The 57,671-nt window shown below is 62.7% G+C and carries 52 protein-coding genes (2 of these 52 cut by a window edge); 24 read left to right on the top strand and 28 right to left on the bottom strand.

The window, feature by feature from the left end:
* The 16 genes from M5G18_RS12255 to M5G18_RS12180 all read left to right on the top strand — a co-directional run.
* Positions 1-601: the 3' portion of a CpsD/CapB family tyrosine-protein kinase gene (locus tag M5G18_RS12255; protein ID WP_221535076.1), read on the top strand. It extends 47 nt beyond the left edge of the window; the window shows 601 of its 648 coding nt (coding positions 48-648); its start codon lies off the left edge, out of view; the stop codon is at positions 599-601.
* Positions 602-622: 21 nt separating this feature from the next.
* Complete coding sequence (locus M5G18_RS12250; RefSeq protein ID WP_273899767.1) at positions 623-1,648, top strand: polysaccharide biosynthesis/export family protein; 1,026 nt, start codon at positions 623-625, stop codon at positions 1,646-1,648.
* A gap of 16 nt (positions 1,649-1,664) precedes the next feature.
* Positions 1,665-3,257: a GumC family protein gene (locus M5G18_RS12245; protein ID WP_007956188.1), complete on the top strand. Its 1,593-nt coding sequence runs from the start codon at positions 1,665-1,667 to the stop codon at positions 3,255-3,257.
* 35 nt (positions 3,258-3,292) lie between these two features.
* Positions 3,293-4,345: a glycosyltransferase family 4 protein gene (locus M5G18_RS12240; RefSeq protein WP_420793321.1), complete on the top strand. Its 1,053-nt coding sequence runs from the start codon at positions 3,293-3,295 to the stop codon at positions 4,343-4,345.
* Positions 4,342-5,712: an O-antigen ligase family protein gene (locus M5G18_RS12235; protein WP_273899769.1), complete on the top strand. Its 1,371-nt coding sequence runs from the start codon at positions 4,342-4,344 to the stop codon at positions 5,710-5,712. The genes M5G18_RS12240 and M5G18_RS12235 overlap by 4 nt, the downstream gene beginning before the upstream one ends.
* The gene (locus M5G18_RS12230; protein ID WP_273899771.1) at positions 5,709-6,677 is read left to right on the top strand and encodes a glycosyltransferase family 2 protein; all 969 of its coding nucleotides are present in this window, start codon (positions 5,709-5,711) and stop codon (positions 6,675-6,677) included. Before M5G18_RS12235 ends, M5G18_RS12230 begins: the two co-directional genes overlap by 4 nt.
* Positions 6,670-7,806: a glycosyltransferase gene (locus tag M5G18_RS12225; protein WP_273899772.1), complete on the top strand. Its 1,137-nt coding sequence runs from the start codon at positions 6,670-6,672 to the stop codon at positions 7,804-7,806. The genes M5G18_RS12230 and M5G18_RS12225 overlap by 8 nt, the downstream gene beginning before the upstream one ends.
* Before the next feature lie 13 nt (positions 7,807-7,819).
* Positions 7,820-8,821 (top strand): polysaccharide deacetylase family protein, encoded by a 1,002-nt coding sequence (locus M5G18_RS12220; protein ID WP_273899773.1) that lies wholly within the window; start codon positions 7,820-7,822, stop codon positions 8,819-8,821.
* Entirely contained in the window at positions 8,818-10,125 is a 1,308-nt protein-coding gene (locus M5G18_RS12215) for a lipopolysaccharide biosynthesis protein (protein ID WP_273899774.1), read from the top strand. Before M5G18_RS12220 ends, M5G18_RS12215 begins: the two co-directional genes overlap by 4 nt.
* Positions 10,122-12,041 carry a hypothetical protein gene (locus tag M5G18_RS12210; protein WP_273899775.1) on the top strand — a complete coding sequence of 640 codons (1,920 nt, stop codon included), beginning with the start codon at positions 10,122-10,124 and terminating at the stop codon, positions 12,039-12,041. Before M5G18_RS12215 ends, M5G18_RS12210 begins: the two co-directional genes overlap by 4 nt.
* Positions 12,042-12,109: 68 nt before the next feature.
* Entirely contained in the window at positions 12,110-12,799 is a 690-nt protein-coding gene (locus tag M5G18_RS12205; protein ID WP_273899777.1) for a GNAT family N-acetyltransferase, read from the top strand.
* A 4-nt stretch (positions 12,800-12,803) separates the two neighbouring features.
* A complete protein-coding gene (locus M5G18_RS12200; protein WP_273899778.1) occupies positions 12,804-13,991 on the top strand; it encodes a GNAT family N-acetyltransferase in 1,188 nt (395 codons plus the stop codon).
* The gene (locus tag M5G18_RS12195; protein WP_273899779.1) at positions 13,963-14,751 is read left to right on the top strand and encodes a ChbG/HpnK family deacetylase; all 789 of its coding nucleotides are present in this window, start codon (positions 13,963-13,965) and stop codon (positions 14,749-14,751) included. The genes M5G18_RS12200 and M5G18_RS12195 overlap by 29 nt, the downstream gene beginning before the upstream one ends.
* A gap of 117 nt (positions 14,752-14,868) precedes the next feature.
* The gene (locus M5G18_RS12190) at positions 14,869-15,561 is read left to right on the top strand and encodes a GNAT family N-acetyltransferase (RefSeq protein WP_273899780.1); all 693 of its coding nucleotides are present in this window, start codon (positions 14,869-14,871) and stop codon (positions 15,559-15,561) included.
* Between the two features lie 148 nt (positions 15,562-15,709).
* Positions 15,710-16,003: a type II toxin-antitoxin system RelE/ParE family toxin gene (locus tag M5G18_RS12185; RefSeq protein WP_108560887.1), complete on the top strand. Its 294-nt coding sequence runs from the start codon at positions 15,710-15,712 to the stop codon at positions 16,001-16,003.
* Between the two features lie 2 nt (positions 16,004-16,005).
* Positions 16,006-16,314, top strand: a complete 309-nt coding sequence (locus tag M5G18_RS12180; RefSeq protein ID WP_085748448.1) for an addiction module antidote protein — start codon at positions 16,006-16,008, stop codon at positions 16,312-16,314.
* Positions 16,315-16,326: 12 nt separating this feature from the next.
* On the opposite strand, the gene M5G18_RS12175 is transcribed toward M5G18_RS12180, so the two are convergent.
* Positions 16,327-17,133, bottom strand: a complete 807-nt coding sequence (locus M5G18_RS12175; protein ID WP_273899782.1) for a class I SAM-dependent methyltransferase — start codon at positions 17,131-17,133, stop codon at positions 16,327-16,329.
* Between the two features lie 162 nt (positions 17,134-17,295).
* Between M5G18_RS12175 and M5G18_RS12170 the strand changes: the two genes are divergently transcribed.
* Complete coding sequence (locus M5G18_RS12170) at positions 17,296-17,664, top strand: hypothetical protein (RefSeq protein WP_273899784.1); 369 nt, start codon at positions 17,296-17,298, stop codon at positions 17,662-17,664.
* On the opposite strand, the gene M5G18_RS12165 is transcribed toward M5G18_RS12170, so the two are convergent.
* From M5G18_RS12165 to M5G18_RS12145, 5 genes are all read right to left on the bottom strand, one after another.
* Positions 17,655-19,091, bottom strand: a complete 1,437-nt coding sequence (locus tag M5G18_RS12165) for a sigma-54-dependent transcriptional regulator (protein WP_273899786.1) — start codon at positions 19,089-19,091, stop codon at positions 17,655-17,657. The two genes, M5G18_RS12170 and M5G18_RS12165, sit on opposite strands and share 10 nt — an antisense overlap.
* A complete protein-coding gene (locus tag M5G18_RS12160) occupies positions 19,060-20,553 on the bottom strand; it encodes a sensor histidine kinase (protein WP_273899787.1) in 1,494 nt (497 codons plus the stop codon). The genes M5G18_RS12165 and M5G18_RS12160 overlap by 32 nt, the downstream gene beginning before the upstream one ends.
* Positions 20,554-20,657: 104 nt before the next feature.
* On the bottom strand, positions 20,658-21,728 hold the full coding sequence (locus M5G18_RS12155) for an SCO family protein (protein ID WP_420793319.1): 1,071 nt from the start codon (positions 21,726-21,728) through the stop codon (positions 20,658-20,660).
* A gap of 17 nt (positions 21,729-21,745) precedes the next feature.
* Entirely contained in the window at positions 21,746-24,553 is a 2,808-nt protein-coding gene (locus M5G18_RS12150; protein WP_273899790.1) for a multicopper oxidase domain-containing protein, read from the bottom strand.
* Between the two features lie 159 nt (positions 24,554-24,712).
* Positions 24,713-26,161 carry a sensor histidine kinase gene (locus tag M5G18_RS12145; RefSeq protein ID WP_273899791.1) on the bottom strand — a complete coding sequence of 483 codons (1,449 nt, stop codon included), beginning with the start codon at positions 26,159-26,161 and terminating at the stop codon, positions 24,713-24,715.
* A 396-nt stretch (positions 26,162-26,557) separates the two neighbouring features.
* Here M5G18_RS12145 and M5G18_RS12140 point away from each other — a divergent pair, with 396 nt between their 5' ends.
* The 6 genes from M5G18_RS12140 (at position 26,558) to M5G18_RS12115 (ending at position 32,964) form a co-directional block, all read left to right on the top strand.
* Positions 26,558-27,904 carry a hypothetical protein gene (locus M5G18_RS12140; RefSeq protein WP_273899792.1) on the top strand — a complete coding sequence of 449 codons (1,347 nt, stop codon included), beginning with the start codon at positions 26,558-26,560 and terminating at the stop codon, positions 27,902-27,904.
* A 35-nt stretch (positions 27,905-27,939) separates the two neighbouring features.
* A complete protein-coding gene (locus tag M5G18_RS12135) occupies positions 27,940-30,174 on the top strand; it encodes an Ig-like domain-containing protein (protein ID WP_007956151.1) in 2,235 nt (744 codons plus the stop codon).
* A 99-nt stretch (positions 30,175-30,273) separates the two neighbouring features.
* On the top strand, positions 30,274-30,738 hold the full coding sequence (locus M5G18_RS12130) for a curlin (protein WP_007956150.1): 465 nt from the start codon (positions 30,274-30,276) through the stop codon (positions 30,736-30,738).
* 26 nt (positions 30,739-30,764) lie between these two features.
* Positions 30,765-32,216, top strand: a complete 1,452-nt coding sequence (locus M5G18_RS12125; RefSeq protein WP_007956148.1) for a curlin — start codon at positions 30,765-30,767, stop codon at positions 32,214-32,216.
* Between the two features lie 267 nt (positions 32,217-32,483).
* Positions 32,484-32,690 (top strand): type II toxin-antitoxin system RelB family antitoxin, encoded by a 207-nt coding sequence (relB, locus tag M5G18_RS12120; protein WP_150693397.1) that lies wholly within the window; start codon positions 32,484-32,486, stop codon positions 32,688-32,690.
* Positions 32,680-32,964, top strand: a complete 285-nt coding sequence (locus tag M5G18_RS12115; protein ID WP_273899793.1) for a type II toxin-antitoxin system RelE/ParE family toxin — start codon at positions 32,680-32,682, stop codon at positions 32,962-32,964. The genes relB (M5G18_RS12120) and M5G18_RS12115 overlap by 11 nt, the downstream gene beginning before the upstream one ends.
* 140 nt (positions 32,965-33,104) lie before the next feature.
* Here the strand turns inward: M5G18_RS12115 and relB (M5G18_RS12110) are convergent, their stop codons facing one another.
* A complete protein-coding gene (gene relB / locus M5G18_RS12110) occupies positions 33,105-33,296 on the bottom strand; it encodes a type II toxin-antitoxin system RelB family antitoxin (RefSeq protein WP_273899795.1) in 192 nt (63 codons plus the stop codon).
* A gap of 331 nt (positions 33,297-33,627) precedes the next feature.
* Here relB (M5G18_RS12110) and M5G18_RS12105 point away from each other — a divergent pair, with 331 nt between their 5' ends.
* Complete coding sequence (locus M5G18_RS12105) at positions 33,628-33,912, top strand: hypothetical protein (protein ID WP_273899796.1); 285 nt, start codon at positions 33,628-33,630, stop codon at positions 33,910-33,912.
* 167 nt (positions 33,913-34,079) lie between these two features.
* Here M5G18_RS12105 and M5G18_RS12100 read toward each other — a convergent pair whose 3' ends face one another.
* The 21 genes from M5G18_RS12100 to M5G18_RS12000 form a co-directional block, all read right to left on the bottom strand.
* Positions 34,080-34,460, bottom strand: coding sequence for a DUF6124 family protein (locus tag M5G18_RS12100; RefSeq protein WP_273899797.1), 381 nt, complete (start codon positions 34,458-34,460; stop codon positions 34,080-34,082).
* Between the two features lie 932 nt (positions 34,461-35,392).
* Entirely contained in the window at positions 35,393-36,253 is an 861-nt protein-coding gene (locus tag M5G18_RS12095; RefSeq protein ID WP_273899798.1) for a CsgG/HfaB family protein, read from the bottom strand.
* Between the two features lie 29 nt (positions 36,254-36,282).
* Positions 36,283-36,714 (bottom strand): curli assembly protein CsgF, encoded by a 432-nt coding sequence (locus M5G18_RS12090; RefSeq protein WP_007956141.1) that lies wholly within the window; start codon positions 36,712-36,714, stop codon positions 36,283-36,285.
* Positions 36,711-37,103 carry a curli production assembly/transport protein CsgE gene (gene csgE, locus M5G18_RS12085; protein ID WP_039769043.1) on the bottom strand — a complete coding sequence of 131 codons (393 nt, stop codon included), beginning with the start codon at positions 37,101-37,103 and terminating at the stop codon, positions 36,711-36,713. The genes M5G18_RS12090 and csgE overlap by 4 nt, the downstream gene beginning before the upstream one ends.
* Positions 37,100-37,639 (bottom strand): type II secretion system protein, encoded by a 540-nt coding sequence (locus M5G18_RS12080; protein WP_273899799.1) that lies wholly within the window; start codon positions 37,637-37,639, stop codon positions 37,100-37,102. The genes csgE and M5G18_RS12080 overlap by 4 nt, the downstream gene beginning before the upstream one ends.
* Complete coding sequence (locus M5G18_RS12075) at positions 37,614-37,988, bottom strand: type II secretion system protein (protein WP_007956137.1); 375 nt, start codon at positions 37,986-37,988, stop codon at positions 37,614-37,616. The genes M5G18_RS12080 and M5G18_RS12075 overlap by 26 nt, the downstream gene beginning before the upstream one ends.
* A 5-nt stretch (positions 37,989-37,993) precedes the next feature.
* On the bottom strand, positions 37,994-38,467 hold the full coding sequence (locus tag M5G18_RS12070) for a type II secretion system protein (protein WP_007956136.1): 474 nt from the start codon (positions 38,465-38,467) through the stop codon (positions 37,994-37,996).
* A gap of 2 nt (positions 38,468-38,469) precedes the next feature.
* Positions 38,470-40,317, bottom strand: a complete 1,848-nt coding sequence (locus M5G18_RS12065) for a secretin N-terminal domain-containing protein (RefSeq protein ID WP_085607708.1) — start codon at positions 40,315-40,317, stop codon at positions 38,470-38,472.
* The gene (locus M5G18_RS12060) at positions 40,314-40,832 is read right to left on the bottom strand and encodes a hypothetical protein (protein ID WP_273899800.1); all 519 of its coding nucleotides are present in this window, start codon (positions 40,830-40,832) and stop codon (positions 40,314-40,316) included. Before M5G18_RS12060 ends, M5G18_RS12065 begins: the two co-directional genes overlap by 4 nt.
* Positions 40,832-41,380: a GspMb/PilO family protein gene (locus M5G18_RS12055; RefSeq protein WP_011333432.1), complete on the bottom strand. Its 549-nt coding sequence runs from the start codon at positions 41,378-41,380 to the stop codon at positions 40,832-40,834. The genes M5G18_RS12060 and M5G18_RS12055 overlap by 1 nt, the downstream gene beginning before the upstream one ends.
* Positions 41,367-41,912, bottom strand: a complete 546-nt coding sequence (locus tag M5G18_RS12050; RefSeq protein WP_273899801.1) for a PilN domain-containing protein — start codon at positions 41,910-41,912, stop codon at positions 41,367-41,369. Before M5G18_RS12050 ends, M5G18_RS12055 begins: the two co-directional genes overlap by 14 nt.
* 1 nt (position 41,913) lies before the next feature.
* Entirely contained in the window at positions 41,914-42,717 is an 804-nt protein-coding gene (locus M5G18_RS12045; protein WP_273899802.1) for a hypothetical protein, read from the bottom strand.
* Positions 42,698-44,419: a GspE/PulE family protein gene (locus M5G18_RS12040; protein WP_273899803.1), complete on the bottom strand. Its 1,722-nt coding sequence runs from the start codon at positions 44,417-44,419 to the stop codon at positions 42,698-42,700. The genes M5G18_RS12045 and M5G18_RS12040 overlap by 20 nt, the downstream gene beginning before the upstream one ends.
* A gap of 83 nt (positions 44,420-44,502) precedes the next feature.
* The gene (locus tag M5G18_RS12035) at positions 44,503-45,036 is read right to left on the bottom strand and encodes a response regulator (RefSeq protein ID WP_085607714.1); all 534 of its coding nucleotides are present in this window, start codon (positions 45,034-45,036) and stop codon (positions 44,503-44,505) included.
* 221 nt (positions 45,037-45,257) lie between these two features.
* On the bottom strand, positions 45,258-46,211 hold the full coding sequence (locus M5G18_RS12030) for a peptidylprolyl isomerase (RefSeq protein WP_273899805.1): 954 nt from the start codon (positions 46,209-46,211) through the stop codon (positions 45,258-45,260).
* Positions 46,212-46,226: 15 nt separating this feature from the next.
* Entirely contained in the window at positions 46,227-47,777 is a 1,551-nt protein-coding gene (locus M5G18_RS12025) for an ABC transporter substrate-binding protein (RefSeq protein ID WP_273899806.1), read from the bottom strand.
* Between the two features lie 9 nt (positions 47,778-47,786).
* A complete protein-coding gene (locus M5G18_RS12020) occupies positions 47,787-48,413 on the bottom strand; it encodes an SCO family protein (RefSeq protein ID WP_273899807.1) in 627 nt (208 codons plus the stop codon).
* A complete protein-coding gene (locus tag M5G18_RS12015; RefSeq protein WP_007956112.1) occupies positions 48,410-49,060 on the bottom strand; it encodes an SCO family protein in 651 nt (216 codons plus the stop codon). Before M5G18_RS12015 ends, M5G18_RS12020 begins: the two co-directional genes overlap by 4 nt.
* A 13-nt stretch (positions 49,061-49,073) precedes the next feature.
* Positions 49,074-50,996, bottom strand: a complete 1,923-nt coding sequence (locus tag M5G18_RS12010) for a YncE family protein (protein ID WP_273899809.1) — start codon at positions 50,994-50,996, stop codon at positions 49,074-49,076.
* Between the two features lie 74 nt (positions 50,997-51,070).
* Positions 51,071-56,917 (bottom strand): manganese-oxidizing multicopper oxidase MnxG, encoded by a 5,847-nt coding sequence (gene mnxG, locus M5G18_RS12005; RefSeq protein ID WP_273899810.1) that lies wholly within the window; start codon positions 56,915-56,917, stop codon positions 51,071-51,073.
* Between the two features lie 202 nt (positions 56,918-57,119).
* Positions 57,120-57,671 carry the 3' portion of a lytic transglycosylase domain-containing protein gene (locus M5G18_RS12000; RefSeq protein WP_273899811.1) on the bottom strand. 60 nt of this gene lie beyond the right edge of the window, so only the last 552 of its 612 coding nucleotides appear in the window; its start codon lies off the right edge, out of view — the gene reads right to left on this strand; its stop codon occupies positions 57,120-57,122.

Below are 57,671 nucleotides of genomic sequence, written 5' to 3'. Positions count from 1 at the left end.
GTCGAACCTGACCTCGACCGTGCTGGACCTGGATCTGCGGATCCTGTTCCTGACCGCCGCCAACCCCGGCGCCGGCACCACCACCAGCGCCCTGGCGCTGGCCAGCCAACTGGCGCAAATGAGCAGCGGCCAGGTGCTGTACGTCGACGCCAGCCAGTCGGCGAGCAACCTCACCCAGCAACTGAACCTGAGCAAGGAGCGCGGCCTGCGCGACCTGCTGTTCAACCGGGAAACCCCGCCGCTGTTGCAGGACTGCGTGGTGCAGGTGTCGAGCCTGCCGTTTCACGTGCTGCCCAACGGCCGGCCGATCCGCACCATGGAACACCTGACCGCCGAGCGCCTGAGCCCGTTGCTCGATCAACTGGGCGCTCAGTACCGCTTTGTGGTGATCGACGGCGATGCGGTGTATTCGGCCGCCGACACGCTGGTCATCAGCACCCAGGTCGACGGCGTGGTGTTCGTGGTACGCGCCGAGGATACCCGCTGGGAAGTCGCGCAAGCGGCGGTGCAACGGTTGACCCAGGCCGGGGCGAAAGTGGTCGGCAGCGTGTTCAACCGGCGCAAGTACTACATGCCCAAATGGCTCTACAAAAACCTGTAAGCAACTGCGAAGGATGTCGCCATGAACGCCAAAATGCTCGTGCTGCTGTTGCTGCCGCTTGCAGGTTGCTCCAGCACTTCCGAAACCCAGAACATGCCGGTGAACATTCTCACCGCCACCCCGGCCAACGCCCAGGCCACCGATATGCCGAAGATCGAGCAGACCCTGCGCCCGCAGGATGTGCTGGACGTGATCTTCCACATCAGCACCAGCGGCTCGGATGCTTACCGCGTGCAGTCGGGTGACCAGATCGGCCTGAACTTCACCGCTGCCAGCCAGCTCAACGGCAATCAACTGGTGCTGCCGGACGGCACCATCGAACTGCCGGGCGCCAACACCTCGGTGAAAATCGCCGGGCTGACCAGCGAAGAAGCGCGCCAGGAAATCCAGCGCGCCTACCAGCGCAAACAGCTGTTCCAGCCCAACCGCAATCAGTTGACGGTGCAGATCATCAGCCCGCTGACCAACGAGCAGAACCTGAAAAGCGCCCTCAACCACCCGGCCACCGGCATGAGCCGCGAGATCACCGTCGGCACCGACGGCTACGCGAGCTTCCCGGAAATCGGCGCGGTGCCGCTGCAAGGCATGACCGTCAACCAGCTCGAAACCTTCCTCAACAAGAAGTACGCGCAACTGCCGGGCCGGATGACCGTGGACGTGCTGCTCAAGTCCACCGCCGGCAACGAGATCTACGTGCTGGGCGAAGTCGGCCAGCCGGGTTCCTACCCGATCCGCCGGCCGGTGTCGGTGCTTGAGGCGCTGACCCTGGCGCGCGGCACCAACGTCAAGGCGCGGCTCGATTCGGTGGTGATCATGCGGCGCAACGGCAATCAGGTGCAGGCCGTGCGTTACGACGTCGAGAAAGCGTTGTCGGGCGAGGCGCCGCAAATCGCCTACCTGCAACCGGACGACATGCTGTACGTGCCGAAAACCAAACTGGCCAGCGCCGGCGAACTCGCCCGGCAACTGGCCGACGTGGTGCTGTTCCAGGGCGTGGGCTTCAGCTTCGGCTACCGCGTCGACAACAAAGACAGTGACAGCAACTGACTCTCAGGTGACCGACATGAATCCAAAGGAAAACTACCTGCATGAGTTCTTCAGGATCTTCTTCGCCAACAAGCAACTGGTGAAACGGGTCTTCCTGATCTTTGCAGTGATCGCGCTGGTGCTGCCGCTGCTGCTCAAACAGAGCTTCGATATCACCGCTCAGGTGATCGTGCAGTCGAAAAAACTTTCACAGGGCGACGCCACCACGTCGCTCACCGTGGACAACGCCACCTTCATCCCGCCGTCGCTGGCGGACATGGAAACCGAGAGCAATATCCTGCGCTCGCCGGCGCTGATCCGTCAGACCATCAGCGAACTGCGCGACAAGGGCGAATACACCCCGTCACCCGGCATGTTCAACAAGCTGGTGAGCGAGCCGTTCAAACGCTACATCAGCTCGCCGCTGCGCCAGTACGTGATAAACCCCGTGCGCAACGCTTTGGGCCTTGAGACCGATCCGGTGCGCGACACCGCGCTCGATGCGCTGACCCAGCAAGCCATCGACAGCCTGAAAATCGAGACCCTGCCCGGCTCCAACGTGATCTCGATCGTCTACAGCTTCCCCGATCCGCACCAAGGCACAACTTTCGTCGCCGCCCTGTTGCAGAACTATCTGGTGAGCCGTCAGGCGCTGCAATCGATCGACCTGCCGCAGTCGTTCTACGAGTCCAAGAAGCAGCTTTATCAAGTGCGCCTCGATGGCCTGGAAGGCAACCGTCAGGCACTGCTGGAAAGTGTCGGCTCGTCGGATCCGAAGGAGGAAATCACCTTCCGCCTGAACGCGATCAACACCGAGGAGCAAGCGCTGAACCTGTACCAGGATCGCCTGCTGCAAAGCCAACGCTGGCTGGAGTACCTGAAAACCAGCCTGGCCGCCGCCAGCAACAACAAACTCAATGACTACACCTTCCCCTACACCTTCACCACCACCGTGGACAACGTGGCGTTCGAGGACCGGGAAATCAAACAGCTCGGCGAGCAACTGACCACTCAGGTCAGCCGCTACATGAACGATCTGGCGGTGTTCCAGCCGGGCAGCGAGCCGATGCTGCTGACCCGCGAGCAGATCGCCCGCACCCGCCAGCAGTTCCTCAAAGTGGTCAGCAACCGCATCCAGGAACGCACCAACGACCTGGCCGTGGTGAAACAGGTGATCGATCAGAAAACCGCGCGCATCGCCGAGTTCAAGAACCGCATCCACGAGCTGCAGCAGACCCAGAGCAAGCTGCGGCAGATGGACACCGAGATCGACGCCATGCACGCCGCGTTCTCGACCTACGCCCAGCGTTTTGCCGAAAGCAGCACCACCCGCTCGCTGAACGACGACTTGTCCAACGCCCGGGTCTTGAGCCCGCCGTTCGAGCCGACCGAAGCGGCGTTCCCCAAACCGATGCTGATCATTCCGTTCGGGCTGTTCACCGGTCTGTTGCTGGCGATTGCATTGGTCTATGTGCGTGAGTTCTTCGATCACCGCTTCAAACACCCGGCGCAAATCAGCCACGAGCTGGGCCTGCCGGTGCTGCTGGTGATCAACGACCAGAACGCGCTGCCCAGCAACCCGCACAAGAACTGGACCGTACCGAGCTTCCTGCACTGGGTGCGCAATTGAACACGCCCTCCACCCAGAACGCCGCGCTGCCGATCATGCATTTGCTCAGCAGCGGCGGGTTCTACGGGGCCGAGCGGATGTTGCTCGATCATTGTCTGGCGACGCCGGGGCAGCACCAGGTGCTGTTCCTCGACGCGCCACCGGAACTGATCGCGCGCTTTCGCGAGGCCGGCGTCGATGCACAAGGCTGCGCAGGGCTCGCTGCCCTGCTGCGGCACTTGCGTCAGCGGCGCGATGAGCGTCCGTTGATCAACACCCACAATTTCAAAGGCCTGTTGTTCGGCTGGGTCGGCGCCACGCTGCTGCGCCTGCCGCTGGTGATCACTCAACACGGCTTCACTCCGCGCAGCCGCAAACAGAAGTTCTACACCTGGCTGAGCCTGCAACTGTGCCGCACGGCATCGGTGGATCGGGTGGTGTGCGTCGCCGAGAGCATCGCGTTGTTGCACCGTCAGGCCAGCGTACGTGCGGAAAAATTGCAGGTGATCCCCAACGGATTGCCGGCCGCCGCCGCGCTGCTTTCCGATGCGCCCCGGCAACGCTGGCTCGTCGGCTACGTCGGGCGGTTGAGCAGTGAGAAAGGCCCGGATCTGTTTCTCGACGCGCTGATCCCGCTGTGTCACCAGCATCCGCAACTCGACGCGGTAATGCTCGGCGACGGCCCGGAACGCGAAGGCTTGCAGGCGCGAATCGACGCCGCCGGTTTGCAGCAGCGCATCCGCTTGCCGGGTTATCAGACCGACATGCGGCACTGGTGGCAGCAACTCGATGCGCTGGTGATCAGCTCGCGCACCGAAGGCACGCCGATGATTCTTTTGGAAGCGATGCAGGCCGGGGTGCCCGTGGTGGCATTCGGTGTCGGCGGGATTCCCGATGTGCTGGAGAACCGCCACAACGGTTTGCTCGCCGCGCCCACCGACAGCGCCGCCCTCGCCCGCCAGCTCGACACGTTGCTGTCCGAGCCTGGCCTGGCGCGGCAACTGCGCGACAACGCAAAACGCACGCAACAGGACCGCTACGACCTCAAGGCCTTGGCCGAACGCTGGTCGCAGCTGTACATCCGCACGGCACGGGAGGCACGCGCATGATTTTCCCGCTCTCGATCGTCAGTCTGCTGGGCCTGGTCTGCATCGCTCTGCTGGCCAGTCCCTGGCCCTACCTCGCGCCGGGCGCAGTGCTTGGTCTGGTGGGGTTCGCGGTGTTGTACCGCAAACCGACCTGGGGCCTGCTCGGCATTGCCGCGCTGGTGCCGTTCGAGGGTTTCTTCAAAGACAGCTCACTGTCGGGCAGCAAACTGATCGGCGCTTCGCTGGCGGTGATCCTGATGCTGCAACTGGCGATGCACCAGATTCCCTCGGATCGCCTGCGCAGCAATATCTGGCGCTTTCTGATCGCCTTCATGACTTTGTACTTTCTGAGTCTGCTCAACACCGATGACATGGGCATGTCGCTCGGTCACCTGCGGGAAATCAGCGTCGGCCTGATTCTGTTTGTCATCACCTTGCTGATCGGCCGCGAACTCAACCTCGACCTGTTCGCCCGGCTGGTGACTCTGGCCGTCAGCACGACCTGCGCCATGGCCATGTTCTCCACCAAATTCCAGGATCAGGGCCGCGCCGCCGGCCTGCTCGAAGACCCTAACGCTTTCGCCCTGCTGATCGCGTTCGCCATTCCGCTGGGGCTGCTGCTGGTGATCCGCAGCCCGAACCTGCTGCATCGGCTGTTCTGGGGCGGTTGCTGCCTGCTGTTGCTCGGCGGCATGACCAAGACCGAATCGCGCTCCGGGCTGGTGGTGCTGGCCTTGAGTCTGGTGATCGGTTGCTGGCACTACCGCACACAACTGGCGCGGATTCGCCCGCGTCACCTGGGCTTTGCCATGCTTGGCGCGGCGATCGTGATTCCGCTGGCGATCTACGCGATGCCTGCCGGTTACATCGCCCGTATCCAGTCCCTCAGCGTGTTGAGCGCCGGGGCCAAGGGGCACAACGACGAATCCCTCGGCCGCCGCGCCTCGTACATTGTGGTCGGCAGCCAGATGATTCGCGAGAACCCGCTGCTCGGTTCCGGCCCCGGCACCTTCCCGCTGCACTACGCCACCACCGGTTACGCCAAGGCGTTTTCCGCCAACCGCAAGATCGGCGACCTGTACCGCCGGGCGCACAACACCTATCTGGAAATCTTCAGCGAACTGGGGGTTCCCGCCGGTTTGATGTTCGTCGGCATGCTCGCGCTGGGCCTGTACAACCTGATGCGTGCGCGCAAGGAATGGATGCTGCGGCGTGACTGGCAACAGGCGGATCTGATGACCCACCTCGGGGTGAGTTTCCTGTCGCTGACGCTGTTCCTGATGTTCCTCAGCGCTCCGAACCAGAAGTACCTATGGATCATGCTCGCGCTGACCAGCGTCCTGCGCCTGAAAGCCGAGCAGGCTCCGACGACGGAGGCCAAAGCATGAGCCGAATCAGTATCGTCATCCCGATGTTCAACGAGGCCCGGCACATTGGCCGCACCCTGCTGGCCGCGCAGAAAGCCGCCCACGCGGCGAATGTCGAATGCGAGCTGATCGTGGTCGACAACGGCTCCAGCGACGACGGCCCGCAGATCGCACGGCAGTTCGGCGCCCACGTGCTGGTGATGCCGGGCCTGCTGATCGGTGCGTTGCGCAATCGCGGCACTGCGATTGCCACCGGGGAATGGCTGGCGTTCATCGACGCCGACATCGAAATGCCCGAAGACTGGCTCACCCAACTGTTCGCTCTTGAAGCCGAAGGCCAGGCTGATGTGTTCGGCCTTGACCTGCACACCCCCGCCGCCGCGCCGTGGTACGCCACCGCGTGGCAGCGCCGCACCTTGCGCCCGACGACCCACGCCGCCCATATCGTTGACTGGCTGCCCAGCGCCAACCTGCTGCTGCGTCGGCGCTGGTTCGACAAGGTTGGCGGTTTCAACGAAACCCTGCGCACCGGCGAGGACAAGGAATTCACCCTGCGCCTGAGCGAACAGGGCGCGCGGTTGCTCGCGGTCAACGAAAGCGTGGCCCTGCACTGGGGCTATGAAATGAACTGGCGCGAATGGATGGGCAAGGAAATGTGGCGCCAGGGCAGTCATCTGCAACTGCTGCGCACCCACGGATTCAGCCTGCGCTTGCTGCGTTTCCCTTTGCTGTCGCTGGTGGCGTGGGTCCTGGATCTGCTGGCGATTTCTGCACTGCTCAACGGTTTTCCCCACCATGCGGCAATCATGGTGACCATGACACTCATCCCGGCGCTGGTGCTCAGCGTGCGCCAGAGCCGCCGGCAACATGACCTCGGTTTCACCCTGCAACTGTGGGGCCTGCACTGGGTGCGCCTGCACCTGGCGGGCGCCGCGTTCATTCTCAGTCTGTGTCATTGGAACGCCAGGAGGCCTGCCCGTGGCTGAATTCATTTTCTGGATGTGCCTGCTGCTGCCGGTGTACGCCTATGTCGGCTACCCGCTGCTGCTGACGCTGCTCGCGCCGCTGTTCCCGGCGTGGCGCCACAGCCCGGCACCGCCGCTGAACATCAGCATCGTCATCGCCGCCCACAACGAAGCGCGGCACATCGAACACAAGTTGCGCTCGCTGCTGTCCCAGGATTATCAGCCGGCGACCCTGCAAATCATTCTGGCAAGTGACGGTTCCACCGACGACACCGTGGCCTGTGCGCACAAGGTTGTCGACCCGCGAATCACCGTGCTCGACCTGCCCCGCCAGGGCAAGGCCGCCACGCTGAATGCCGGTACGGCTTTGGCCACGGGCGACATTCTGGTGTTCACCGACGCCGACAACCAATGGTCGCGGGAAACCCTCGGCTACCTGCTGGCGCCGCTGAGCGATCCGCAGGTCGGCGCCTGCGCCGGGCACATGGTGATTCCGGTCACCGGCGGCGGCTTGAGCGTCGGCGACAGCCTTTATCGGCACTACGAGGGCTGGTTGCGCCGGGTCGAGAATCGCACCGGTTGCATGGTCTCCGCCGACGGCGCCCTGCTCGCCCTGCGCCGCGAACTGTTCGAGAACGTGCCGGCCGAGGTCAACGACGATTTCTTCATCAGCACCTGCGCGCCAGTGAAATTCAAACGCATCGTCTACGTGCCCGAAGCACAAGTGATCGACCACGGCGTCGACGAAGCGGACAAGCAATTTCGCCGTCGCCAGCGGGTCACCGTCGGTGGCCTGCAAAGCCTGGCGCAGCGCAGCGAGCTGCTCAATCCGTTCAAGCATGGGCTGTATTCGATTGCGTTGATCAGCCACAAGTTGATCCGCCGTTTGGCACCGATTCTGTTGCTGCCGCTGCTGCTGAGCAATTTCTGGCTGTGGGAAGACCACGGTTTCTATCGCCTCTGCCTGATCGCGCAACTGGTCGGCTACGCCATCGCGATTGCCGGCCTGCTGGATTCGCAACACCGCTTACCCAAACCGTTCCGCCTTGCGGCATTCCTGCTGGTGACACTGGCGGGCATGAGCATCGGCCTGTGGCAGTTCCTGCGCGGCCAGCGTTACGCCCAGTGGAACCCTGACCAAAACCGTTGAGAGGGACAGAGCCATGGCGATCAAACAACTGATTAAACGCACCAGCGGCTGGCTCTATCTCAACTCGTCCGTGGGGCGAAACCAGTTACACGGCGCCGGTGTGATCCTGATGTTGCACCGGGTGCTGTCCAACGACCGCGCCGCCGACCTGCCGCACCGCAACGAACTGTGCGTCGGGCCCAAGGCCTTCGAGCACTTGCTGGTGTGGCTGCGCAAGCATTTCGATTGCGTGCCGCTGATGGAAATCCTCCAGCCCAACGCTTTGCGCACCGAGCGTCCCCAGGTGGCGCTGACCTTCGACGACGGCTGGCGCGACAACGCCGCCAATGCCTTTCCGTTGCTGCAGAAACATCAGGTGCCGGCGAGCATTTTTCTCTCCACCGATTTCATCGGCAGCCGTCAGCGTTTCTGGTGGGAAAGCATCGGCGAAACCCTGTGGGGCAGTCACGGCGAAAAACCGCGAATGCACCTGATCGAATATTTGCAGTCGATCCACCATCCCGTGCCGGTGCTGCTGGATGACATCGACGTGGACCGGCGCAGCCTGACCCTGTTGCATTACCTGCAAGGACTCAAAGCGCTCGACCCGATGATGCTCGAACGTCTGACCGACGAATGCCCGCAAGAGTCGCAGCCTCAGGCACTCGATTGGCATCAGGTGCGGGCGATGGAATCTTCCGGTTTGGTGCGCTTCGGCCCCCACGGCGCCAGTCACGCCATCCTCACCGGCCTTGACGATGTGCGCCTGGGCGAAGAAATCAGCCGCAGCCGCGATGCCATGTTCAATGGCTGCAACCGCCCGCTGCCGGTGTATTGCTACCCCAACGGCGACAACGACGAGCGGGTGCGCGAACAGATCGCCCATCACGATTTTCCGTTTGCGCTCGGCACTGGCAGCGGCATCTATCGCGGCACCGGTGATCCGCTGAACCTGCCACGTTTCGGTGTCAGCCAACGCACCGCACGCAATCCGGAACTGCTGTCGTGGCGGATCTATCGCGGGGCGCGACCATGAGTCGAAGCAGTTACCTCAAGCATCTGGCGCTGAGCATGGGCACCAAACTGGCGATGATCGCCCTGCGCCTGCTGAGGAATGTGCTGCTGGCGCGAATTCTCGGGCCCAGTGAGCGCGGCCTGTTCGCCCTGCTCAGCACTCTGCCCGATCTGATCAGCGCGGCCACCAGCGGCGGCCTGAATTCGGCGGTCGGTTATCAAGCGGCCAAGCAACGGCCAATGGGCTTGTTGCTCGCGCAAGTGCTGGTGTTCGGCTGTTTGCTGGCGGGTCTGTTGACCTTGCTGGTGGTGGCGCTGGTGCGCGAGTTCGGCAGTGAACTGGATGTGACGATGCAACTCGGTCTGCTGGCGTGGCTGTTGCTGCTGGCGGTGCCGTTGACGGTACTCAAAAGCGGCTTGCTGACCTTGCACAATGCGTCCGGCGGCGTGGTCGCGTTCAATGCCTTGCGACTGGTGGAATCCCTGGCGCCACTGCTGCTGTTTCTCGCACTGTTCTGGATGTGGAAAGAAGCGGCCCTCGAAGCGGCGCTGATCAGTTGGCTGGCCGGCATCAGTCTGGTGGTGCTGGTCGGCTGGTTGTGGCTCAAACGCGCGCAGCCGTTGCAGCTGCAATGGGATCGCGCCAGCCAGAACGAACTGCTGCGCTTCAGTGCGCGCAGCCATCCGGATCTGCTGTTCCAGCAAGTGATCCTGCGTTCCGATTACCTGTTCATCGGCGCCCTGCTCGGCAGCACCGCCCTGGGGCATTACGCGATGGCCAGCGCCGCCGCCGAGTTGCTGCTGATCGTCCCGGAAGCGGTGACCACGCCACTGATGAAACGCCTGCTGCAACAGGACGAAGGCATGGACAAAGTCACGCCGCTGGCCCTGCGCCTGACCGCCACGGTGATGCTCGGCGCCTGCCTGACCATGGCCGTGATCGGCGAATGGCTGATCGTCACTCTGTTCGGCGTCGCCTACCAGCCGGCGTATCCGGCGCTGCTGGCCTTGCTGCCGGGGCTGCTGGGCCTGTGCTACGCGAGCATCCTGCGCCTGGACCTGATCGGCAAGAATCGCCCCGGCACGGTGTCGCTGCTGATGGGGATCGGCGCGCTGCTCAATCTTGCGCTGAACCTGCTGCTGATTCCGGCCTACGGCATCGTCGGCGCGGCGGCGGCTTCGTCGATTGCCTATCTGGCGGTGACCGTGGCGATGCTGGTGTTGTACTGCCGGTTGAGCGGCGTGGCGTTCTGGCAAACCCTGATCATTCTGCCCAGCGATCTCACGCCGATGTGGCTGATGTTGCAGCGTCGCAAAGCAGCATGAAAGGCCTGGCCCTGCTGCTCGGACTCGGCCTGTCGCTGGACGCCTTCGCGGCGTCGATGCGCTGGGGCGACATTCGTGACGGCAGCCTGTACCTGCAAGCCGATCGCCCCGACACGGTGACCGTGCGCTGGGCGCCGGCGTGGCAGGCGGAGGCCAACGAAGAGCACCTCTTCCTGCTCGACGGCCGGGGCCAATTGCAGGGCGAGCGCTTCATCAAGGCCAGTGAAACCCGGGGCAGCCAGAGCTGGCCATTGGCGCCGGGGGCCGCGAGTTATCAGCTGGAAATCCCCGGCTACAGCTTCCGCAGTTACCGGGTCGAACACGACGAAAACACCGTGGCCCTGTTCGCTCCGGCCAAGGTGCATTTCAGCGCAGAAACCCGTAACGGCGATGAACTGTATTTCAAGGTCGCCGCCGGTGAGCACGCGATATTGGCGGGCAAGTTTCACGGCGGGGTCAGCGCCCTGCAAGCGCAGCGGGTCGGCGATGGACAACAACTGTCCTTGGCGCTGAAACCCTATCGCGCCTATTGGCAGTTCGATCAGGTGGCGTTGCCGGTCAGCGAGCGCGAACAGGTCTGGCGCCTGCGTCTGCAAGGCAGCGGCAAAGCGGCATTCTGGCTCGATGGCACGGCCAATCTGTTCGCACAGACCCCGCAACAGCTCAAACCGCTGCGCGAAGATGATGGCCAGACGCGCCTGACCCTGCACGACAAAGTCCTCGGTCGCACCCCGGATCTGGGCATCGCCCTGCCCTACGTGATGCCGCCGCCCGCCAGCCATCCGGTGCTCGACGCGCTGAAGCCGACGGCCGCCAGTTACTACAGTTTCGTCGACGTGACGGCGAAGAATCCGCACTTCGAAGATGCGTTTCGCCAGGTCTATCAGGATCGCTTCGGCATTCGTCAGGACATCACTTTGCTCGCCGGCAGTCAGCGACAGGCTGACCTGCGCGCCGACGTGCAAAGCAACAGCGGCCTCGACGCCTGGCTCGCCGGCACCCGTGCGCTGGGCGGCAAAGGCACGCACTACATCGGGTTCGCCGACGAACCCAACCTGAATTATTCGAGCTACGAGCAATACCGTTCGATCTTCACCAGCATGGCCCGGCAAGTGCGCAGCGATCCGGCGAATGCCAAAGCAGGCGTGCGCATCGCGATGCCGGCCAGTTCGCGATTGGTCAACGGGCCGTTCGCCGACAACGCGGCGAACAAGCGTGGCATCGACTGGGCGCGACGACTGCTGAGTGAGTCCGCCGATCAGGTCGATGCGCTGGCCTGGCACGAATGGATGATTCGCGACCTGCTCGCCACCCGCGTGTACCGCGACAGCGTGCGCCGTGCTGCCGATCTGGTCGGCCTCGATGCCAAGGGTCAGCCGCGCAAAGCCTTGCTGCTGGATCAGACCAACCTGTCCAGCGGCTCGAGCCTGAGCCCCTACGATCAGGAAACCCATTTCACCTCGCTGTGGTGGGCCTCGGTGGTGATCAACGCCTCCCAGGACGGTTTGCTGACGATGCTCAACTGGTTCCAGGCCGCCGATGAGCCGCAATACCCCAAAGGCATGTTGCGGGTGCTGGGCGATGACCGCTTCGAGTTGAAACCGGTGGGCCTGGCCCAGCAGTTCATCCAGCAGCACTGGCTGCACAACGTGCTGTGGCTGGAGAACGACGCGTTCGAAGTCGATGTACTGGCGATGGCCGGCGACGATCAGCGTGGCCTGCTCGGCGTGAACAAGGGCACGCGTTTGCAGCGTGTCGATCTGGCGGGTGCCAAATGCCCGTTGAACAACGGCGCGCTGCGCTACTTCGGCGCCGACAATCGCAGCCGCGACGCGCCTTTTCGCTGTCAGGACGGTCGCGTGCGCTTCGAGCTGCCGGGACAGACCCTGTTTGCCCTGAGCTGGAGTGCCTCATGACCGCCCTGTTGATGTCCGGCCGCGCTGGCCTCTGGCCGCGCGATGACTCGTCATCAGGAGCAACGACCATGAATGTTCTGCAAAAAGTCAGCGACCACATCAAACACAAAGGCCTGCGGGCCACCGTGGCCAAGGTGTGGAAGCACTACATCTTTTCTCATCAGGAACTGCTGTGGATGGAGCGCGATCTGGTCAGTCCGGTGCCGCCCCACAGCCTCAAACCCTATCCGCCACTGCGGGTGGTGAAGATCACCCCGGACAACGTCAGCGCCTTCGCCCGCCACTTCGGCGACCGGGTCGGCACCATGGCGGAACTGGCCCGGGAAAATCACACCGGGCACATGCATCTGGACGATCAGGGCCATGCGGTGGCGTTCATCTGGGGCAGCGCCCGGGACTATTTCGACCGCCATTACTACGGCTGCATGTTCCCGGTGAAACCCGGCGAGTTCTTCGAGTTCGGCGGCGAACTGACCCGCTCGTACTGGGGCACCGAACTGTCAGTGGACCTGCAACTGGAACTGTGGAAAGCCATGGCCGCCCAGGGCTGCGACAAGGTCGTGGACGTCTGCGAGTTCCACAACATCCCGGCGCTGAAGCTGCACCTGCGCATGGGCTATACCGAACAGGGCCGGATCATGAACGTGTATGAGTTTTTCGGTCGCTGGCGCTTCTACCGCGAAACCCGCTACAGCGGCTCGCGCCTGGATGCGCTGCGCAAACCTTCCCGTCCACCTGTCACAGCAACGGCGACCTGAGCCTATGGCGCAATTCGAATGGCGCACCTCGTTGTGCGCACCTGACTTCCCGGCGGCAGCCTATGAAGCGCTGCGCCTGCGGGTGACGGATCACACGCCGTTCAACAGCCTCGACTGGTTGTGTGCGGCAGAGCAGGCGCTCGACGCGCACGAGCGGCTGCATGTATTGCTGGGTTGGGAAGCAGACGAATTGCGCCTGTGCCTGCCACTGGTGGCGAGCCGTGAACGGTTTTTCGGTTTGCCGTTTCGGGTGGTGCATCACCTTGGTTATCCGCTGGCCGATCGCCTGGCGTTGCTATCACTGCTGAACGCCGACGACATGCGCCAGGCCCTGCGGCTGATTCGCCAGCGAGTGCCCCACGCCCTGCTGCAACTCAACGAAATCGCCGAACCGGTCGGCGACGAAAGCGTGCTCACCGAATGGATGGCCCGCAGCTCCACCGGCGAACGTCGCTTGAGCTGTCGGGTGCCGGTGCACCTGATCAGCGACGCCGACCGCCAGGAAGTCTCGGGCGACCCGCGCTACAAACTGCGTCGGGCGCGCAAGCGGATTGCCGCGTGCGGTGCCGAAGTCCGGCGGATCACTCCCGATGCAATCACCATGGGCCCGCTGTTGCAGGCCATCAGCGAAGTCGAAGCGGTCAGTTGGAAAGGCGACGAAGGCGTCGGGATCTTTGCCAGCGAGCGCAGCCGCCGCTGCATGGAAAACGCCTTCACCGCCCTCGCCGCTTCGGGCCGGGTGCGCATCGTAATGCTGGAGCTGGACGGACGTTGCATCAGCTATCGGCTCGGCCTGTTCGAACAGGGCCGGCTCTACGATTACAACCTCGCCTTCCTGCCGCAATACGCCGATCTGGGCAGCGGCCGGGTGTTGCTGGAGGAATGGATTCGCTGGGGGCTGGACGACAACTGGCACTGGATCGATGCCTCGCGGGTCAGCCTGGAAAACTCCAGCCATCAACTGCACGAACGCATGACCGGGCAACTGGAACACTGGCGCTGGAGCTTCTACTCGTGGCGCCCAAGCGGCCTGTTGCTGGGGCTGGGATTGCGCGTCTGGCACCGGCTCAAGCCTGCGTTGCAACAATGGCGGGCGAAGCGTGCGGCGGCCAAAGCGGCGGTCATTGCGACACCTGTGATCAACCCCACCAAGGAGGGCGAACATGCCTCGCCAAGTCATAGTCAACGCTGACGATTTCGGCCTCAGTCCGAACGAAAACGCGGTGATCCTCGGTGCGTTCCAGGCCGGGGTCATCAGTTCCGCCACCGCCATGGCCAACATGCCGGCGTTCGAAGCGGCCTGCGCCATGGCCCGGCTGCCGCTGCTGGAAGGCCGGATCGGCCTGCACTTCAACCTGACCTACGGCCGGCCCTTGAGCCGGGCCATTCTCGAACGTCGCACCTTCTGCGACAGCCACGGCGTGTTCGACCTCAGCCTGCCTCGTCACAGCCTGTGGCTGGGCCGGGAAGATCGCGAGGCGGTGCAGGAAGAATTGCAGGCGCAGTGGCAGCGCTGCGTCGATCACGGCGTGCGTCCCAGCCACCTCGATTCGCATCAGCACGTGCACAACATCTGGCCGATCGGCGAGATCGTCGCGCGCTTCGCCGCCCATCAAGGTGTGCCCGTGCGCCTGGCGCGCAACCTGGGGCAAAACCTCAGCCTGCCCAAACGCGTGTTCAAGGGTTTGCTCAACCGTCGGTTGCAAGGTCTGGCCGGAGCCACGGCGGATTACGTCTGCACGCCGGTGGACCTGCGCAACGCTGCTGCGCCGACCGACGGCGTACTGGAAATCGTCGCCCATCCGAACCAGCTCGGGGCGGATTTCGGTGACGCCTATCTGCAACCCGGAGAGTCCCTGAGCCGCGTGCTAGAGCAGCGGCTGGCGGGCGTTCCACGGGTTTCCTATGCCGATCTGAACAAGGATTTTCTACGCGGTGCCGCGGCACTCTGAACCGTTACACAACTTGCAATACTTTCAAAGCTGGCGCTTTGACATGGACTTGCAGGGGTGATCTATACCCACAAAAGCGTCATCCACAACACCCGGGCTTCGGCCACGGAGGGCATCATGAGCGTCATTGAAAAGCTGCGCGAACATATCAAGCAAAAAGGCCTGGGCCGCACCTTCGGCACGTTGTGGAAACGCTACGTGTTCTTCCATTGGGAACTGTTGTGGATGGAGCGCGACCTGGTCAGCCCGGTACCGCCGCACAAGCTGCGCCCCTACGACGGCCTGCGCAAAGTCGACATCACCGCCGAGAATGCCGGCGCGTTCACCAAGCACTTCGGTGACCGGGTGGAGACCATGGCCGAACTGGCCAACGAGGGCCACACCGGGCACATGTACCTGGACGCCGACGGCCATGCGGTCGGGTTTATCTGGGGCAGCATTCGCGACTACCACGACCGCCACTATTACGGCTGCACCTTCCCGGTCAAACCCGGAGAATTCTTCGAATTCGGCGGCGAAATGACCCGCGCCTACTTCGGCAGCAGCCTGTCGGTGGACGTCCAGGTCGCCCTCTGGGAAGCCATGGCCGCCCAGGGTTGCAACAAGGTGGTTGACGTCTGCGAAACCCACAACATCCCGGCGCTGAAACTGCACATCCGCATGGGCTACCACGAACAGGGCCGCGTCATGCACGTCTATTGCCTGTTCGGCAAATGGCGCTTCTTCCGCGAAACCCGCTACGAAGGCTCACGCCTGGACCCGCTGCGCAAACCGGGACGGCCGGTGGTGACGGCGGCTGCGCAGGCTTAAAGGTTCACTGCAGCACGGTAGGAGCTATCGGAGACGCTAGCTCCTACATAATCTGAGACTACTTGCCTACACATGCAGACGACACATCCAAGGCCGATACCAGAACCGGCTGACTGCTCGACCGTATCCAAATGGATACAGTCGAGCCATGAACTATTTCGTGCAACAAACATCCGTGTTCGTGACCTGGCATGCCTCTATTCGAGATCTCCGTGCCAAGGTTGCTATTGCCCGTCGCATAGATCGTGCATCAGCAGGTAATCTAGGCGACATTAAACCCGTAGGTGATGGTGTGTCGGAAATGCGCGTTGATGTCGGCGCCGGGTATCGGGTCTACTTCACGATGCGTAACGGTGTAGTCATCGTTTTGCTGGCCGGCGGCGACAAATCCTCACAAAGCGCGGACATCAGACGTGCAAAAAAAATGGCAAAGGAGGTTTAACCATGAGCCAGACTTTGACAGCTTTTGATATGGCAGCACTGCTGGACAGTGATGAAGCCATCAGTGAATACCTATCCCAAGTGTTGGCCGACGGTGACAACGAAGAGTTTCTTCGTGCAATCGGTTATGTCGTCAAGGCGCGTGGCATGACGCAGATTGCGAAGGATTCGGGCATGGGGCGCGAAAGTCTGTACAAGGCTTTCGCACCAGGAGCCAAGCCTCGCTTCGACACGGTACTTAAAGTCATTCATGCCCTTGGCATCGATCTGTGTGCGCAACCGGGACATGTGCTGAATCACTCCACGTCCTGAAAGCTGCGCTACTCAGCGCTTCACCCCCACCCAGGTAAAACACATCGGCATCTGCGCCTCGCGGTTCTGGTACTGGTCATACACTTCTTCCCGGTTCGAGTGCGGGTATTCCTTGAAGTGCGTGATGTTCAGGCCGGCCTCGATGGCGGCGGTGAAGATCGCGCCGAGGGTGTGCACGAACCAGTAGGACTTCGCCGCCGGCTGTTCGACCTTGCCGACGTAGACGATCGGTTCTTCCTGCACGAACGGTTCTTCGCGAAAGTACGAGGTGGCAAGGCGAAACGGGTCTTCGGCCTCGGGGTCGACCATTTCCAGGAACGGGTGGGTTTCGTAGATCACCAGTTGTCCGCCCGGTTTCAGGGTCGAGGCGACGTGGCGGAAGAATTCGCCAACGTCGGGCATCCAGCCAAAGACGCCGATGGTGATCAGCGCGACGTCGAAACGGGCGCGCAGCGATTCAGGCAAATGATGAATATCGGCTTCGATGAACTCGGCCTTGTGCGGCGAACGCTTGTTCAGTTCGCGGGCCTGTTCGAGAAACGCGCTCGACTGATCGATACCGACCACGCTCCGTGCGCCGAGGGCAAACAGCGACAGGCTTTCGCGGCCGTTGTTGCAACACAGCTGCACGACGTCCTTGCCATAGACACCGACCTGCTCGAGCAAGCCGCGAAGGGTGTCGTCGAGGCAGGAAAAGTCAGCCTGCGTGACTTCGGTCAGCAAGGCCTGCCAGTCGGGCGAATCCTGGTGATGACGGGCGGAATCGTTCCACGCCTGACGATTGCTCTCGACGGCGTTTTTATTGTTTGGCACTTCCATGGCGCACTCCGGGCGATGCTCACGATTGAGCGGCCCGAGTCTAGTTCAGCCTCGCGTTACAGGTTGTTGCGAACTTGTAAGCCGGCAAACTTGCACCAGCGCCTGCACCACGGACAGCTATAGTTAATAGCCTTGGGGAAATCCGCTTCCACAGGTGCTGCCATGGGAATGTTCAATCGACTGCTGTTGTCCGCCTGTCTGCTCGCCGCCGCCCAGGCGCAGGCGCTGGACAGCAACTTCAACTACTACGGGTCGGACCAGCCTTTTGCCCACCCTGCTCCGCCGTCGCTGTCCGCTCAGCCACCCCGGCCGTTCGATGACGCGTCGCCGCAGGACTTCGTCGTCATCCCGGATCGCCATGTGTTCCATGACTCGCAGCTGCCCACCGTGGCCGATGCGACGGTGCGGGTGTTTATCCGCACCTACGATGCCGAACGCGGCATTTACGTCAACGACGAAGTGCTGGACCCGACGTGCGTGCTCGAATGCCTCGGCACGCCCAGCCCACGCAGCAACGCGGTCTACCACTGACGCTTGTCCGGGCGCGCCAGGCCGAGTTTTTCGATGCGGTAGCGCAGCATGTCGCGGCTCAGGCCCAGCAGGCGCGCCGATTTGGTGACGTTCCAGTCGGTCTTGTCGAGCATCTTGCGCACCATGTCGCGCTCGACTTCCGGCAGGTTCATCGATTCGGTGTTGCTCGCCGGGCGCGGTTCGAAGTGCGTGTGCGGCACCTCGTGCTGATGCTGCGATGGCAGGTCATCGCACAGGCTCATGCACACGTTCAGTTGATGCGCGGCGATGGTGTCGCTCGGCGCCAGCAGCACGGTCTGTTCGAGCATGTTGCGCAGTTCGCGCACGTTGCCCGGCCAGGTGTAACTGAGCAGCAGCTCTTCGGCCTGATCGCTGAAATGCAGGTTCGGTTTGCCATAGCGTTTGCCGTGGCTGGCGAGGAAGTGCCGGGCCAGCAGCAGGATGTCTTCGCCCCGGGCGTACAGGCGCGGGACCTTGATCGAGATGATCCGCAAACGGAAAAACAGATCGCGGCGGAATTTTCCCTGCTGAACCATTTGCTCAAGGTTGCAATTGGTGGCGCTGATCACCCGCAGGTTGACCTTGCGCTCCTTCACCGAGCCGACCCGGCGAATGGTGCGATCCTCCAGCAACTTGAGCAGTTTGGCCTGCAACAGCAGGTCCATTTCGCCGATCTCGTCGAGAAACAGCGTGCCGCCGTCCGCCGCTTCAACCAGCCCGACCCGGCGATCCTTGGCGTCGGTGAAGGCGCCTTTCTCGTGGCCGAACAGTTCCGATTCCACCAGGTTGGACGGAATCGACGCGCAGTTGAATTCAATGAACGGGCCTTTGCTGCGCGGGCCGTCGAAGTGCAGCGCGCGGGCCACCAGTTCCTTGCCGGTTCCGGTTTCGCCTTCCACCAGCACCGGCGGCAGATCGGTGTTGGCCATGCGCCGCTCGGCGTCGAGCAACTGGCCGATGGTGTTTTTCAGGTACTGCATCGGCGACGATTCGCCGATCAGCGCCTGCACCCCGGATTTCTGCGCTTCGCGCTCCTGATAGAACGACAGCGTGCGTTCCATCCGTTCGGTGGCCAGGGCCTTGTCCAGCAGCAGTTTGAGTTCCGGCAGCGCGACCGGTTTGGTGACGTAATGAAAGGCGCCCTCCTTCATTGCGACCACCGCGTCTTCGACGTTGCCGTAACCGGTCATCATGATCACTTTCAGTTCCGGCGCGCTGATGCGCAGCTTCTGGATCAGATCGTGACCGCTCATGCCCGGCAGCGAGTTGTCGGTCAGGACGATGTCCGGCATGAAGCTTTCCAGTTGCCCCAGCGCGTCCTCGGCCGAGTGGCAGACCGTCACCTCGAAGTCTTTGCGCTCCAGGTAGGTCTGAATATTCTCGGCCAGCAGTTCGTCATCCTCGACCAGCAGAATGCTGTGTTCCATATTCCCCTCCCGATGCCACTCTAAAGTTGAGACTGACGCGGGTTCCTTCCTGCTCCCGGCTGGTCAGAATGACCGAACCCTGAAACCGCTCCATGATTCTTTTGACCAGCGCGAGGCCAACCCCGAGGCCGCCCTGCTTGGTGGTGAAAAACGGTTTGAACACCAGCTGTTGCTGCTGCGCGCTCATGCCTTTGCCGGTGTCGCTCAGGGTCATGCGCACATGACCGGTGTGCGGTGTTTCAATCTCGACACTGAGTACACCGCCCTTGGGCATCGCTTCCAGGGCGTTGGCAAACAGGCTATTGAGTATTTGCGTCAGCAGCACCTTTTGACTGACGACCGGCGGGCAATTTTGTGGCGTGAATCGCACTTCGACGCCATTGCGCCGGATCAGCGCGTCAAACGCCCCCAGGGTGTCCTCGACCGCCGCCAGCAAATCCACCGCCTCGCCGTCGTCACTCATCGGGCGCAACGACACCAGCAGCTCGCGCACCCAGCGCGACATGCGGTCGACCTGGCTGATGATGTCGCCGATGTTGCGCTGCGCGCCGGGGCTGGCGATTTCCTGGGCCAGTTCGGCGCTGGAGCGAATGGTCGCCAGCGGATTGCGCAGGCTGTGGGCCACCGCCGAGGACATCTCGCCCAGGGCGACAAAGGTTTCGTTGCTGATCAGCTGCTGTTGCTGGCTCTGCAGCAGCGTCGAGGCGCGCCGCACGATCCAGAACAAGCCAAGGTAAATCGCCGCGCCGCCAAGAATGGTCGCGGCCCAGATCGAAGCGAACCCACGGTCGATACGGTCCACCAGATCCGCCGGTTCCTTGTAGATCTCGACCATGGCGACGACTTTGCTTTTGTCGGCGTTGAACATCGGGATGTAGTTTTCGATGAACAGGTATTTCGGTTCGCGGGACAGCTTCTGTTCGGGCTTTTCGTCGTCGATCTTGTGGTAGCTGGAAGACACCGGCACTTTCATTTCGAAGGACTCGTCCAGCTCGTCGTCGTCTTCAATCCTGACGTTGATCAGCTCGGGGTTGGTCGACCAGATGATCGTGCGATCCAGGGCATACACCGTGGCCAGCAACACGTCGGGCAAGTGTTCGACATGATCGAGAAACTCGGCGCGGGCCGACGCATGGGCCAGCGGGTCGACGTCGGGGTAGTTCCCGTCCTGGCGCGGGTCGAGCATCTCGCCCATGGTTCGGTGTGGCGTGATATTGGCGTGGCGCATTTCCGCATCGCCGATGGCCTGCACGAATTGCGCGGTGAGCAGCGCGTCGCGCTCCACGCTTTCGGTGACCACGAAGCGCGTGGAGATATACCCCAGCCCCAGCGCCACGGCCGCGATGATGAAAAAACTGGCCAGCGAGAACCAGCGCAGCAGATTGAACTGCCCGCCCCAACTCTTGATGGCTGCCAACGCTACGTTCGGCGTTGCGGTTTTTTGTTCTTCCAGTCGCTGCATGGGAATGCCCTGGCGTTTTTGTGTCGAGCCCGTTACAGCCGCCTTCTCGAATGAGTGTAGGTGGCAATGACCGTGACACACGGTTCAATGATGCTATTTAGCCGCTACTGCATACGACTCACCGCGTCGCTCGCAGAACCCGGTTTTACTGGCGTCAACGCCCCGTCAGCCAAGGGTTGTACAGACGGATGCTGACGCTCGGTTTCGGCACTCAGAAACTCGATGATCGACTGCGCCGAAGCTTCATCCAGACGCAGATTCGGCATCGGGATGCGCTCGTATTGCTCGAACAGTTGCAGCGCGATCGGGTCTTTTTCCGCCAACACCCGATCCGGTTCGCGGATCCAGCGATTGAGCCAGGCCGGATCACGCTGGCGGGTCACGCCGATCAGGTCCGGGCCGATGTTGCGCATGCCGATGCCTTCGCCGTCCTGCGGGCCGAGGCTGTGGCATGAGGCGCAGCGGGTGCGAAACAGTTCTTCACCATTGCTCGGCGGACGGATCTGCGGGGCGTCGGCGTAGCTTTCTTCGGTGCTGGCCTGTTTCCAGTTCTGCAAGGTGTTGGCGAGCTGATCGGCAAGGATCCACGGGTTCTCGAACGGCGAGGCTTTCATCCAGCGCCCGGTACTCTGGTTGCCGACGATCAGGCTCAAGTTGTGATCCTTGGTGCGGCCGTTGTCGACGCCTTCGATGAACAGCCCGAGTTTCTTGCGCAGGTCGGTGACGTCTTCGAACTCGCCGGTGAGGAATTTCCAGCCGGGGCCGACCTTGAAGCGTTGCGAATAGGCCTTGAGCACTTCGGGGGTGTCACTGAGCGGATCGATGGTGATCGAGTAGAAAAAGATGTCTTTCCCGACCCGGTCCCCCAACAGTTTCTGCACCTGGCGAAGGCGTGCGGTTTCCAGGGGGCAGGAGTCGCTGCACGAGGTGAAGATGAAATTGATCACCACCACCTTGTCTTTGATCAGGTCATCGAAAAAACGCACCTGCTTGCCGTCCTGGTCGGTCAGCAGGGTGTTGGGGAAATAGTCGCCACCCCACGGGGTGGCGGATTCGCTGGCGCCTTCGGGCTGCGCCTGATGGGCGATGAGCACCTGACTGCCGAGCAGGCAGGTGACCAGCACCAGAATCAGGTGTATGCCCAGGGCGCGGGAGCGCGGCGTTGGCTGGGTCATGTCGGCTCCCTCCCTGCTCATGGTTTCACGGTCACTTGCGGGCCGAAGCCATCGCCAGTACGGAAGGTTGGCAGTGCGGCGGAGTTGACGTAGCGCACACCATCCCAGCTCGGCAGCGGTGTCGGCATCAACTGCAGTTGCCCGGGTTTCTCAAGGTCCCAACGCAGCAGCATCGAGTTGTCCTCATGCTGGGTGTTGTGACAGTGCTCCATGTAGGTCCCGGCAAACTCGCGGAAGTTGATCGCCATCTCGACGCTGTCCAGCCCGTCGGCTTCCGAACCGATGCGGTAGACGTCCTTGCGCGCCCATTTTTCCCACTCTGGCGGCGCCTTGCCGCCACGGCTGAGGATGATCCCCTCCTCGAAGTGCACGTGCACCGGATGGCTCCAGCCTTTGCCGCCGGCCTTGATGTTCCACACTTCCAGGGTGCCGATGCCGCTGACCCCGGCGTCGGTCGGGCCGCTGGCGAGTTTGGTCGAGGCATTCAACCGGCGCGGGTCCATGTGGAAACCGAAACCGCCATCGGTCTTGATCGTCCACGGCGCTTCATCGGTGCCGTCGGCGCGACCGAAGATGAAGGTCCGGTGCAGCGCCTTGGCGAGCAGGGCCTTGTCGGCAGCGTTGTCGCGGTGGATCTTCAGCGGAATCATCACCATGCCTTCGGCCTTGCCCGGTTTGGCCGGTTCGTAGGCCGCCGGGTCCATGGCCAGGTCCTGGCCGGTGAACGCCTTGACGTTGAGCTGCAGAACCTTGCCCACCACCGGGTCACCCTTGTCCCACTGCGGCCCCTTGCTGGTCTGCTTGATCACCGGCAGGTATTTCTCGGAAAGCACATCGGCCAGCGAGATCACCTCTTTCGGACCTTTGCCGTCGTCCTGGGCTTGCAGGTTGACGAAGAACACCTTGTCACCCGGTTTGATGCCGTTTTTCGCGAAGTTGACGATGATGTCGAACCGCTCGGCGATGCCCTGGGTCGGCAGAATCGCGTTGTGGTTCTGCTTGTCGCCGTCGGCATCGAGGTCCATCGAACCGTCGAACGGCACGCTGTGCTCCATGATATTGCCGTCGTTGGCAATCATGTGGAACGGCACGCGGGTGTACGACACACCGGAGTTTTTCGGCCCCTGGAATTCGCCGCCGCTGCCTTTGACTTCACGCACCAGCGCGAGCTTGAAGTAGCGCGACACCGAACCGTTGAGGATGCGGAAACGATAACTCCGGGCCCGCACGTCGAGGGTCGGTTTCCATTGCCAGTTGACCAGCACCTGATCGCCGATGAAGCCGTCGGTGTTGAACGGGTTGAACCACAGCTGACCTTGCTGATCCCAGGCCTTGTCGGCGAACACCAGGTTGACGTCGTAGTCGCGGTTGCCCCACGGCAAGGCGCTGCCACTGGGGAAACGCAGGTTGACGCCGTCGTTCACCGATTCGTTGCCACGGTCCAGGGCGCTGTAGTAGTTCATCATCGCCGCGTTGCCCTTGTAGACGTTCTGCGCGGTGAAATCGAGCATGTGGTCGTGGAACCAGTGGGTGCTCATGGTTTCGCGCCAGTCGCCGCGAATCTTGATGGTGCCGTGGTCGCAGGTCTTTTTCGCAGGCTGAATATCGTTGACCCACAGGGTTTCCCCCGGTGCGCACGGGAACGCCGCGCGTGGGTCTTCAGCCTTGGTGTTGATGCTGTCGTAACCGGCGAGCTGGATCGGCCAGCGATAGTCGTAGTACTGGCCGGGGAAGAAGAACGCGTTGGCATAACCGTCGCTTTCCGCTGGCGCGTGGCCGTTGTGCTCGTGGGTGGTGATGGTGTGCAGACCGAAACCGCGGTTGGCGGAAGGATCGATCGGCAAGCCGTTGTAGTGACGCATCAGCACCGGTTGGCCGTAGCGCACCATCAACAGTTTCGGCGGCAGCGTGCCGTCGAAGGTCCACACCGAGTTGTGGTCCTGCACCGGCATCGCCGGGTGGAACCGTGGGTCGACACCCTTGGCCGTGCCATCGGTCGCCGGCACGCCCGCGACGTTGTGGTACAGACCGCCGGGGCCAAATTCGCCGACGGCATAACCGTGCATCTGCCGACTGTCACGCAGGCCGCCGTTCAGGCGCGCACCGGTCTGCACGGTCTTGTAGGCCACTTGCGGGTAGAACTCGTTCCAGCGCTGATGGGCCCAGCCTTTTCCCGGTGGCCGGCCTTCGGCAGACGAACCGATGTGACGGTTGAGGAACAGTTCGATCTGCGCCTGCCACGGGTTGCGGTCAACCGTGTTGGCGAACTGACTCGGAAATGGCGTGAGCCCCGGTTGACGCAGGAATGCATCCAGCGCCGTACCGGGAGGTGCGCTGCGAGCGATGTTGTTCGGGTCTTGCGCCGGCGCCGGGCCGATGGCCGCCGGCGGAAAACTCAACGGCGCGGCCGGTGTGGTCGGGTCGAGCTTTTCCGGGCCGAACTCTTCGAACAGCACCAGTTGCTGAGTGAACGGCTGGGCCCCGTACAGCGGGCTCGGCTTGCCGTTGGTGGGGTAATTGAAACTGGTCTGGACGGTGGGCGGCAGGATGTTTTCCGTGCGCGTCGTGTTCCGCGTGCCTTTGATCCCATCAGGCAGATCGAAAGAGTCTTCGTTGGCCTCGGGCATGGTCAGGATCGCGTTGAGCGCACCGGCGCGATCTGCGGGCTCGTCGTAATAGGCCGACGGGTCGGAAACTTCCGGCTGGTTCTCGTCGTCGATCGGGCTCGCTCGGACCGCGGTCATCTGGCCGAGGGTCAACATCAGAAAGACGCTCAGTGGCGTCAACAGGAACAGCTTTTTGGGGTCACGCATTGCTCTGTCCATCACCAGCCGCCTCATCTAAGGAAGGGGTGATGGTGTTTTGCAATTACCTCGCCAAAAAATCATTTCCATTTGTTACAGGGACTTGCACGCGCTGTTGCATTCCCCACTCCCCGGTGACCGGGGCCTGACACCCACTGCTGGGGGAAAGTTCACCCCAATTTACTGAATGAGCTGAAACGCCAGACGAACGGTGGTGCCCTCGCCTTCGCGGCTGTCCAGGCTCACGCCGCCACCGAAGCGTTCCATGATCCTTTTGACCAGCACCAGCCCCACGCCGAGGCCGCCCTGCTTGGTGGTGAAGAACGGCCGGAACGCCATGCTGCGCTGTTCCTCGTTCATGCCTTTGCCGGTGTCGCTGAGCATGACGCTCACGCCACGGCTGTCGCTCGGTTCGAGGGTGATGGTCAGCGTGCCGCCCTTGTCCATGGCCTCCAGCGCATTGGCCAACAGGCTGTTGAGGATTTGCGTGAGCTGGATGGGTTGGCTCAGCACCATCGGCGTTTGCTGGGGATGAAACACCACGTGCACGCCGGCCTTGGCGATCTGCTGCTCGAATGCCATCAGGCTGTCGTGCAGCGCTGCCACCAGATTTACCGGTTCCGGGTCGTCATTGAGCGGTCGCAACGATTGCAGCAGTTCGCGCACCCACTTCGACATGCGGTCGACCTGGCCGATGATGTCCTTGATGTTTTTCTGCGCCGGCCCCGCGTCGAACTCCAGCGCCAGCTCGGCGCTGGAACGAATGGTCGCCAGCGGGTTGCGCAGGCTGTGAGCCACCGCCGAAGACATCTCGCCCAGCGCGACAAAGGTTTCGTTGGCGATCAGTTGTTTTTGCTGGGCCGCCAGCAGAATCGCCGCCCGCCGCACGATCCAGTACAGCCCCAGGTAAATCAGCCCGCCGCCCAGCGCGGTGGCCAGCCAGATCAGCGTCAGGCCGCGCTCCATGCGGGCGATCAGGTCTTTCGGCTCTTTATAGATCTCGACCATCGCCGTGACGTTCTTGCCCTCGGCGTCGAACAGCGGGATGTAGTTTTCGATGAAGATGTATTCCGGCGGCACCACGAACTTTTGTTCTTCACGGGCCTTGTCGACGTCGTGATAACTGGCCGACACCGGGATCTTTTCATCGAAGGCCCGGTCGAGGTCTTCGTCGGCATGAATGCGGGTGTTGGTCAGCGCCGGGTTGGTCGACCAGATCACGGTACGGTCCGGCGCATAAATATTGGCGAGGATCACGTCCGGCAAATGCTCGATGTGATCGAGAAATTCGCCCCGGGCACTGGCCCGGGCCGCCGGGTCGACGTCGGGAAAGTCCTTGTCCTGGCGCGGGTCGAGCAATTCGCCCATGGTGCGGACATTGGGAATCGAAACGTGGCGCACCTCCGCCGCCGCAATCGCCTGGATGAACTGTGCGGTCAGCAAGGCATCGCGCTGCACGCTTTCTTCGATCACGAACCGTGTCGACACCGCCCCGAGCGCCACGGCCACGGTGCCGATCACTGCCATGCTGATCAATGAAAACCAGCGCAACAGGTTGAACGGCTGCTTGCGCGAGTTCAGCCGCTGGCTGCCCTCCTCGATCGGTAGCGATTTTGACTGCATGTTCATGGCGGCGACTTCCCGATACGTCCCTATAGGGTTATAGCCCACGGTTGGGTGTTTGCCCGGATACGGGGGGGAATGCAAAGGTCATCAGTCCCCGAAATCCTGTGGGAGCTGGCTTGCCAGCGATAGCGGACTTCCAGTGCCCAAAGTAGTGACTGACACGACGCTATCGCTGGCAAGCCAGCTCCCACAGTTTTTTGTGCAGCGCCCGCCCCACAATCCCCAATGCTGGGGGATGTCGCCCTATCCACGCTGTCTCCACAACCTGCTCGCCAACGCTTGAACCCTTGCACCACGGGCGTTTGCGGCCGGTTGGCCCGTCGTTGGTATGGAAGTTGTAAAGCCCTCTGCAACTGACCCATCCCCAAGGGGCAGGTACTTTGATAGAGGGATTAACTCATGCACCCTTTACTGTCCAAAACCGCGACCGTCCTGGTCGTGAGCGCCTTGGCCCAGGGCATTGCCCAGGCCGCTCTGTTCGCCGTCGATCCGGGTCCCTACACACCGGCCAATGGCGGTTTCGCCAGCTGGTATCAGGACACCCACGGTCGCACCCTGGATCTGTGCCTGTCCAAAGCACTCAGCTCCCGCGTGCCGAGCACCCCGGGCGCCCCGTCGTACATGTGCTCGCTGCTGCCGACCCCCGGCGTGTTCGATGACGCGCAGCCGATCGTGTTCCCCACCAACTTCCCCGATGAAGCGTTCTGGTTCACCGGCGAGACCTCGCTGGTCGATGCCGCGCGCGGAATCAACCTCGGTTACGTGAGCGCCGTCGAAGCCGCGTTCGCCGCCGAAGAGCCGGTGGAAGGCGATCAGGTGAGCTTTGCGCGAATTCGTATCCGGGTCGATGTGCCGACTGCCGGCACCTACGTCATCACCCACCCTTACGGGGTCGATGTGTTCAACGTCGACACCCCCGGTCGCCGCGCCATCAACATGACCCGCGACATCGGCATCGGCACCCCGCAAACCTACGACGGCGCGCTCAAGGGCGACATCGGTCCGTTCCTGCGCAGCGTCAACGGGCCGTACACCGAGACCAACCCGGTGAGCGGCGCGGCCGAGCAGTTTGTCGGCGACCCGAACCTCAACGAAGCCGTGACCGGCAGCCCGTTCAACACCAACTACGTGCGCATCGAAGGCCCGGGCGGCATTGACCTGCGCACCACCACCTTCGCCGTGTCCGGCAAGTTGTCGACGGTGGTGCGGCCGACCCCGCTGATCCCGCAGCGCAGCACCTACTCGCGCAAACCGGGTGACAGTGCGCCGGTGGCCCAGCAAGACGTGTTCGTCCAGGCCCCACCCGCGCCGGGCACCGCCGCCATCACCAGTAGCACCCCGGTGGTGAACATGAAAGAAGCCGACAGCACCGGCAGCTGGTACGCGCAATCGGCGGTCAACCCGACCTTGCCGACCGTGCTGCAAGTGACCGCCGACAACCACCTGGCGATCGCCACCAGCTCGCCCACCACCCTGCCCATGACCCTGACCGACCTGGTGGTGATCCAGCGCGCCGAGTACAGCCTCAGTTCCGGGCAATTGACCGTGGTGGCCTCGACCAGTGACGAAACTTCGCCACCGGTGCTCACCGCCACCTCCGGCACCGGCGCCGCCATCGGTGCGCTGGGCGGTGACGGCGCGGTGAAAACCCTGGCCACCGGGATCACGCCGATTCCACCGGCCAAGGTTCGGGTGACGTCGTCCAACGGCGGCAGCGATACCGAAGAAGTGGTCATCGTGCAATGAACGCTCACATGCCCAGATCCGCATCAGGAGGCATCATGAACAAGTGGCCACGCTTCGCGCTCAACGCGCTCGGGCTGACAATCTCGCTGACCGGCAGTGCGTTCGCGCAACTGGCCGCCGTCGATCCCGGCCCTTACACCTTCGCCACCGGGAAATTCCCGATGTGGTACCAGGACAACAACCTGCTGTCGATGGAGCTCTGCCAATCGCGCGCCGCCAGTTCGCGGGTGCCGGTCAGCACCCCGCCGGCGTACATGTGCACCCTGCTGCCGGAACCGGGCGTGTTCGATGACACCCTGCCGATGGTGTTCCCCGACAACTGGCCGCCGGAAGCTTTCTGGTTCCTGGCTGAAACCGCGATCCCCAACAACGGTGCCGGTTTCGGCGTAGACGCCTACGTCGCCGGCATTGAAGCGGCGTTCGCCTCGGAGAATCCGGTCGATGGCGATCAGCAAAGCTTCGCGCGGATCCGTATCCGGGTGAACGTCCCGGTGGCCGGCACCTACACCATCACCCACCCGTACGGCGTTGAAACCGTCAACGTCACCACGCCGGGCCGGCGGGCGATCAACATCACCAAGGACATCGGCATCGGCGCGCCGGGCAACTTCAGCGGTGCGCTCAACGGCGCCATCGGCCCGTTCCTGCGCAGCATCAACGGCCCGTACACCGAAGTGAACCCGGACACCGGCGGCATCGAAACCTTCGTCGGCGACCCGAACCTCACCGAAGCGGTGACCGGCAGCCCGTTCAACACCAACTTCCTGCGGATCGATGGTCCGTCGGGCGCCGGTTCGATTCAGACCAACCTGTTCACGGTCGCCGGCAAGGTCCTCGACAACCGTCAACAGACCCACGTCGCCATCGACCGCGCCACCTATCGCCGGACGTCGGCCGGTGTGCGCGCCGAGGTGTTCGCCAAGGCTGACAGCAGCACGACCCTGTGCTTCCGCGAAACCCTGGCGTTGCTGCCCGGCCCGCCGCCGACGCCGTGCCAGACCAGTCTGCTGGGTGACAACAACGGGCTGTTCTTCGGCCAGCGCCTGGGCAACGGCACCCTGCCGTCGGTGGTGGTCGTGACCGCGACCAACCCGGCCGGCACCACCCGTCCGACCGCTGTCTCGGCCAAGCTCACCGACGTGGTGAAAATCCAGACCGCCCGCTACAGCTGGGCCAACCACAGCCTGCTGATCGAAGCCACTTCGACCGATGAAGTCGCGGTGCCGGACATGGTTGCCCAGGGCTACGGACGCCTGTCGAAAACCGGCACCCTGCAAAAAATCACCGTCGCCGACCTGACCCAGCCTCCGGCCACCGTCACGGTCAAATCCGCCGCCGGCGGCAGCGACACCGAGCCAGTTGTGGTGGTCGGTGCAGCACCGGACACTGGTGAAAACCAGGCGCCACTGGCCAACGCCGATACCGGTAGCACCAGCTTCGGCGTGCCGATCACCCTCAGCCTGCTGACCAACGACAGCGACCCGGACAACAACGTGCCGCTGACGATAACCGCGTTGACTCAACCGGCCGCAGGCCAAGGCACCGTCGCGCTCAGCGGCACCACCTCGGTGGTCTACACCCCGCCAGCCGTGGTGACCACACCGCTGACCACGACCTTCACCTACAAGGCGCAAGACAGCAAAGGCCTGGCCTCGGCCAACCCGGCGACCGTGACGGTGACCGTCGCGCCTAACCGGCCACCGACCGCCGTCGCCGACAGCGTCGCCACATTGGGTGTCGCAATCCCGATCAACGTCCTGGCCAACGACACCGATCCGGAAGGCAACACACCGCTGGGCGTCGCCAGCCTGACCCAACCGCCGGCAGGACGCGGCACGGTCAGCACCGACGGCACGGTGATCACCTACACCCCACCGGCCACCGTGACCACGGCCTTCACCACGACCTTCACCTACATCGCCCGGGACAGCTTCAACGCCCAGTCGACGCCGGCGACCGTCACGGTGCAAGTATCGCCACGGCCAGCAGCGGAAACCTTCACGATCACCACTTCGACCGTGCAGGCCCGTTCCGGCGGCCGCTTCAACTGGGACTTCGCCGGCACCTCGTCGGTGACCACCGGCAACACCATCACCGTGCAGGTCACCACCCCGACCGGGTTGGTAACGCTGGGCACTACCACGGTACCGGTGACCGGACGCTGGCGGCTGACGCTGAACAACACGCTGGTCGTGCCATCAGCCAACCCGACCGCCACCATCCGTTCGTCCCAGGGCACCGTTCGCACCATCTCGGTGACCACGCTCTGAGCCCACGCCCCACCCAACCCACACCGCCAGGCGCGGGGTGGGTGGGGCTGACTCAGCCGCGATTCCGGATTTGAGCAACACACAACACAGGACAACGCCATGAACACGCCGACCGCCGCCCTGCTTTGCCTGCTCGCCCTGTGCGTCAGTGCGGGCGTGCGCGCCGACGACCTGATGGAAAACGATGACCTGGCGCCCAACAGCGCCGATCTCGGCGAACTGCCACCCCCCGTGGGCCAGCAAGCCCTGATCGACCAGAACGGCCAGGTCAACCTCGCCCTGCTCTCGCAGAACGGTCAGTCGCTGCTGGGCAAGATCGTGCAGTCGGGTAGCAATCAGGAGGCGTACATCCTGCAACAAGGCAGCGACCTGATGGCCTTGATCACGCAAAACGGCTCCGGCAACGCCGCGTCCATCACGCAAACCGGCAGCCACAACCGTGCGCAGATTTCGCAAAACGGCAACAACAACGACGCCAGCATCGAGCAGGCCGGCACGGGGCTGCAAAGCGCCGTGACCCAGTCGGGCAACGGCATGAGCGTTTCGGTCAAGCAATATCGCTAAGCACTGCAATCATCGGAGAGTTCATCATGTTCAAACTGACGCCCCTCACCGCCGCCATCCTGGTCATGATCAGTGCCCAGGCGATGGCCGACGACAGCATTTCCACCCAGAGCCAGCTCGGCACCGCCAACATCGCCAACGTCAAGCAGACCCAGGCCCCGTTCAGCACCGCCACCCAGACCCAACTGGGCCAGGGCAACGACGCCGCCGCCGTGCAAGACACCGCCACCAGCGTCATCACCCAGGACGCGGTCGGCGACTACAACGCCGGTTACGCCGAACAGCTTTACGAAGACAACAGCACCATCACCCAGCAACAGGTCGGCGCCTTCAACACCACCCACGCCAGCCAGTCCCTCGGTTTCGGCGCCGGCAACCAGGCCCTGCAACAACAGCAAGGCACCGGCAACTTCTCGTTCGTCTATCAGGACTCGCAGAACGGCAGCGAAGGCAAGACCTTCCAGTTCGGCGACAGCAACGAAGCCAACATCGAGCAATTGTACGAAGGCACCGGCAACAGCTCGGTGATCACCCAGTACGGCACCGCCAACTACGGCACCGCCGAACAGGTACTGCACAACGGCGGCCAGATCGGCATCAACCAGGCCGGCGAAAACAACTACGCCTACGGCGACCAGCGCAACGGCACCGGCGGCAACATCACCATCAACCAGTTCGGCAACCTCAACGGCACCGAAATCTGGCAAGACTCGCAACTGGCCAGCCAGGCCACCGTCAACCAGTACGGCGACAGCAACGAAACCGTGGTCGACCAGAGCTTCGGCGAAAACAACACCGCCGCCGTCACCCAAGTCGGCAACACCAACGCCATCTATGCCGACCAGTTCGAATCGGTCAACTCGACCCTGGCCCTGTATCAAGTCGGCAACGGCAACGTGCACTTCACCTACCAGAACGGCGACAGCCACACCCTCAACGCCACCTCGGTGGGCAACGACAACAAGGTCTACGCCAGCAACTGGAAAGGCCCGCAACTGGGCGGCCAGTTCGGCAGCAGCCAGCGCGCCACCGTCACCCAGGCCGGCAACGGCAACATCGCCAGCTTCAAACAGGACGGCATCGGCCACATCATGACCACCAACCAGACCGGGACTGGCAACAAGACCACGGTCAGCCAGGCGGATTCCTACAACGAGCTGTACTTCGATCAGAACGGCAGCGACAACATCCTCATCGCCGACCAACGCGGCACCACCAACCTGGTTCAAGGCTCATCGAACGGCTCGGGCAACAGCGCCGAATTCGATCAATCCGGCACCGGCAACCAGGCGTACACCGCGCAGCTGTATGGCAGCGACAACATGATCACCGTGAAACAGGCTGACACCATGAACGTGGCGTATGTAACCCAGGGCGGGACGGGGAACATTGCCAATGTGGATCAGAGCGGGATGACGCAGACCGCGACGATTCAGCAGTTTGGGTCGGCTAACCAGGCGACGGTATTGCAGCAGTAAGTGTTGGGTGTTGAAAAACCGCGATCTTGAGGTCGCGGTTTTTTTTGCGCTGACGCTTGAGTGGCGTCCTACGGAAAACGGAACGTTTTCAGAAATTCGGGGAGTTTTCTGACGAATTCTGGCGGTTGGCCGTCGGAAGTGCAGGCTCTAGGATTTGCCGGGACAACTTGATCCCCATGGAGCTTGGCCTACATGCAATTCATCCAGACAGCGACGACAGCGATACCGTTACCGAATAGACTTCCAGGCACCCAACCCGGAGGTTCCATGATCGACCCGTCTTTGATCGACCCACTGTGCCCGGTTGTTTCGGATCTTGGTCCTGAAGAGCAGGCTGCGAGTTATGACCGTTGGTTTCGGGCCGAAGTACAGGCCTCTCTCGATGATCCGCGTCCGAGTATTCCCCATGAGCAAGTGATGGAGGAAATAAACGCCTTGATGGAATCAATGCGCAAAAGCGCTGATGCAGATTAAGTGGCGACCCAAGGCTCGGGTCGAACTCTCGAAAATACTGAAGTACATTGGCGAGCGAAATTTTGTAGCGGTGACAGCACTTCACAAGTCAGTCGTAAAAACTACATCTGCGCTTCCTTGGCATCCACACCTGTATCGCAAAGGTCGCTCTCCCGGCACTCGGGAGATTGTGGTGAGCCCGAACTATCTCGTCGTTTATCAAGTGGCGGACCGAATTGAGATTGTGAGCATCTTGCATGCGCGTCAGGAATACCCTCGACGCGACCCCAGTTAAAATCGCGTCCTCGTCTCAACACAAAAAACCGTGCTTCCCGTGGAGATACGGTTTTTTTGTATCTCAGTACTCAGCTACTTGAGATGAAACATGCGATTTATAGCGGCTTGAGCCTTCTTGCCGTCTGCAACGCAACGCACTTACCTCGCCTCATGCTTTCTTCGTTTTTCCTCCATCAGGGCCGACATTTCAGCCAAAACCTGCTCATTCGGAATGCTGGGTCGTGGGTCATCGATTGAAGCCTGTACTTTGGCAATCAACCAGCGGTCGTAGCTGGCGGCCTGCTCTTCGCTTTCGAAGTCTGAAACGATTGTGGAGATCAGGGGATCCATGGTGACTCCAATTTGAATGTGGAAAACGCGACCCCAATCCTGGGTCGCGTTTTTTACAGGGAATATGCTGGATCAGTCCTTCACTCGACGTGATTCAAGGCCTGATCTAAGGCAGTTCACCCAATATGGCAATCTGCGCGACGCCGGGCGCAGTCTTACAAGGCTCTGGCATCCCGGCGGTTGCCAAAGAGAAATCACCTTAAGGGTGAAACCATAATAAGCAGCAATTCTTTATTTCGAAGAGTTCTAGTTTACTGTCACTTATGACAGGTTCTATTAAACTTAAAAAAACTTACCGTACGTCCTCATCCTCCAGACTGGAACCGACACCATGGATAGCACTTCAGCACAAACACAACTGAAAAATATTGGAGTGGGGAACAAAGTACTTCTTAAAGGAAAGTTTGATTTCCCTACACGCAATACTGAACGATGCCAAGAGATAGTCTCGATAGATAAAAATTCCGTATCAATTAAAAGATCACTTAACTTAAGCGGTGAAGACGAGATAATTACATACGATAAAATCGATGAAATTAGCGCTTCGCACCCCGATGAGAGCAATTACCCTGCCCCCGACTTGGACAATCCCAATTTGAACCCCGTTAAAGTCTGAACATTCCCGACCTGGACAAACAAAGGCTCGAAATGAGAAACCATGCCGACAGGGTGTTTTTTGTATAAATAAAAAATCTGCCCGACTTTAGATCGCGCCTTCCTTCGAAGGCGCGATTTTTCTTCGGAGGCAAAACATTGCCAGCCTATATATGAATACTGAGCTAATTAAACTTTCAACTCGACGTGATCTAGCGCCTGGTTCACTGCCAGTTCACCCAGCATGAGGATCTGCGCGATGCCGAGGGCGGTTTTTCGGTGGGCGGGGTCGAGGGTGGCGGCGAAGTTGTTGAGCATTTCGCTGGCCGAGCCCAGGGATTCGCTGGCGTTGGCAAGCAGGGATTCGGTGTTGTAGGCCGGGTTGGCGAGGTACATCGGGGCGGGTTCGTTGACGCTGCCCATGATGTGGGCGCCGGGGCAGAGGTAATGATCGAGGGCGCGTTCGGCGGCTTCGTGGAGTTTTTTCGAGTTGACGGAGGTGTATGGGGAGGTTGGGTCGGTTTCGAGGTTGGCTTGGGTTTCGGGTGGGTTTGGCGTTGGTTTGAACATGGTGAATCTCCGATCCTGAAATGAAGCTGGCCCATTCGGTTTCCGAACGAAAGGGTGGCAGCTGTACGCAGGCTGGAAACCCGGGGAACGGAGAACCCGGTTGACCCGAAGGTCTCCCGCGCACAGCCGCCATAACGGAGTGCACACTTTTCAAGGTGCGCAAGCATACGTTATGAAAAGCGCTTGTGCGCTCGGTTCTAGTCGGGGTTTCCAATCCCGATCGCTGAATTGGCAGCGACCGAAACAGGCTAGAGCCCGCGCTTCCGACGGACAACCTGAAAACCTTGTGGGAAGGATCGGCAAAACCGAAACAACTTTTAAACATTCGAGAATGGGACGCGGAGCGTGCCGGGCTGCATTCCCACGCGGAGCGTGGGAACGATCAAAGCAAAAGCAGTCCGCTTTTCGCTTTTCGCTTTTCGCTTTTCGCTTCTCACCACTCAACACAATGAGCGTTAGCTCGAGTACCGCTTTTGATCTCAGGGCCCGTCGGAAGGCTGAGTGGAGGGATTGATCCGGGGGTGGGAGCGCAGCGACCGTGCGGCGAAGCCGCATGCATCGAGAGGAGGTGCAGCGAAGCAAACCGTAGGCGATGCCCCCGGATCGATCCCGGAGCGAAGGAACCCGAGCCACAGCGAGGGCCGAACGTCAGGGTAAAGCCTTTTGGGTTACCTTTTCGGCGTTTGGAAAAGGTGACTCGCCGTCAGGGCGAAACCCTAAGCAGCCGTTACCGCAGAAATGGATATGTACCCAGCCAGAAAGCCCCCCATCGACTGACCGGACGCCATCGCTGGCAAGCCAGCTCCCACAGGGTTCCGGGTACATTCGCAATAACGCCCGCGTCTGAAAAATAGCCATCGCCAGCAGGCTGGCTCCCACAATTTGAACCGGATACATCAGCCAGAACCTGGTCGGCCCGAAGGCCGCCAAGTTCACTCAGCCTCCGGATCAATCTTGTTCTGAGTCAGGTACCGATTCAAAACATCATCCTGACCCGGGGTAGAAGCATCCCCCGCCACCTGCCAAAGATGCCGCTCAATCCCCTGCGCCACCATATGCCCCACCGCCGCCTCAATCGCCGAAAGCACACACAACTGCGCCGGCTCATTAGTCGTATACCCGACCTCAGCCTCAAGCAACTTCTTGAACTCGATAAACTTGAAAATCCCCGCACTGCGCGCCACCGAATAAATCGTCTTGCTCGTCATCACATTCGCCAACACCTGCCCGCTACGCACGTCCACTGCCCGCAAATTCACAGTCACCTGATCCACCCGATACTCACGGGACAGATCAATCCCCAGATACCGCGCCCCTTCCCCACCGCTACGCACGTTAGTGTCATAAGCGATGATCCCGCCCTCGAGCATCATGTTCGCCGCCTGCAACGGTGGCAGCTCACCCTGAATGTTCACCGGCGTATTCGGCTTCTTCTGCGAAGCCCGAATGATCTTGCGTTCAGTCAGCAGGTTCTGCAGTCCCTCGCGTTCGAGCACCACAAACCAGCCGCTGGCCTGCATGGCGTCCATCAACATCGACGCCGCGCCCTGGGTGACGCTGGTGGAAAACGAACTCGCCGGCGTCGGTTTGTACTGCCCGGTCTGGTCACGGAAGCCGTACACCACCGCCATCAGCCGGCCCTTGGGTCGCGGCATTTTCAGCAAGTCGTAGTAGGTCGAGGCCCTGGGGGTCAGGGTCGGGGTATCGGTGTCCTGCTCGGCCGGCATCGGCTCGCGCAGACTGCACCCTTGTAATGCTGCCAACATCAGCCCTAGCGCGATAATTTTTTTCATGTCCATCACTCCCCGGAACCGTCATCCCGTCATGGGTTGAGGCCGTTCACCTGAATTTCGGAAACTTCGCCGCTCGCTCGGTCGGTCACTTCAATCGTGAGAGCCCCCGAGTCATCAACGACGTTGACGATAAAAGCGTCGGTGGACAGGCTCCCCGTGTTGCCGGTGGAGATGTTGTCCAGCAGTTGCCCTAGCAACCGCGACTGCAATTGACTGGTGAAGCGTTCGAGTGCCGAAGTGCCGGCCACCGTCGAGCGTTTCTTGAGGTCCGGATCGTCGTGGTCGTTTTGCGCCTGGGCGTTGTTGAGCAGCCAGGTGCCGTTGAGCGGGTTGCCGCCGAACGACGGATTGACTGGCGTGTAGACCAGTTCGGTGGCCTGGACGGCAGCGGCGCTGGCAAGCCCGATCAACAACCCCGAGATCCAGAATCCGCTGCGCCGTGAGAACGTTGTCGTGTTCATAGTTCGTCCTTCTCAAGGTCGGTGGTGTCCTGCAACAAGGCTTCCAGCTTGCGCCGGACGACCTCCAGTCGAACCGAGTCGGCGGCCTCGTAGGCCTCGTCCTTCAGTTCCACGGTGTTCGGCGGCAGGAAGCGCCGATACACCAGGCGTTGTTGATACTCGACGGTCACAAGGCTCCCCCAGCGTGCGTCGGGGCGCTCGCGCACCACCAGGTTGAAATCCATGCGGCTGGTGTCGCGCAGGCGCTCGCTGAACGAGTAGTAAAAGTCGTGGCCGATGTGCGAGATCGTGTCGTCGACGATAAAACCCATCATTTCGTCTTCTTCGCTGGCGCTGGCGAAAGACGCCACGGCCGCGAGGATCAACGCGCACCACACGTGGCGGCTCATGGCTGCAACGCCTGCGGCAGAGCCGACTGGCCTTTGGCAGGGCCGTTGGCGCCATCAAGGAAGGCTTTCTCGGCCACGAACTGCCAGTCCGAATAACGCTGCATGCCTTCGAAATCCGACCACTGCGACGGGAAGTCCGCCTGCTTCAACGGCACCTCGGTGGAGGCACTGTTGATGCCGGTGATGCGTCCGTCGAAACCCCGTTGCAGTGCCCATTCGCCGCCGCCGATCGGGTCCGGATAGAGCTGGCGCAGGTGGTGGCGGGCTTCCGGAAAACGTTCGTCCTGCAGCAGGTCGACCAGCTCTTTCGGGTACTGCGCCAGGCCCGGCGAGCTGCGGTAGTAGCTGCGCAGCGCCTGGGCGTACTGGGTGCCGACCCACAGCAGTTGCTTCTCGCGATCGCGGCGCGACACGGTCGACCACAACTCGCCGGCACTGGCCAGGCCCATGCCCATGATCACGATCAGGAACAGCACGCCCAGGTAGGTGAACCCACCCTGCTCCACGTGCTTACCACTCGGAATACTGGCTGCCATCACGCGCCCTCCCGGTAGCTCCGCTCTTGATGTCGGCGACGCCGCCCGCCACGCCGTCCGGCGGAGCGATCAGCACCCATTGGTCATTGCGTTCGGTGATCGGGTCCAGCGGCGCATTGCGCAGGTAACGGGTTTCCACCAGTTGTTCGATGGAATCGGGATAGCGCCCGGTGTCGCCGTAGTAGTGATCCAGCGCCTCGCGCATGGCCGACAGGCTCTGGTGCAACGTGGTCTCTTTCGAGGCTTCGAGGCTGTTGAAGTAGCGCGGCAAGGCGATGGTCATCAGGGTCGCGATGATCGCCATCACCACCATCAGCTCGAGCAAGGTAAAACCCTTTTCCCGGCGCATGAGAATCACCACTCGCGGTACGCGATGCCGTTGAGGCCCTTGCCCCGGGCGTGGGAGTAGACGTCGAACACGTCCTCGCCATCGCGCGGGTTCTGGGCCGAACTGTTGTAGGCCCGCAGGCCCCAACCGCCGTTGTCGTCACGTTTGGCCGGCACCAGCGGATCCCGCGGTATCCGGCGCAGAAAGTAGAACTTCGCACCCTTGGCACTGCGCACGTCGCGCACGCCTTCGACCAGCACTTTCAGGTTCGGCGGATAGCCGCTGCTGTTCAGGGATTTCTCGATGTAGCCGGCATCGAAGGCACGCTTGTAGGCGTCGATGCCATCGCGAATCTGATACAGCGCGGTACGCAGTTCCTGCTCCTTGCCACGCCGTACCAGGGTCTCGGTCAGCGGCGCGGCCATGCCGGCCAGCAGGCCGATCAGGGCCAGCGTCACCACGACTTCGATCAAGGTAAAACCGCGCTGGGAGGCGTTCATGATCAAGGCTTCTCGACGGTAACGTGAGTGGTTGCCACGGCCGCTTCACCGACTGCACGAGGCTGCGCGGCAGGCGCCGGCATGGTGTAGTTCTGCGAACGGTCAGGCGCCTGGATGTGCATGCTGGTTTCGGTGCCGGTCGGGAACTCCATGTCCGACGGGCTCTGGTACGGCAGGTTGCGCACGATCCGTGGGGTGATCGAGAGCACCAGCTCCGATTTGCCGATGGTGTCCTTGTTGCTGCCGAACAGCCGGCCCAGACCCGGAATGTCGCCGAGGCCCGGAATCTTGTTGCCGGTGGCGCCGTGGTCGTTGCGCATCAGTCCGGCGAGGATCTGGGTTTCGCCGTCATGCAGGCGCAGCGAGGTCTGGGCGTTGCGGGTATCGACCTGCACCGGGATCGTCCCCTGGCGGGTCGGTTCCAGCGGCGTGGCGTTACTCACTTCCAGGGCGATCTTGATCGCCACTTCGTTGTTCAGGTGCACGGTCGGTTGCACTTCAAGCTTCAGACCGACGTCGAGGTAGGTAACGCTTTCGGTGATCACCGGGCCCTGGGTCGACGGCACCGAGGTGGCGCTGATGATCGGCACACGCTGACCGATGTGGATGCGCGCCTGTTCGCGGTTGCTGACGCGGATCACCGGGCTGGCCAGGGTGTTGATGTCGTTGTCCTGCGCATTGATCTTGGCTTGCGGCGACGGCGAGATCGAAATCCGGCTGGAGTTGATGCCCTTCAGTTGATCGAGAATGGTCACCGCCGAACCGTCGCTGTTGACCACACCGAAAGTGTTCGGCCATTGCAGGCCGAGGTCGAGAATGCGCTGGGTGGCGACTTCCATCACTTCCACTTCCAGCACCACTTCGGGGTTGGACTGATCTTGCGATTGCAGGAGTTTCTCGGCCATGCGCACGGCGTCTTCGGTGTCGCGCATGGTCAGGGTATTCAGGCGTTCGTCGACGAACACGTCGCGGGTCTTGAGCATGGTCTTGATCATGTTCAGCGCGGTGTTGGCGTCGATGCTGGTCAGGTAGAAGGTGCGCATCACCAGCTCTTGATAGTCCTTCAGCTTCTGCGGCGAGTCCGGAAAGATCAGCAAGGTGTTTTCGTTCACCACTTTCTGGTGCAGCTGGTTCTGTTGCAGCAGCAGTTGCACGGCGTCTTCGATGCGCACGTCACGCACGAAGATCGTGGCTTTCATGTCCGGGCGCAGGTCCTTGTCGAAGATGAAATTCAGGCCGGCGACCTGCGACAGCACTTCGAAAATGGTCTTGAGGTTGGCGTCGCGAAACTCCAGGGTCACCGGGCGATCGAGCCGGGTGCGCAGTTGCGGGTACTGGATCACGTTGCGGCTCTGCACCAGACGGATGTTGCCTTGCAGCTCCAGCGCACCGTCGTTTTTCGGGTCGAGTTCGAGGATCTGTTTGACCTGACGGTCGGCGCCGTAGATATCGCCCCGGCGCAGGTCGCCACGGGCCAGCTCCAGTTTCTCGTCCATGCTGCGCAGGTAGTCGAGCTGGCGCAGGGCATCCTGGGCGCGGCGGTTGTTCGGCTCGATGGTCAGCACCCGGCTGTAGGCGGTGCGGGCCGAGGCGAAATCGCGGCGGGCGCGGTCGGTGTCACCGGAGGTCAGCAGCGCGGTGATCGCCTTGGCCCGGCCGCTGTTGAGCAGCAGGTGCAGCTCGGTGTCGCGCGGATTTTCCCGCAAGCCTTCCTCGATCCGGGCCAGGCCCGCCTCGTACTGCCCCTGATCGATCAGGTCGGCGGCTTCCTTGTTGGCGACCTGCGCGGAACTGCACGCGGCCAGCCCGGCACACAGGCCGAGGCTCATCAGCAAACGGGATCTGTTCATTGCGTACTCCCCACAGACAAGGTCTGCGACAAATGCAAAGGCAGGTAGACCAGGCTCAGTTCCACATCGGAAATCGCCGCAATCTTCCAGGTGTCGTCGATCACATCCCCGCTGCGCACGACGTAGATTTTCTCGCCGTCCTGCAAGAACACCTGCAGGTCGCTGCGGTCATGCAGCCTGCCGACGAACTGAAACGGCACCGGTGGCAGGCTCGGGGCTTGCACCACCGGGGTCGGGTTGATCGCTTGTTCGGTGACCGTCGCCAGGGTCGGCGCAGCCTTCCAGGATTTGCTCGCAAACAGGTCGCCGGCCGGGCTCAGGTCCTTGATCGGTGTTGCATTGGCCTTGGTGCTGCTGGCGGGCAAGGCGCCACGGGCAGTGGCTTTTGCCGGGCTGGCCACGGCGACCTCGGTCGAATCCGCTTCGTCGCTCGGCGAGAAATATTCCGGCAACCAGGCCAGCGCCGCCGCCACGCCGAAGAACGCCACCCAGCCGGTTATGCGTTTGGTGTCCATCACGACCTCGACAGGTAGAGGGTCATACGGATCCGGCCGCTGAGGTCGGTGTCGGCAATCTTCTTGCGTTGAAACTCGACGTCTTCGACCACCACCGCCGGCAACTGGCCGAGCAAGGCGTGCAGGAAACGGCGCAGTTGCGGGTAGCTGCCACGCACCGGCAACAGGATCTGATAGCGCGCCAGATGGGTCTTGGGGTCGACGCCGAGGGCGTATTCACCGCGCGCCAGGGTGATGTGTTCCTGCGCGGCCAACGCGTAAATGCGGTCGATGGCGACGGTGGCTTGCGGCTGGGCCGGCAGCTTGTTACGAAAATCATCCAGCTGACGTTGCGGCACCACGGGCGGCGCGATGCTGCCGTCCTCGACCTTGGCCAGGTATTCGGTGGCTTCCTGGGTTTGTTGGCTGAGCTGTTGCAGCGATTGCCAGCCCGGCAGCAAACCGCCGAGTGCCCAGGCCAGCGTGACCAGCAGCAGCGCCAGACCGGCCAGGCCCGGAACGCCGAGGCCTTGCAGGTATTCGTGAACGATCAGTCTAGGGATTCGCATCGCCTATCTCCCAGGTCGCCGACAGGTTGAATTGCACCGGTTGCTCCGGCGATTTGACGACGATTTCGTGGCTCAGCAGCGACACGTCGGACAGCTCGTCACTGGCCTCCAGCCGTTTGTGGAAATCCAGCATCGCTTGCAAATCCCGCGCCTCGGCGCTGATCCGCACCTGGCCCTTGCGGGCATCCGGGGTCAGGGTCAGTAAGGCGATGTCGTCGCGCGGCATGGCTTCGAGCATGGCGAACAGGCGTTCCCAGGGGCGACGCAGTTGCTGCGAGACCTTGCGCATTTCGGCGAGGTTCTGCGCCTGCTCGCGGGTTTCCGCCGGGCTCAAGGTTGTCTTGCTGCCGCTGTCGCCGGTGAGCTGGCGCTGGGTGTGTTGCAGGTGACCTTGCTGTTGTTCGGCCTGATCGCCGAGGTGCTGCTGCACGCCGAAGCACACCAGCGCGAGAATCACGCCACCGCCGAGCAGGCTCCAGCCCAACGGGCCGGAACGCGGACGAGGCTGGAAGTCGAGGTTCAAGGCGCGCATGTCAGGCCACCGCCCGGGACATGACGTACAAGGCGTCACGCACGGTCATCGAGTCGTCTTCGAGGGTGCGCAGATGCACCCCCGCCACATCCGGTTGCGCATCGAGGCGCGCCGGGGCGTGCAGATAAACGTTGAAGGCGCGTTCGCTGGTGGAGGCTTGCAGTTGCCGTTCACGACCGATCAGCGCGCTGAGTGCCGCGTCGCTGTCGCTGCCGCCCACCGAGCGCACCGACGACCAGCGCCCTTCCCTTGCCAGCAGCAACACGCTGCGTTGCGGTTCGGCGACGATGAACAGGAAGTCGCCGGCGTCGAGGCTTTTGTCGAAGCGGTTGAACGCGGTCATCAGGTACGGCTGCACAGAACGCAGGCGCAGGCCGCGACCCGTGACCAGCGTGCGCAGACGTTCCAGCAAATCCTGCGGCAAGGCGCTGGCGATCCGGTCATGCCCGGCCGGCTCGGCGGACAGCACCAGGCTCCACGGTTGGGTCGGGGCGCCGAACAGGTCTTCGAAGCACAGTTGGGCGAAGCCACGCAGTTCGTCAGGGCTGCTGATCTGCTCGCTCCATGGCACCAGGCAGAAGCGGCTGAAGTGGCCGGAGATCACCACACTCAGCTCGGCACCGGCACGGGTGTGTTCGCCGAGCAAACGGTCGAGGGTGTCCAGCGCCACCGCGTAGCTCTGGAAACTTTCGTCGATGTAGCCGACGCTGCCCAGCCACAGGGTGTCGCTGCCCCGGCGCTGGCCGAGGCCGACACCGCTGGCGCCGAGCACGGCGATAAATTGATCACGCGATAAAAGTGACACGATTGATCTCCTCCAGCGTGGTCCGACCGTGCTCCACCAGCTCCAGCGCCGATTCGCGCAACAGGCGCAAACCACGGGCGCAGGCCAGGGCTTTGATCTGGGTAATGGGTTGGCGCTCGACGATCATCTGGCGCAGTTCGTCGTCCAGGTGCAGCAGCTCGGCAATCGCCGTGCGGCCGCGATAACCGCTGCCCCGGCAGTGGCCGCAGCCCTTGCCGTGGACGAAGTGGTAGTGATCGACTTTCTGTGGGTCGAGGCCCGAAGCGCGCAGCTCTTCATCGCTCGGGTTGACCGGCGTGCTGCAACTGCTGCACACCAGCCGGATCAGGCGCTGGGCGAGAATCGCGTTGAGCGCCGAGACCAGGCTGTAGGGGTCGATTTCCATCTGGGTAAAACGGCCGATCACATCGAACACGTTGTTGGCGTGAATGGTGGTGAATACGAGGTGACCGGTGAGCGCCGACTGCACGGCGATCTGCGCGGTGTCCGGGTCGCGGATCTCGCCGACCATGATCTTGTCCGGGTCGTGACGCAGGATCGAGCGCAGGCCGCGGGCGAAGGTCAGGCCCTTTTTCTCGTTGACCGGAATTTGCAGCACGCCCGGCAGCTGATATTCCACCGGGTCTTCGATGGTGATGATCTTGTCCACGCCGTGGTTGATCTCGGTGATCATCGCGTACAGCGTGGTGGTCTTGCCGCTGCCGGTGGGGCCGGTCACCAGCACCATGCCGTAGGGTTCGGCAGCCAGGCGACGCAACTGGCGCAGGGTTTCGTCTTCAAAGCCCAGCGCTTGCAGTTGCACGCCGCAGACCTTGTCGGCCAGGTCCTGTTTGTCCAGCACCCGCAGCACCGCGTCTTCGCCGAAGATGCTCGGCATGATCGACACCCGGAAGTCGATCTGCCGGCCGCTGATGCCGATCTTGAAGCGACCGTCCTGCGGTACGCGTTTTTCGCCGATGTCCAGTTCGGCCATGACCTTGACCCGAGAGATCACCTGTTCGGCGAATTCGTTGCCCTGGATCTTGCCGATGTTGTTCAGCACACCATCGATCCGGTACTTGATCACCAGGCCCTGGCCGGTGGTGCCGAGGTGGATGTCGCTGGCGTGCATTTTCAGCGCGTCGTACAGGGTCGAGTTGACCAGTTTCACCACCACGCTCGAGTCTTCGCTGATGCTGGTCAGCGACAGGCTTTGCAGGGTGTCGGTCTCGCTGCCGGCGTCGGCCTGAGCGTTGAGCGATTCCACCGCGTGGAAGCTTTCTTCGTGGCGGGCCAGATAGGCCTTGAGGTCGTCGGCGTGCACCAGATACAGCGGCGCGCCGTGCAGGCATTCGTCGATCCAGGCCAGGCGCGACGTGTCGAAGGGGTCGGCGAACACGCCGATGACTTCGTCGTTGTGGCGCAGCAGGATGAATTCACGTTTGAGGCATTGCGCGAGGGTGACCCGGTCGAACACCGGGGTCGCCAGAAACAGCGTGTCGGTGTCGAGCACCGGGTAATGCAGGGTGGCGCCGAGGCTGGCAATGAACGGCATTGGCGCCAGTTCGCAGAGTACGGCCAGCGCATCAAGCACCCGTTCCCCGGACGTGGTGGCCCGTGCCCGGGCCTGGGCCAGTTGCTCACTGGAAAAGCGTGGCGGGGTCTGTGCCTCCTGTGGAGGATTGACCGACAGCGGTTCGACGACAACGGACAGACGATCCATGGCTTGCTCTCCAACACCCGGGGCTTGAGGCCCTGACGGCGCGGGAGGCGAATTCGGCGAGTGCCGGAACGTCTATCGCGCCATTACTCCCCGGTGAGCATTTGATCGTCGTCCGGTGCCATGGCCTCCGACCTGTTTCGTCGGCGGTCCGCCAGCACCCAACTGCCATCGTACAACTGCAACGGGAAGCTCTCGGTCCTGCTCTGGCGTCGTTCGACGAAGCCTTCGGATGGGCTCGCACCGGGTTTCGCTTCGCGCTGGATCCCCAGAAGGTCGCAGACAGCTCGGGCAAGTTCCGCCAAAGGAAACGGTTTGAACAGGATGTGACTGACCCCCAGTTGCCGCGCCCGCTCACAGACTTCAGCGGTCGGGTGACCCGTTATCAGCACGAAATGACACGTCCTATTCTGGCGAACCGCGTCGAGCACCTCGAACCCTTCCATATCGGGCAAGCGGTAATCGAACACCAGCACGTCGGGGGCGAAAGTCTCGGCCTGGCCGATTCCGTCTGCGCCGTCATGTGCAATCCGGACTTCCAGCCCTTGCGCCGACAGATAATCCTGAAGGTTCTGTGCAAGCAGCTGTTCGTCTTCGACAACCAGTACTTTGTTAACCAAGGTGAACTCCTTGCAGCTACAGATCCCGAAAGCGGAGCCTGCTGGAGTGCGCCTCACAAGAGGTAACGCACACTTCATGCCAGGCTGAGTGCCGGTAATTTTTTGTCTTCATGTCCTTGAATTGAGTGGAAATGCCCGCTCGTCCCGGTACCCCGTTCCCCAGAAACGGGGAAGCACCTGAATGGGCATCGAAGCCATTCCCCACTATTGGGGGGGAACCTTCAGTCGTCGTCAATTCGTTCGATCCTGTTCTCTGCCCGTAATTGCGCGAGCACCTGACGACGAGCCTGGGTCTGTTGCTGTCGGGCGAGGTACGCCCTGACTGTTTCCAGCCCTTGCTCCTCTGGGACATCGGCCGCCTCCTTGTGGTTCTCGACAAAAATCAAATGCCAGCCGAACGGTGTGCGCACCGCCGTGCTGACTTCGCCAGGCTTGAGGGCAAACGCCGCCGTTTCAAACGCCGGCACCATCTGCCCACGGGCGAAATACCCCAGATCCCCGCCCTGGCTGGCGGTGACATCTTCCGATCCCGATTGGGCGACGCTAGCAAAGGTTTGCCCCCCTGCGATAGCGGCACGCAACTCTTCCAAGCGTAGTCGCGCCGCTTCAACCGTGGTGGCATCGGCATCGCCGGCAACCTTGATCAGAATGTGCCGGGCCTGCACCTGCTCCGGCGCGCCCATTTCAGCGCGGTGTTCTGCAAAAAACGCCCGCACCGTTTGCTCGTCCGGGGCCTGGACTTGGGTCAGTTCGGCAAACATCCGCTGCGCCGCCAGTTCGCGGTGGGTGTACTCGGTGAACGAGGCCTCATCGAAACCGGCGTCCTGCAAACGCTGGAGGAATTTATCGGTGCCGCCGATGGCGGTGCGGGTCTGCTCGACCTGTTCGCGCACGGCTTGCTCATCGATTTTCACCCCGCGCTTGCGCGATTCCTGCCAGAGCAGTTCCTTGTCGATCAGCGTGTCCAGCGCGGCCTGACGCAGTTGTTTATAGGCCTTGGGATTGCGGATGCTCGCCACGGCGCGGCCCTGATCTTCCAGGTACTCGGCGAAAAAGCGTTCCAGACGAAACTCGGAAATCACCTCGCCGTTGACCCGGGCGGCCACCGGTTCATTGTTCGCCAGCGCCACCGGCAACCAGCATGTCAGCAGCCAACACAGGGTTTTGAGCTTCATGATCAGGGCCTCCGGTCAGGGCGTGGCAATAATCGGTTTGTAGGGAGCGACCAGATAAAAACGCTGGTCAGGCAAGTCAACGGTGACCACGTGCGCCCCGCTCAGGCCTAATCGTCGGCCGGGGCCGAAGCTCAGGCGCGGGGTCAGGCCGGTGTCGAAGTCGTGCAGGCCTTCGAGCGCCGCCACCAGTTTTTCGCGGCTGGCGTCGCGGCCGGCCTGCTTCATGCCTTCGCTGAACAACAGCATCGAGGCGTAGGCGCCGACTTGCAGCACCGCGTGCTGGGCGCCGAGGCCTTGATGCTCGCGCAACAGCGTCAGTGCCATGCGCCCGGCCTGGGTCCAGTCGCTGGGCACGAACGGATACGCCAGAAACACCCGCCGGGAAAAACCCTCCGGCACTTGCAGCAGATCCCCCGCCACCTGGCTCGATGCGGCAAACAGGTACGGCACCTGCCCGGCGTTCTGCAACCCGGTCGCCAGCCGACTGAAACCACCACCGCTGCCCAAGTAAAACACCGAGCGCGAGCCCAGCGGCAAGCTGTCCGCCGTCGGGTCGTAGGCCTGCAAATGGACTTTTTGCCAGCCGTGATCCTGCAAGTAGCGGCCGAGGGTCTGCGCCGCCAGCACTTGCGCCGGGTCATCGGGATAGGCAATCAGTGTCGGCCCTTGCAGCACTCGCAGGCTGGCGGTGGCGTAGTCGGCCAGCGCGATCAGTTGCTCGCGCAGCCCCGGCAGCGGTTCGAAAATCTGCGGGCTGGCCTGCACCGGGCCGAGCAACGACATGGCCCCGATAAGCGGCACGCCTGACTGTTCCAGACGCGGCGCCAGTTCGCTGTCCAGCGCCGGGGCCAGCGGTGCGATCAGGGCGAAGACTTTCTCTTCCTCGATCAGCCGTTGCAGGGCCTGTTCGGCGCTGGCGCGATCCGGGCCGGGATCGGCCACGGTCAGGCGCAACTGCCGACCGTGAATGCCGCCGGCCTGATTGATCCGTGCAACGCTGCCGTTGAGCACCGCCGCGATGGTGGCGCCCTCCTCGGCCAGCGGCCCTTGGCTGGGCAGCAAGGTGCCCAGGTGCAAGGTCTGGTCATCGAGCCCCGGATCGCGGTCATCGGCCAGGCGTTTGAGGTACGCCGTGAGGTTGCGTTGATCCTTCATCGACAGCAGGAAGCGCGGCATGCTCGGGTCGAGGCGATTGTTGCCGGGGTCGCGGCCCTGCTGGATCACCCGCGCCAGACTGCTGTCGGTGTAGGCCGGGTAGTTGCGGCCATTAATCTGTTGCTGGCCGTGAATGCTGGTCAACCGCGACCAGTTGAGCTCCGGCGGACGCACCCCGCCTTCGGGCCGGCCCAGGCCATCGGCGCCGTGGCAGTTGGCGCACGGCAGGCTGGTGGCCGGCAGCAACACGTCCGCCGCGCCGACCCGCGCCATGATCGGCTCGCCGCTGGCAGACAGGCCTTCGCGGTACAGGCGCTTGCCGGCGCTTTCTTCATCGGTCAGCGGCAGCGCGGCCGCGCCGAGGCTGACGCCAGCGAGCAGGATCAGGGCGAGGACGCGGCCGAAGTTCATGGCGCGGACTCAGCGGCCGGCCACGGGCATTGTCAGCAGCTGCAAGCGCTGGGCAATGGCGGCGGCCGGGGCGTCGGGACGGATTTTGCTCCAGCGTTTGTTGGCCACATCGCCGACGATCAACTGGGTCGAGTGCTGCTCGGGCGTCGGCACGATCTGGCCGATGCGTCCCAGCACCAGGTCCATCTGCGCCTTGTCGCCGGTAAGGAAAAGCCAGTGAGGGTCATCGGCACCCTGCTTCAAGGTGTAAGCCTTGAGCACCGCCGGCGTGTCGCGCAGCGGATCACTGGTAAGGGATATGAAGGTGATGCCATCGGCCTTGTCGCCCAGCAGCTCGCGGACTTCCTTGAGCTTGCGGGTGATCAGCGGGCAGGCGTCATTGCAACTGGTGAAGATCACGTTGAGCAGCACCACGCGGTTGTGCAGCGCATCGCTGTAGAAACGCTGGACGTCGCCGTGCTGGTCGAGCAACGGGGTGTCGGTGAACCAGGTTTTCGCGTCGTGGGTGCCTTTGGCCGGCGCCGCAGCAGCGCTGGCCGTTGCCGGCGCGGGTTGTTCGTGGCCTTCGTGAGCCAGGGCCATGGCGCTGAAAATCCAGAAACAAACCGTCAGGGTGATCCAGTCCAGGGTTCTCATGGTTGTTGCTCCATGGCAATCGCGGTGTGTTTGGCGTGGGTGCGCAGGCCGCTGAGTTTCTCGACCTCTTTGGCCAGCAGTGCCGGGTCGGTGAAGCCGTAATAGCGCGTCCAGTGGCGGCTGTTGCCGTCACCGACGAGGATCAGTGGCTGGTGATTCTTGAAGTCGCCGCTGAAACTGCCGAGGCCCTTGAGGGTGGCGGTGATCGATTGCGGCGAACCGGTGAGCCAGCTCCAGCCCGGGCCTTTCTGGAAGGTGCGGGCGTAATCCTGCAAGCGTTTCGGGTCGTCGCGCTGCGGGTCGATGCTGATCGACACCAGTTGCACTTCCGCACCGACCCGGGCACCGAGCTGTTTCTGCACCTTGCCCATGATCGACGAGACCACCGGGCACACCGTCGTGCAACTGGTGTAGATGAAACTCATGACCACGATCTTGTTGTGCACCAGATCCTGCTCCAGGTGCACGGTCTTGCCGTTCTGGTCGAGCAGCGGCACGTCGGCGAACTTGACCTGGGCGTGCTCCTGGCTGTTGGCGGCCGGTGCGGTGTGCCCGGCATGCTCGTCCGCCGAGTGGGCGCTGGCCTGCTGGATACCGACGGCCAACAGGCACAGGGTCAGCAGGCCACGGGATGCAAATCGGTTCATGGTCTTTTCCTCGTCACTGAGTCTGGCCGGGCAGCACCCGGACACTGGCAAATGTCTTGTCGTCGAAACCGGCGCCCAGCGAGGCCGCGCGCACATGCAGATACCAGGCGCCGCTGCGGTCGAGGGTCACCGGCGCTTCGTACACACCGTCGGCGACTTCCCGTGCGGCCACTTCGCGGGGGCGCGAGGTCGGCGCAAGGAAATAGCGCAACTGCACATCGGTCACGCCGCTGCGCTGGATCTTCTGTTTGCCCTGGACGATGCGAAAACGCACCACGTAGGGGTCGTTGAGGGCCACGGCAGTCTTGTCCAGCAGGAACTCGACCTTTGCCGCGCCCAGGTGTTTTTCCGGCGCGCCGTCGGACGCCACCTGAGCGGTGAAGCAATGAATGATGTTCGGCTGGTTGAGCAGGAACGCCACGTCGAAGCGCCCCGCCGCCGGCAGTTTCACCCGGGCGCTGTAGAGCCCCGGCGAGACCTCGCGCAGGCTGCGGTCGATCACCAGCGCGGCGCGGGCGATCTGCCCCCGGTTGGGGTAACCGGACATCGGCGCGTTCATGCCTTCGGCGTAGAAATAGGTGGTGTTGTCCACCGGGTTGACCACGAACACCGCGTTGTCATCGCGCGATACCGCGAGGCTCGACGCCAGCGGCAGATCCCCGGCCAACCGTGGCGGCTGCGGCCCGGCCTCGAAACCTTGAGTAATCGGCTGACGTCCTTCGCCCAGCGAAGACAGGTTGATCATGGTGACTTTCGGCGAGGCCAGTCCGCGCACATAGGCATACGCCTGGGTGAACACCACTTGATAGGGTTCGGCCGAGACTTCCAGATCATGGATCGCCGAATCGTTGGCTGCGTCGATGACCGTGGCGCGGTTTTCCACCGTGTTCAGCACCACGCCAAAACGGCCGTCGGCGCTGAAGCCCATCGGGCCGAGGCCCTGTTGCAGCTTGATCACCCGGCGTACGGCGCGGCTGTTGCTGTCGATCACGGTGACGGTGCCGTCCTTGCCATCGGCCACGTACACCGCGCCGGACAGCGGCGAATACGCCACCGACAACGGGCTGGAACCGGTCTTGACCTGTTGCAGCAGGCTCAGGCTGGCGATGTCGATAACGCTAAGGGTGCCGTCGTCGCGGTTGCTGACGAAGGCGAAACGGCTGTCCTTGCTGAAGGTGATTTCGTGGTGGCCGCGACCGGTCGCCAGGTACTTCAGCGGTTTGAGGCTTTGGGTGTCGATCACCGTGACCCCGGACTCTTCAGCCTTGCTCGCGTTGTTGCCGACCCACAGCAGGCGCTCGTCCGGTTGCAGCGCGACCCGCACCGGTTGGCTGCCGGCGGCCACCGAGTCGATGACCTTGAATTGCTCGCTGTCGATCACCGCCACTTCCCCCGCGGTCGGCATCGACACGAAGACCTTTTTGTTGTCCTTGGGCGTGACCCAGTCCATCGGCGATTGCTTGAGTTCGATCCGCGCCAGGGTGCTGGTGATGCCGCCGACCGACACCGATGGATCGACCACCGAAACGCTGGCATCGCGGTTCATCACCAGCAGGAAATAGCTGTTGAGGTCGAGCAGCGGCCGCGCGCCGATGTTGGATTTGAGGAACGTGCCGACCCGCGACTTGCAGCTCTGGTCGCGGCCCTGGGCCTGGTCGGCGGCAAGGGCTTGCGGATCGATCCACGCCCCCGGTGCCACACCGGACAACGGCTGGCCGGACGCGCCGTCGGTGACGCGAAACTGCACGTCGGCGAACTCGCCTTCACGCAACTGGCCGTCGCTGGCCAGCGGCTTCAGATCGAAGGCGATCGACACACCGTCGCGGGTCAGCACCTGCTCCGCACTGGTTTGCGCCAGGGCAATCTCGCTCAGCGTGAGCAGCGCGCCGGCCATCGCCAGCAGGCAGACGCCGATGATGTTGATGATCCTGTTCATACATCTCTCCCCTACAAACCTTTCCCCACCTGTGGGAGCGGGTTCACCGGTTCCCACAGGTCGCGCATTGGCACCTACTGAGCAGGCGGCGACGGCTCCGGCTCATTGGTCACCCGCAGCAATCCCCACAGCCCCGAGGTGTTGCCATAGGCGGCGTAATCGCGGAACAGGTAGTCCCCCGGTATCGCGTTGCTACCCCCGGCGCTCGGGATCATGAAGCTGAAGTGCGCCGCCGGCAGGATGCTTTCGTGAGCGCCGATGTACATCGACATCGGGTTGTAGCCGAAGCGCACCGAACCCACGCCCGGCGCACCCATTGGATAGCCGCCGGTGTCGCTCTTCTCGGCCTGGAACGGGTTGAGCGACCAGACGTGTCCGTCGAGCTGGAACGTAGTGCCACGGCTGCCGCCGCTCGGCATCAGGATGTGCGTACGGAACGGCTGACCCGGTTTGGCATACAGCACCGGCGTCTGCGGATCGCCCCCCACCAGCGCATTGCTGTAGGCCATGTGCGCGTTGGTCATGTCGCCGTAACCCGCGCCATCGGCACGACCGAACGGCGCATCCGGGGCGAGGCCGAAGCGATACCACAGCGGTTCGGTCTTGTAGTTGATGGCCATGCTCGAGTTGTCCTGCGGATCGGTCGGCACGCCGAAGCCCTCGGCAGCGATGCCTTCGACCGGCCGGCCATTGGCCCAGCGGGTGTTCAGCGCCTTGTGCCAGACCATCGCGAAGTCGCGGTAGGTCGTCTGCCCCGGTGCGGTGACCGTGGCATTGACCTTGCGCGCATCGTCGACCCAGGTCGCGCCGATCGGCAGGATGCTCATCGCACCACCCAGGCCTTTTTGCGGCTGCTTGATCACATCCGCCGGGGTGAAGTTCAGGCCACCGAACTCCACGGCCGTGGCGTTGATGTTGTCGACACTGCGGCCCAGTTGCGTGACCGGTTTGCCTTCACGCTCCAGGTGCCCGGCGTAGTACTGATAGGTACGGGTCGGGTAGGCGCCGCTGCTGCCCACCCGTGGTGGCACGGTCTGGGTCGGGTTGGCGCCGACGTTGGTGCCGTCGGATTTGGTGATGTCGTAGGCCAGCAGTTGGGCGTGCAGCCCCACGTGGCTGGACGGCCGCATCAGGTTGTTGCTGAAGGTGGTCGAGCCGAGGCCGCTGTTGCGGTCGCGCTTGACCATGCCTTGCATCACTGCGGTCTGGGTCAGGTCCGGCATCACGCTCGGCAGACGGTTTTCCAGGGTGATGTTGATGCAGTCCCCGGCCGCTGCGCGCAGCACCAGCGGTTCGACCGGAATGCCGGGCTTGAGCTTGCCACTGACCGGATCGAGGTCGGATTTGCGCACGTACAGGATCGCCGTCGGATCATGCAGCGGCCCGCTCTGGCCACCGATGGTGATGGTCTCGCCGTCCTCAGGATCGGTCACCGTGACTTGCGGGATGCTCACCGTGCGCGAGTTCAGCACCAGGGTGCCGCCCGCCGGATTCAGCGGCCCGCCGACATGCTGACCGAGCCCGGCCGAATCGCCGATGCTCAGGCCCAGCGGATTGCCGAGGATGTCGTTGGCCAGCGCCGCCACCACTTCATAGTTGCGCTGCACCGTCGGCCGGGTGCCGATGCCGTTGGGGTTGGCGCTGATCCGTGGGCAACTGCCTTCGAACGCCACGGTGTTGCGCATGCCGGCCGGACTCGGGTTGTTCGGGATGGCGAACAGGTCATTGCGTTTGGCCGTGTAGTTGCGCATCACGCCCCAGATCCCGCTCCAGTAGCCTTCGATCGAAGCGTCCATCGAGTACAGATAGTCACCGGTGGTCGCCGCAGAGCTGGACAGCATCGACACAGGTGCGATGAAGCCCATCTGTTCGGAGATGCCGATCATCTGCGAGGCGCGCCAGCCAGAGTTGGAGCTGTTGCCGAAACCGGAACCGCTCTGCAGCCATTTCACGCCGTGCAGGGTGACGTTGTGCTCTTCCTCGTGGCCGCCGGCATGCACCCGCAGACGCACGTTGTCGCCGGTGTAGGTGCGCAGCATCGGGGTGAACGGATCGCCCGGCTCGCTGCCGCCCTTGTTGATGTGCGGCGGGAACAGCGTGGTGCCGCCGGTCGGGCCGGTGGCGGCCGTCACCAGGTTCGGTGCCAGGTTCATCGCCGGGATCGCGCGGTCGGTGCGGCTTTGCATGGCGTACGCCAGATCGCCGCCGAGGCCGTCGGCCTGCATGCCGCGCTTGCCGTCCGGGCCGACCTTGTTCGGGTCGTAGACCCGCAGGGCCAGCGGCTCGTTGCGATAGTTGACGACGAACATGCCCGGATCATCCACGGAGATCGCTTGCGGGCAAGGCCGGCTCGGGCAGCCCGGCACCTGACCGCCCTGCACTTCCAGCACGCCTTCGAGCAGGGTGCTGGCGTTGTTGCGCACCGGCGGGTTGATCGCGTAGCGGAAGCTGTCGGCGGTGGCCGGGAACGCTTGCGGATTCGGCACGCCGTTGGGGCCGGCGCCCACGTACACACCGGCTTCATAGGCGTGCTGGAAGTCGCTGTATTCGAGGAAGAACTCACGGAAGCTGTCGTTCTTGCCGTCGCCGTCGAGGTCGCCGGTGTTGATCACCGCCTGCCATGAAGTCGGGCCGCCGTCCTGGCGCGCGCCGCTGTACAGAGGCTCGCCGGTTTCGGCGTGGAACCAGGTGGAACCGGCCGGTTCCGCCAGCACCGTGGCATACAGGCCGATCTGCTGGTGAGTCGATGGGCCGAGGTGGTCGTGGGTGAAAATGGTGCCGAGCCCACGATCCACGCCCTTGGCGTTGACCACCGGGTCGACGAACCAGCGTTGCATGGCCGTGCGCGCGCCCATCCAGTCACTGCGCCCGAATTGGCCGAAGAACGGATGCGCCTTGGCTTTCGGGCACGCCTGAGTGCCGTCGCGCGGGTCGGTGCCTGCGCACTGGTTGAATTCACGGATCGCGTGAATGCGTTCCTGAACGGCACCCGGAGAGAGCACGCCGTCCTCGTAGTTCCAGCCGTTGGAGGAACCGTCGGCGGCCGTCAGGTCCCATTTCGGCAGGTGAATGTGCTGGCCGATCACGTCGGTCGGCGTGCGCACCTGATAGTCATCCATCTCGTAGGTGGCGGGTACCAGGTTGGTTTGCTGGTATTGCACGCAGTCGAAGGTGTTCATGCGCATCACCAGAGGCTCTGGCGGACGCTGCTTGGTGATCACCGGCCAGGCGTCTTCCCACAGCGCCAGAATCCGGGCTTGCGGGAAGTGATAACCGACTTTGTTGTAGACCGCATCGAACTGAATGTTGGCGGCTTTGTAGATGCGCGGGCGGTCGGCGGTAAAGGTCGAGGCGCCGACGAAGGACATGCCGTCCAGCCGGTCGCCGCTGGCGAATTCACCGGTGCCGGCGCTGCTGGTCAGGCGTTTTTGCCGGTCGTCCATGCACGGTTCGTAGTACGGCGCGCCGGCAATCGGCAAGGCGCCGTTGGTGCGGAAGGCCTTCGCCACGATCTGGTTGCCGGGCAGCAAGGCAAAGCTTGGGTGATCCTTTTTCGCGTGGAACGCCATCGCGGCCTGTTCCACTTCAGTGCCCTCTTCGGGCAGGTAAATCGGTTTGGCGCGGGTGACTTCCTTGGAGAAGTCCAACGAAGTGGTCACGGTGTGCGCCTCGCCTCCCGCCGATACCCCGTCGAGGGTATGACGCTGCAAGCCGCCGTCCCAGCCGCCGGACTGATTCGGGTCGAGGTTGGCCCACAGCGCTTTGCCGCTGGCTTTCAACGATTGCGCGGTGGCGGCGTCGAGCATGTCCAGCGGTGGGGTTGGTGGACGCTGACCCACCGAACTTTCCATGCCGCCGATCCAGAACGGATAGCCAGGGTTTTTCAGGCTGCCGTCGGCGTTGCGGTTGGCTTCGCTGCGATCGACCAGTGCCAGGGAGCCAATGGCTTGCGATCCGCCGTTACCGCCGTGGTGTTCGCCGTCGTCATCGCCCTCTTCTTCCTCATCATCGTCATCGTGGCCGGCGACCAGGGTTTCGCCGATTTTCGGCACCACCACCACTTTGCCCGGCATCGGGGCCATGGCTTTGCCGGGCAGCGGCACGACGGCAGGAATCGGCGTGCCGGCGATGATCTCGCCATCCGGCAGGGCGCGGGCACCGGCGGCCGGTTTACCGCTGCGCAGTGCGTAAGGTTCGCTGTGATAACCATCGGCACCCTGTTGCGAGACTTCCAGCCGGGTGCCTTCTTCGAACACATCGTGCACCCGCCACATGGACCACATGCCCTGGGCGAAATGCGGGTAGAAGTGGCAGTGATAGATCGCATCGCCAGCCACCCGGTTGCGGTTGCCGGAGCCGCCGTTGGCGATTTCGTAGGTATAGCCGGCGCCTGGGCCGATGCCTTGGGCATCGACGTAATCGGAGTTGTCGTCGTTGGGGTTGAACAGCCACTGATGGCCGTGCAGGTGGAAGATGTGCTGCTCGTGGCCGTTATGGGTGTTGCGGAATTTGACGAAGTCACCGATGTAGCTGTGGTTGACGTTCGACGGCTCCGACGGATACAGGGCCATGGTGGCCTTGACGCCGACCTGATCGGCGCTCGGTGTCTGGCCGGGGGCGATGTTCTCAAGCCCGGTGTTGGCCGGCACGTCCACCAGCATCGCCACGTCACCGACAGTGTGCGAGCTGAGGAAGAATTCTTCGTAGGCGCACGACAGGCAATCGTGCATCGGCCCCACGCCGAGGCGATTGGCGACCACTTCGGCACCCATGCCGCCGGAACCGTAGTTGATCATGAACGAGTCGCGGGTCGGCTCCAGCACATGAGCCATGACCGGGTCGGCCCAGTAGGCGGGGAATGCCTGGGTGGCAGCGGTTTCGTCCTGGAACTGCGAGGCGAAATCACGAAACGGCTCGAGGCGGTTGGGGATCGCCGGGTTGCGTTTGCCCACCGATTCCAGCGGATAGGTACTGTTCGCAAAACTGCCATCGGCGTTGCTGCCCATGACGATTGCATCGCTTTCGCTGGAGATGATTTCGTTGCCGTCGACCATGCTGATGATCGGCGTGCCGGCCTTGCCTTCACGCAACCACGGTTCACGCTGCGGGTAGCGGGCCTGGTAATCGACGATGGGGTGACCGGCCGGTGTGCGGCCGGTGGTCGCCAGACGCATTTCTTCTTCGGTGAGGGTGTTGCGATAGGTGCGTCCCGATTTCGGCACCACCACGACCTGGCCGAACAGGCCATTGGCGACGTTGCCGGCCGCGCCCTCCCCGCCGAATGTCGCACCACGGCTGCTGACGGCAAACGCCCCTTCGCGCTCGGCGTACAGCACATACGAACGGCTCGCACCCGGCGGCACCAGGGTGTTGGCGTTGCGCCCGGTGTAAGAGGAAATGTCGTCGATGCTGTTCACCGCTTGCAGTCCGTTGACCTGGAAACCGACATGGCGGTCGGCGACCTGCTCGTCGACCTTGAAGTCTTCCGCACCGCCGGCGTTCTCGATGCCCTCTTCGCCTTCTTCTTCGCCTTCAGGCCCTTCGAAGTGCTTGTTGGGGTTGGCCTGGTAATCGAGCAGGTTCTGCAGATTGATCGTCAGGCAATCACCGGCGGCCACCCGCAGCACCAATGGCCGTGGACGCTTGTCCGCACGCAGCGACACTTTGCCCGGCACCGCGCTGCCGCCGTAGGCCAGCGAGACGTCATGGTCATCGACCACGTCGCGGCGCAGCGCGAACATCATCCCGTTTACGTTCTGTGCACCGAGGCGGTTGAACATCAGCGGTTGATCGAAGGCGACCACATTGGCCACCAGATTGCGCTCGCAGCGCACGGCGGCGCTGGCCAGTTCGACGCTGAGCATCGAAGCCAGCAACAGCAGCCAGTTCAACAGGGACGGTGCGTGGTGAATGCCAACCATGATCGGAAACCTCGTAGTGGGTGCTCACAGGGAACGATTCTCGATAAACCCCTTGGAGCAATCCGCGTGCCACAAAAAATTGCTTTCCATCTCAACCAGTTACACAAACCACTTGAGAATCCGGGGGATATTCCCCACCCGATTCCCCACTTTTTCCGGGGCCATCGGTTTGCCCCGATAGTGGGGAAAACCGGGTCCGGACCTACAAAGGCGCGTCAACCGCCAGCCCCTGCAAACGCCGGTACTGACGCAGCACGCTCGGGACATAACGCTGGGTTTCGGCGAACGGCGGAATCACCCGGCCCCGGCTGAGCACCGCGTCGGGCCCGGCGTTGTAAGCGGCCACGGCCAGCGCGATGTCGTTGTCGAACATCGTCATCAGGCGCTTGAGGTATTTGGCCCCGCCCTGGATGTTGGCCTTGGGGTCGTAGACGTCTGTCACGCCCATGTCCCGCGCGGTGCCGGGCATCAGCTGCATCAGCCCGCCGGCACCCTTGGACGAGGTGGCGCCGGGGTTGTAATTGGATTCGGACTTGATCACCGCATGCAGCAAGGCTTCGGGCAGCTGATTGGCGGTGGCGGCGGCTGACACCAGCTCGGCGTAGGGCTGGTTGGCGATCAATTGCGGTTGCCGGTCAAGGCTGACCAACGGCGCATCGGCTTCGCGGATCACCCGCTCGTAAGTGCGTCCGGGACGGTGGACGTTGGACAGCACATAGCTGCCCTTGGCGTCCACGGATACGAAGACATCGGC

Source organism: Pseudomonas aphyarum (assembly GCF_028657055.1).
Taxonomy (GTDB): Bacteria; Pseudomonadota; Gammaproteobacteria; order Pseudomonadales; family Pseudomonadaceae; genus Aquipseudomonas; species Aquipseudomonas aphyarum.
This window is presented reverse-complemented; position numbering and strand designations above follow the sequence as displayed.

Coding starts and splice junctions, on each gene's coding strand:
- M5G18_RS12020 (WP_273899807.1), bottom strand. CDS start 48,413: ATGAGAACCCTGGACTGGATCACCCTGACGGTTTGTTTCTGGATTTTC.
- M5G18_RS12140 (WP_273899792.1), top strand. CDS start 26,558: ATGCACCCTTTACTGTCCAAAACCGCGACCGTCCTGGTCGTGAGCGCC.
- M5G18_RS12175 (WP_273899782.1), bottom strand. CDS start 17,133: ATGGAAGTGCCAAACAATAAAAACGCCGTCGAGAGCAATCGTCAGGCG.
- M5G18_RS12150 (WP_273899790.1), bottom strand. CDS start 24,553: ATGGACAGAGCAATGCGTGACCCCAAAAAGCTGTTCCTGTTGACGCCA.
- M5G18_RS12115 (WP_273899793.1), top strand. CDS start 32,680: ATGCAGATTAAGTGGCGACCCAAGGCTCGGGTCGAACTCTCGAAAATA.
- csgE (WP_039769043.1), bottom strand. CDS start 37,103: ATGAGCCGCCACGTGTGGTGCGCGTTGATCCTCGCGGCCGTGGCGTCT.
- M5G18_RS12160 (WP_273899787.1), bottom strand. CDS start 20,553: ATGCAGCGACTGGAAGAACAAAAAACCGCAACGCCGAACGTAGCGTTG.
- M5G18_RS12095 (WP_273899798.1), bottom strand. CDS start 36,253: ATGAAAAAAATTATCGCGCTAGGGCTGATGTTGGCAGCATTACAAGGG.
- M5G18_RS12240 (WP_420793321.1), top strand. CDS start 3,293: ATGCATTTGCTCAGCAGCGGCGGGTTCTACGGGGCCGAGCGGATGTTG.
- M5G18_RS12185 (WP_108560887.1), top strand. CDS start 15,710: ATGAACTATTTCGTGCAACAAACATCCGTGTTCGTGACCTGGCATGCC.
- M5G18_RS12230 (WP_273899771.1), top strand. CDS start 5,709: ATGAGCCGAATCAGTATCGTCATCCCGATGTTCAACGAGGCCCGGCAC.
- M5G18_RS12235 (WP_273899769.1), top strand. CDS start 4,342: ATGATTTTCCCGCTCTCGATCGTCAGTCTGCTGGGCCTGGTCTGCATC.
- M5G18_RS12125 (WP_007956148.1), top strand. CDS start 30,765: ATGTTCAAACTGACGCCCCTCACCGCCGCCATCCTGGTCATGATCAGT.
- M5G18_RS12190 (WP_273899780.1), top strand. CDS start 14,869: ATGAGCGTCATTGAAAAGCTGCGCGAACATATCAAGCAAAAAGGCCTG.
- M5G18_RS12025 (WP_273899806.1), bottom strand. CDS start 47,777: ATGAACTTCGGCCGCGTCCTCGCCCTGATCCTGCTCGCTGGCGTCAGC.
- M5G18_RS12250 (WP_273899767.1), top strand. CDS start 623: ATGAACGCCAAAATGCTCGTGCTGCTGTTGCTGCCGCTTGCAGGTTGC.
- M5G18_RS12050 (WP_273899801.1), bottom strand. CDS start 41,912: ATGCGCGCCTTGAACCTCGACTTCCAGCCTCGTCCGCGTTCCGGCCCG.
- M5G18_RS12180 (WP_085748448.1), top strand. CDS start 16,006: ATGAGCCAGACTTTGACAGCTTTTGATATGGCAGCACTGCTGGACAGT.
- M5G18_RS12215 (WP_273899774.1), top strand. CDS start 8,818: ATGAGTCGAAGCAGTTACCTCAAGCATCTGGCGCTGAGCATGGGCACC.
- M5G18_RS12100 (WP_273899797.1), bottom strand. CDS start 34,460: ATGTTCAAACCAACGCCAAACCCACCCGAAACCCAAGCCAACCTCGAA.
- M5G18_RS12065 (WP_085607708.1), bottom strand. CDS start 40,317: ATGAACAGATCCCGTTTGCTGATGAGCCTCGGCCTGTGTGCCGGGCTG.
- M5G18_RS12075 (WP_007956137.1), bottom strand. CDS start 37,988: ATGCGCCGGGAAAAGGGTTTTACCTTGCTCGAGCTGATGGTGGTGATG.
- M5G18_RS12040 (WP_273899803.1), bottom strand. CDS start 44,419: ATGGATCGTCTGTCCGTTGTCGTCGAACCGCTGTCGGTCAATCCTCCA.
- M5G18_RS12055 (WP_011333432.1), bottom strand. CDS start 41,380: ATGCGAATCCCTAGACTGATCGTTCACGAATACCTGCAAGGCCTCGGC.
- M5G18_RS12155 (WP_420793319.1), bottom strand. CDS start 21,728: ATGACCCAGCCAACGCCGCGCTCCCGCGCCCTGGGCATACACCTGATT.
- M5G18_RS12090 (WP_007956141.1), bottom strand. CDS start 36,714: ATGAACACGACAACGTTCTCACGGCGCAGCGGATTCTGGATCTCGGGG.
- M5G18_RS12010 (WP_273899809.1), bottom strand. CDS start 50,996: ATGAACAGGATCATCAACATCATCGGCGTCTGCCTGCTGGCGATGGCC.
- M5G18_RS12145 (WP_273899791.1), bottom strand. CDS start 26,161: ATGAACATGCAGTCAAAATCGCTACCGATCGAGGAGGGCAGCCAGCGG.
- mnxG (WP_273899810.1), bottom strand. CDS start 56,917: ATGGTTGGCATTCACCACGCACCGTCCCTGTTGAACTGGCTGCTGTTG.
- M5G18_RS12205 (WP_273899777.1), top strand. CDS start 12,110: ATGAATGTTCTGCAAAAAGTCAGCGACCACATCAAACACAAAGGCCTG.
- M5G18_RS12105 (WP_273899796.1), top strand. CDS start 33,628: ATGGATAGCACTTCAGCACAAACACAACTGAAAAATATTGGAGTGGGG.
- M5G18_RS12135 (WP_007956151.1), top strand. CDS start 27,940: ATGAACAAGTGGCCACGCTTCGCGCTCAACGCGCTCGGGCTGACAATC.
- M5G18_RS12200 (WP_273899778.1), top strand. CDS start 12,804: ATGGCGCAATTCGAATGGCGCACCTCGTTGTGCGCACCTGACTTCCCG.
- relB (WP_273899795.1), bottom strand. CDS start 33,296: ATGGATCCCCTGATCTCCACAATCGTTTCAGACTTCGAAAGCGAAGAG.
- M5G18_RS12130 (WP_007956150.1), top strand. CDS start 30,274: ATGAACACGCCGACCGCCGCCCTGCTTTGCCTGCTCGCCCTGTGCGTC.
- M5G18_RS12165 (WP_273899786.1), bottom strand. CDS start 19,091: ATGGAACACAGCATTCTGCTGGTCGAGGATGACGAACTGCTGGCCGAG.
- M5G18_RS12220 (WP_273899773.1), top strand. CDS start 7,820: ATGGCGATCAAACAACTGATTAAACGCACCAGCGGCTGGCTCTATCTC.
- M5G18_RS12060 (WP_273899800.1), bottom strand. CDS start 40,832: ATGGACACCAAACGCATAACCGGCTGGGTGGCGTTCTTCGGCGTGGCG.
- M5G18_RS12195 (WP_273899779.1), top strand. CDS start 13,963: ATGCCTCGCCAAGTCATAGTCAACGCTGACGATTTCGGCCTCAGTCCG.
- M5G18_RS12080 (WP_273899799.1), bottom strand. CDS start 37,639: ATGGCAGCCAGTATTCCGAGTGGTAAGCACGTGGAGCAGGGTGGGTTC.
- relB (WP_150693397.1), top strand. CDS start 32,484: ATGATCGACCCGTCTTTGATCGACCCACTGTGCCCGGTTGTTTCGGAT.
- M5G18_RS12070 (WP_007956136.1), bottom strand. CDS start 38,467: ATGAACGCCTCCCAGCGCGGTTTTACCTTGATCGAAGTCGTGGTGACG.
- M5G18_RS12245 (WP_007956188.1), top strand. CDS start 1,665: ATGAATCCAAAGGAAAACTACCTGCATGAGTTCTTCAGGATCTTCTTC.
- M5G18_RS12170 (WP_273899784.1), top strand. CDS start 17,296: ATGGGAATGTTCAATCGACTGCTGTTGTCCGCCTGTCTGCTCGCCGCC.
- M5G18_RS12210 (WP_273899775.1), top strand. CDS start 10,122: ATGAAAGGCCTGGCCCTGCTGCTCGGACTCGGCCTGTCGCTGGACGCC.
- M5G18_RS12015 (WP_007956112.1), bottom strand. CDS start 49,060: ATGAACCGATTTGCATCCCGTGGCCTGCTGACCCTGTGCCTGTTGGCC.
- M5G18_RS12030 (WP_273899805.1), bottom strand. CDS start 46,211: ATGAAGCTCAAAACCCTGTGTTGGCTGCTGACATGCTGGTTGCCGGTG.